We start from the raw sequence: 57,671 nt of genomic DNA, 5'->3' as shown, positions 1-57,671 counted from the left end.
CGCGGTGGCGGTCTTGGTATGCAAATCATGCTGCTTTGTGGTTTTGCGTCATACATGACTCATATCGGCGCGAACAACGTGGTAGTGAAACAGTTCTCTAAACCGCTTTCTGTCATCAAGTCTCCTTACGTCCTTTTGGTAGCGGCTTACATTGTGGCGTGTTTAATGTCTCTTGCGGTAAGTTCTGCAACAGGCCTTGGCGTACTATTAATGGCGACACTATTCCCAATGATGGTCGCGATGGGCATTTCTCGTCCAGCAGCCGTTGCAGTGTGTGCCTCTCCAGCGGCAATCATCCTTTCTCCTACTTCTGGTGATGTTGTTATCGCAGCAGAAAAGTCTGGTTTAGAGCTTGATGTGTTTGCGGTACAAACTGTGTTGCCTGTTTCTATTTGCGCAATCATCGTCATGGCAGCGGCAGCGTTCTTCTGGAACAAATACTTAGATAAGAAAGAAAATACGCCAATGGAAAAAATTGATGTATCAGAGATCAAAGCTGACGCACCAGCGTTTTATGCAGCTCTTCCATTTCTACCTATCATCGGCGTTTTCCTATTCAACGGTCGTACCATTCCAGGACTTAGTCTAGACATCTACACTATTGTGGTTGGTTCGATTTTCCTTGGAGCTCTGATCCATTATGTTGTAAATAAGTTCGATGGTAAGAAATCACTAGAAGATTTAGATTCTTGTTACGCGGGCATGGCTGACGCGTTTAAAGGCGTTGTGATGCTTTTGGTTGCCGCAGGGGTTTTTGCACAAGGTCTGATGTCTATCGGCGCTATCGATAACCTACTTCATCTCGCAGACAATGCTGGTGCAGGCGGCGTTGCTTTAATGCTTATTCTAACTGCATTGACAGTTGCAGCAGCAATTGCAACGGGTTCGGGCAACGCGCCTTTCTATGCGTTCGTGGAGTTAGCACCATCTTTAGCTGCTAAAATGGGATTAAACCCTGCGTTCCTAATTATCCCGATGCTTCAAGCATCAAACCTAGGCCGTACTATCTCACCAGTATCTGGCGTAATCGTTGCGACATCAGGTATGGCAAACATCAGCCCGTTTGAGGTTGTAAAACGCACATCCGTTCCAGTTCTAGCAGGCCTTATCACGGTGATTATTGGTACTATGGTGCTTGTTCCAATGAGTGCCTAACGGTATTGCCACGATCAAACTAAAAGCAATATCCGAACAAAATTACGTTTAATTAAAAACGCCAGCAAATGTGCTGGCGTTTTTTTATTCTAATGTGATGATTTACGCTGACTTAAATCGGTCAGGAATCTTAGTGATGCTCTCTCTGTAGCTAAACCATAAGTAGGTAACGGCAAGCGAAAAGAATAAATATGAAAGTGCGAATACGATTGGAGACGTGATTAATTCCGCGGACATTCCCCACATCACACCGACTACGGTTATCGTCAACTTAGAAAGCATACCGCAAATGAGTAGGAATAAAGCAAGCTGTGGAAAGCGCGAGCTGCGAAATGCGAAGAAATAACAGCTACCTACCGCTAAAGAAGCAATAGATAAGCCCAACATAAATGAATGGATGTGGTCTGCTGATGCGATACCAGCGGATACCGAAGCCATGAGTAATAGGAACAGTTTCATAAGTCACCTCACAACAAATCTAAAAAGCATCCCTTCATAAATGAAAACTCATTTTTCACTATATTCTGCGCCTAAAATCAGCAATTACAAGTTACTTTTTTGCTCACTTAATGAACACAAAAGCTAATCAGCTTCAATTATTACAAAAGGTTAACAATTAAAAATTAAGAAACCCTTTGCATCTGATACTTACGACAGCCAGATGATAAATTCGCCATTTTTGTTACAGATGGTTAACATGGAAACATTTTGAAATTTTTTATTTGAAATGTGAACTGTGCACTCAACAGCGTAAAACCTCTCTGTCTTGACTCATCATTCGTTATTAGTGAACAAAAAATGCCACTTTTTTACAACGTTCTTACTACATACAAAACCATGAATTCACATCCACTTTTAATGTTGCAAATTATTTTATCAGTAACCGTAAAAAGAGATTCCAATCACATATTTATTGGTTATAATCCGCGCTCATTGCGTTAAACGTTGAAAAACGCAAACTAATTTTGAGAAAAAACATCTTTAAACCAACCTTCTTTGCGGCATTGCCAATAAGAGGAAAAACTGAGAATAAAAATGAGCAAGATTGATAAAGCTATGCGCATCCTGTTAGCAGGGTTCTGTATCAACCTTTGTCTTGGCATCCTGTATGCTTGGAGTGTATTCAACAAGGCACTGGTAACTGAATCAGGCTGGAGTGCTGCAGAAGCTTCTGCACCTTACGCAACTGCAACCATCACTTTCTCTATCTGTCTTCTTATTGCAGGTATTCTTCAAGACCGCATGGGCCCTCGAATGATCCTTATCCTAGGTACTGTTCTTACAGGTCTGGGCATGATCGCTTCTGGCTTTGTGAACTCTCCACTAATGTTGAACATTACATTCGGTGTGATCACAGGTGCAGGTATCGGTTTTGGTTACGCATGCCTATCACCTTCTGCGATGAAGTGGTTCCACGCTTCGAAGAAAGGTATGGTTAACGGCATTATTGCGGCAGGTTTCGGTCTAGCGGCTATTTACCTTGCGCCAGTAACTTCTGCGCTAATAGACAGCATGGGCATTCAAACTAGCTTTATGGTTCTTGGTGTTGGTATCCTAGCGATTGCAGTTCCTCTTGCAGCAACCATCAACAACCCACCAGCAGACTACACACCTGCTGAGCCTAAAGTAAAAGAAGGCCAAGCACCTAAAGCGGTGAAAAAGTCAGATGACTTAACTTGGAAAGCAATGTTGAAAACGCCACAGTTCTACTCTCTATGGATCATGTACGCGTTTGCAGCTTCTGTTGGTCTAATGATCATTGGTAACATCACGACAATCGCAAGCGTTCAAGCAAACTTGCCAAACGCGGTTTACCTAGCGTCTATTCTTGCTGTATTCAACTCTGGCGGTCGTGTTGCCGCGGGTATGCTTGCAGATAAAATCGGCGGTGTTCGTACGCTTCTACTCGCGTTCGTTCTACAAGGCGTAAACATGGTGCTGTTCGCGACGTTCGACTCTGAGTTTACACTGATCATCGGTACAGCAATCGCAGCGGTAGGTTACGGCACACTTCTAGCGGTATTCCCTACTCTAACGGCTGAGTTCTACGGTCTGAAAAACTACGGCACTAACTACGGTGTGCTTTACACAGCATGGGGTATCGGTGGTGCAATCGGCGCAGCGGTTGTTGGTTTCTCGATGACAAATGGCGACGGCTACACCTTGGCTTACACAATTTCTTCAGCAATGATGGCAGTATGTATCGTACTAGCGTTCATCACTAAGCCATTGTCTGAAGCGAAAGTAGCACAGCTAAAAAACGCATAATTGCGAATTGATTTGATAGCAAAAAGGCTTAACCTATGGGTTAAGCCTTTTTTGTTATCGGTCGTTTATGGAAAGCCCTATCGAATTTGCACCAGACTACTATCTAGAGAACTTCTTTAAGCTGACTCATCACGCAGTAACTTGGTACAGCGATTTACTGACCAAGGAAGAACACGCATGGCTTTGCTCGTTTGATTCTTTGAGCAAACACGCCCAGTGCCTTTTGGTGCGTTTATACAGCCGAAAGGGGTGTTGGTTTCGAAGCGATAAGCTGAGTTATCAAGAAATACCTTCTATCAATGAAGCACTGGTAGAATTGAGTCAGCATGAGTTTGTAGCCCTTTCCCCACCCCTTTCTCATCAAGAGTTAGCGGCCAATTTACTGACCAAACCAGAAATCTCCACACTTTATCCCGAACTGCCGAAATCACTCAAGAAAGACGCCCTTGTCGAACGTTTGAGTAATGCGGAATTTGATCGTATAGAGAAGCTTGAGTTTACGATCGTCAAACTCAATTCAGCTCATATGATCGACGTGTTGCTCACTCTGTTTTTTGCCAACACCCATCAAGACTTAAGTCAGTTTGTGCTTGATGACTTAGGTTTGCATCAGTTCGAGCAATATCAATTGAGTAAAGTGCGCCGTTTCTTTGATTCACGTGAGCAAATAGACCGTTTAATTGAACTGAGCCAGTTGGCCAACCTGTACTGGCAATTTGACCGAAAAGACAAAGCCAATCTCGACTTATTAATTGAGGCAATGCCTCAGCCCGTTAAACACCGTTACGTAGATCGTAAACGCGAGCACATGTTGAATGACATAGCACGTGATTACGAACGGCTTAATGATCTAGAGACCGCCCTATCTCTATTTGGGCAAACTCAACTCACACCGAGCCGAGAACGACGCGCACGTATCTATGACAAATTAAACCATGATGATTTATTTGGTGACATTGTCACAGATATGCTTCACTCACCGATCGATGTGTCTGAGCTCGAAGTTGCACAAAAACTTGAGCAACGGTTAAAACGAAAACAAGGCGAGAAAGTGCCAAGAGTGACGAAGCCAACCTGTACGGAATACCGCCTTGAACTGGATTTATCTCAACAGAGAGTCGAACTCGCCAGCAAAGCGTATTTTGAGTCCTTAGGCTGGACTGTATTTTACGCCGAAAATGCACTGCTTAATGCATTACTTGGTCTCACTTTTTGGGATGCGATTTTCGCTCCCATCGAAGGCGCATTCATCAATGCCTATCAACATCGTCCTCTGGATTTGTACCATTCTGATTTTGTTACCAAACGCCAAGCTTTGATAGATGCGACGTTTGATGAGTTGGAAACGGGCAATACTCATACGTTGTTAACTAGGTACGATGAGAAGTTTGGTATCAGCAATCCATTTGTGCATTGGAGCTTAATAAGTAAAGAGCTACTCGAAACGGCACTCGATACAATCCCAACTAGCATGTTGGTGGCGCTATTTAAAATACAATTGAGTGACCTAAAGCTTTACCGCAATGGGATGCCTGATCTGATTGCTTTTAAAGGAAACGAGTTCGAATGGATTGAAGTAAAAGGGCCAGGCGATAAACTCCAAGACAACCAATGGCGTTGGATTAAAGAGTTTACTCGCCTTAATGTGCCATTTGCGGTGTGTTACGTCGCCGCAAGTTAACTCTCTTTATATAAAGAGCTTGGCGCATATTCATTAAAACAATTTCTTTTTTACCGCACCTTGCTCTTTTTCTGAAATATTTTTGTTTCTTCACGATCACTTCACGCTTCATCACACACAATGCGCTTCTACTCATTAAGTTGATTTGAAGAGGCAAAATAAAATGAACAAAACCATTCTTGCGTTACTCGTTACCTGCTCAGTTTCGGTATCTGCGGCTCCTTATGTAGGTCTGGAATATGGACTAGGCACCACTGACCATGACTTGGAACCTCACTTTTCAGCTGAAAATGTAACACTTAATCCAGAACTTGAGGATGGTATTTTCTCAGGTTTTATCGGTTACTCGTTTAATGACAATTGGGCAATTGAGCTAGGTTACAGCCAGTTTGACCTTGATGACGGCCGTTCTAAGAACCTTGGTATCAAGACAATTGATGGCAAAGATTACCATCATGAAATGGATTGGGATTCCTCGATCACAGCCAAACAAGTCTCGCTAGCACCAGTGTTTAACTATGCATTAAGTGATAAATGGACAACAAAATTCAAAGCGGGTTTAACTTACACGCAATACGACGCCAAGGTTGCTCAACATCAAGAATATGAGCTTGTCGTGAATGACGATGTGGAAATAAGCAACACGCTTTTCCATAGCTCAGAGAAAAACAACGAGTTAGGCGCAATGTTCTCTGTGGGCGCGGAATACCAAGTGTTGCCAAAGCTCACCATTGGCGCAAACGCAAAATACCAACTAGACAGCTACGCAAACACTGCATCCTTTAATGTAGGCACAACTTATTACTTCTAATATCAGGAGAGGATAATGAAAAGAGTATTGTTAACATCCATGCTTGCCCTACTTTCAAGCTCGGCTTTCGCCGCGTTTAATGGTCCAGAAGTCAGTGCAATCAATACGGTGAAAGAGGCGCGCAACGCAACCGACGACAGCGCTGTAGTGCTAACCGGGCATATTGTTCAATCATTTGGTAACGAGACTTACTTGTTCAAAGACAACACTGGTGAAATCGAAGTAGAGATCGACAACGAAGATTGGATGGGTCAAGAAGTGACACCAAAAGATACCGTAATGATTCGAGGAGAGGTTGACTCAGATTGGACAACTACGCAGATAGACGTTGAGACCATTCAAAAACGTTAAGAAGTTGACGATACCTCAACACAAGCAACACAGCCACATTTTAGTGGCTGTGTTAAGCAATAATCATGGAAAACGCTCGTTTAGCTAGTCAAGCAAGGACAATCTTGCGGTACGACTAATCGTATACTCTTAGGCTGAACATCAAATCTAATGGTTCTCGAATGATAGGGTTCTCCATCTAAATTAAGAGGTAATGGATTCGGGAAGTCTATCTCCAACCAGCTTGCTCTTGTGTACTTCACAAACTCTCCTTTCTCACTCGGGTTATTGATCTCGTCGATTACTTTAGGCAGCTCATGAGGTAAAAATGGGCGCACCAATGTTAGATCCATCAGCCCATCATTAATCATCGCTTTTGGAGCTAACTCTTGCCCACCTCCAGCAAGGCGCCCATTACAAAACGCACCGAGCAACATTTCTCCCTGATACGCACCACCTTCAATCGTTATTGTTCCGTCATATGGTTTAAAGCCAAGTGCTTTTACAACACCAGTTAGCGTGTAAGCTCCACCGCCAAGAAAGTTTTTGAGTTCAACAGGCGTTTCTGCTGTAACTTCTGCGCCAAACCCTGCTGTTGCCACGTTAATAAAGCAGCGATCGTTCGCTTTGACGCAATCGACCAAAGCGGACTGCCCCTCAACAGCAAGAGATAAAGACGCCTTAATGGAATTAGGTACTTGAATAGCGGCAGCAAAGTCATTGGCGGTACCAAGGGGAATAATGGCTAACTCAGGGCGTTTTTCTTTGACAATTTGAATAATCGCAGAAGCCGCCTCATTGACGGTCCCATCGCCACCAGCGACAACAATACGTTCAATGCCTTCATCAACCGCTTCTTTAACTAGCCGCGGCATGTCTTGAGATTCCCACGTCACACGCACCTGTACGTCGATGCCTTTTTCTCTCATTTTCATGATTGCATCTCTTAACTCTGGATTCCCAGCTTTTTTTCCGTTAAGGATGGCACGTATTGTCTTTTTCATTGCACTTCCTATTGGTTGATGACTTTTCCTGCTTGCTTAATCTGTGAACGTAACCACTGATGGGCGCTGTCGTTTGTGCGACTAGGATGCCAGATTGTACAAAGCTCATACATTTGTTCATCAAATGGCATTGATAAAGATTTAACATGATAGGTGTTATTGAACAAGTTGATCATCGACTCAGGCATTAAACCAATGTATTCACTACCACAAATAATTGGGAGCATTTCTAGTACGCCTGAGGCTCGATACTTAATCTTTCTCTTATCCAAGTCGACAATGTCATCGGCGTTTAACAAGCTCTTACGACTCTGCCACTGCGAAACCACTACGTGTTCTTCTTCAAAAAATTGTTCAGCCGTAATCTCATCATTCAGGCGTGGATGCGCTTCGCTACATACCACCACCAAACGCTCCGTAAGTACAGTTTCCAGTTTTAACACCGTTCTTGCTCTTGGTGTGATATCAATGATCAAATCGTAGCGTTGTAACCGCAGATCACTTTCAAAGTCTTCCGTAAAAAGCGGATGTACTTCTAATGCAACATTTGGCGCCGACACACGGATTTGTTTCATGACTTGAGGTAGCAACTCAAAGCTTGCAACGGACACACAGGCAATAGAAAACACTCTATTCGACACTTTAGGGTCAAACTCTCTAGAGGCTGATAATGTCGAAGTGAAATTTTGTACTGAAGCAAGAAGAGCAGGATAAATATCCATCGCGAACGAGGTTGGTTCGACACCTTTAACGCAACGATGAAACAATGGATCATCGTAGATATCACGTAGCCTTGATAGAGCTTTACTCACCGCAGGCTGGGTGATGTTTAAACGCGCCGCCGCCCGAGACAAGTTACGCTCTTCATAGATGGCAGTGAAAATGGGAATAAGATTAAGGTCGGTCGGTTTCATGCTATTAAATTTTTCAAAAGTCACTTTCTCTATTTTAATCTAACAGCATGATCCTTCACGTAGCCAAGTGCAATAAATGGGCGGTATCGCTTGTTTTAATGAGTTTTAACTCAATTTTGACGCACTTCATTCACCACATAAACTGGCACCATAGTGCAACGTAAAGCTTGACTTAGGCTTTGCCTAGGTAAGGGGTAAGAAACTCGCTGACTTCCTCGCCGCACAAACCCGTTTCTACCTCTATACCTGCTTGTTTTAGAATCTCAATACCTCGACCACTGTTGCGCGGGTCGGGGTCCAATATGGCTACGACGACTTTGCTTATGCCGGATTTGACTAATGTCACCGCGCAAGCTGGCGTGCGACCAACAAACGAACACGGTTCCAGCGTAACGTATGCCGTCACCGATTCTAACGAGCCTTGATACGCATTCAGCGCTTCCACTTCCGCGTGATTGCCACCAATCGCTTGAGTATGACCTTCAGAAACGATTTGATTGTCTTTCACTAACACGCAGCCAACCGGCGGGTTGGGTTGACATTCAGGAAGCGCATTTTTGGACACTTCCAATGCGCGGCGCATAAACTCTTGGCTCATTTGAACTCTATTCTTTAATAAAAACGAGGCGCTATATTAGCGCCCCGTTTTATTCATTGCCATCTCTTCCAATGACTTTGTCCAATTCTGGTAACGCTCGCGGAATACGGAATTTAAAGCGTTTTTGTTTGGTCTGGACTTTGCGCCACATCGACTTCAGTAAATGAGCGCTATTTTCACCATTTTGCATTCGCGACGCACTTTTTTGCCACGATTCACTCGTATCGGCTTTGGTCATTTCTAGCTCGGCCGTATTTAAACGCAATTGTTTGTACAATATGGTCCTTGCTTCAGACCAACGTTTAGCCTTTAACAAACGGTGGAACGTCAGCCATGCTGGTGTCGGTCTGTTGCGGTAGTAACGTTTAATGGCTACCAATGAAATAATCACAAAACCCAGCAACACAAGCGTGGAAACAATCCATTCAAAGTACGTTCTGATGAAGGACTTCAACGTGTGCTTCGCGGCAAAAGTTTTGCCCTCTAACATCACCGTTTCCACTTGCTGAGTCTTACTGTTCCACCAACGGAACTCATAATCCGGCAGGGTTAATTCACCACCTTGTTGAATCACGTACACGCTCTCTTCTGTGCGTGTTGACTGGTAATCACCACGTGTTTGCGTATCTGTCAAACGGTGGGGTTGAGGATACGCTTGATAACGGGTTGTTGATTCTCCTTTCAACAAGTCTGGTAGCAATACAGATAGTGAATCTTGAGCCGAAATGGTGATTTTACGCGTGATTGCATCCCCAACTTTGAGTGACTCAGTGGAGGTATCCCACTCTTGCTTTACCTCTACATCTGTTGCAGAAAACCAAGGTGTCTCACCACTCAGCAGGCCCGATGGCAATACGGTTTTGAACTTAATCGGCTGCGTGTAAAGTGTGCCTGACACCTTCTCGCCGTCCGGCGCCGACACCTGAACGCCCACTGCGACAGGTGGAATCACAAAATCACCAGAAGCTTGAGGATACAAAGTCACTTCCCAGCGTTGACGCGACCAAGTTTGTCCCTCTTTTTGCTCAGTAAAGTTGGTTGCTAGTTGATTACGCTGTTTGGCGATAACATTGGGTATTTCAATATTGCCAATTCTCGTACCACCCGTAAACCAACGCGGCGTTGCCACTTCGATGGTTAAAATAACTTGCTCATTGACGCTAAAACTTGGTGTTTTCCGCTTCTCTCCAGCCGTTGGTTGTTGACCAACCCACGCTTGTAACTCAACACCATGCTCTCGTTGAACGTCACGAATATCTTGAGCCAACACACTACTGCTCAGGAGGAAACCGAAACAGATAACTAACCACAAGGGTAAAGCAAAGTGCGTAAAACGGTGGCTTTTCATCATTGCACCGCCTCCTCTGTATTTTCGTTCGCAGTAGAGGTTGATTCTCCGGTTTCTATTGAACGCAATTGAATCTGAAACTTCGCATTTAAGAAGTATTTAGGATCCGCTTCGACTCGCTTTAACCATTTGTCGGCTAATTCTTGGCTACCTAAGATGTCGTCTGCACTTAACGTCTCTTTAATCATCAACTCCGCTGACGTTTTTTCATCCGCCCCTTCTGCGGTTTGAGGGTTATCGCCTAGCTCGGTTGATGCTTCTTGCTCCGTTCCTGCCTGACTCTCACTCATCCGGTTGATGTCCTCTACAATACCACCAATCACTTTCAAGTTATGCTCAACATCCGGTCTTAGCCTCTCGCTTAACGTTGGCTTGTTGGCTAGGGATTTTAACAAGTCACGTGCAGCCAAATATTCACGCTGACGCGCCAATGCACTCGCCGCATTATAAAGACCGTAATCTCGAACCTCTTCGGACGGGTCGTTTTGCATTTCCAAAAACGCACTGTGGGCGAGTTCAAACTCGCTAGCGTAGTAGTACGCCGTCCCTTTGCGTAATGGATCGACAAAGTGTTTCGCGGCTTCTAAATACGCTTGTTGGTTGAACAAACGCTGTCCTTGTTGATCTGGCGTTAGCCACAAATCCCACCACCATTGCGTCACCTTGTCGAAAGCCGTCACTTTTTGCACAACTTGTGGCTGCTCGGCTTTAACTGAAATGTTCTCGGCCAATGCACTTGTTGGCATCAATAACGTGCCGCTCACCATTACAATCACGCACCACTGCACTAACCACCCTTTTCTAAACCACAGCATCATGATCAGCGCGATTGGGAACAGAAGTTGATACCCCATGTCTTTCCAAGGCATTGAAGATTCGCCATTAAGCTGCATATTGCGCTCAACGTATCGATTCAGTTGCTCGATATCACTATTATCGACGGTCACTTCCACCAATCGACCGTTAGTCTGACTAGCCAGTTTTTGTAGAGAATCCAAATCCATTGGGTTGTTACTCACAATGTCAGCATTCCCTGCCGCAAGAATTAACAGTTGATAAGGTTTGCCCGAGAAATACGCTTGGTATTGCTCAATCGTGGCTGGATTAACGCCATCACTCACCAACAGAACGGTGGAGCCTGGTTGACCTTGCAATTGTTGGTCAATTAACGGCAATGCTTTTTCGGCAAGCTTACCTTGCACGGGCATAATTTCTGGCGTAATGGCCGCCAAAAACGGGTCAAATACTTTGCTGTCTTGAGTTATAGGCATCGCGACATGAGCACTGCCCGCGAACACGACTAAACCCGTTTTTCCGCCTTTTCGCACGGCTAGCAAATCGCGTATTTTCTGTTTGGAACGCTCAAGGCGGCTTGGTGGGAGATCTTTTTGCAGCATCGATTCGCTGTTATCAAGCACCACCAGCAGAGAGGCTTTATCTTCGCCAAAGGGGGAAGATTCACGTTGCCACGTTGGGCCTGCACAAATCACAATGGCGATGAACACAATCAGCATCAAGAGCTTAAGCGGCAGTTGCTTACGCCAGCCTCGCTCACCTATCGTCAAAGCATTGCGTAAATGTTCGGGCAGAATATCCTTCCAGCTTGGCTTGCTTTCTTCTCGCCAGCGTAACCACACCAAGAAAAACATGGGGACCAAAGCCAGTAACCACAGTGGTCGAATAAAATGAAACTGCGTAAAGAATTGCGTCCAACTAAGAGAATCAAACATCGCTCTCTCCTAATGATGATCGTGTAACAGCCCTTCTTTTAAGTGTTGCGACGCTGAACGCGAGCAAATGCATGATGACCACTAACGCCATCAAGTAATGATGAAGGCTTTGTTTTGGGCGGTATGTGGTGCTTTCGTAAAGTTGAGGTTCCAGTTTGCCAATTTCGTCATAGGCAGCCGATAGTTCATCACGGTTGAGTGCTTCAAACGCTTCACCGCCGGATTCTTTCGCAATGCGATGAATCGTGTCCATATCCAACGCGGTTTCACCTATCGTTTCCGGATCGCCCATCGCAATGACGTGTACTCTCACGCCTTTGGCTTTCGCAACTTTCGCCGCATCAATCGGTTCAACAAAACTGCCCGTGTCGTTACCATCGGTTAATACAATCGCGACTTTTTCACGGTTTTGATCTTGTTCTAAAGCACCACGCGACTTATCGCTTTGCTCAAAAACTTTAATCGCTAAGCCAATCGCATCACCAAGATGGGTACTCTGCCCTGCCATTGCCACATCGGTTTGGTTAAGCAGTTCGAGCCACACTTTTTGGTCTGCGGTAAATGGCGTTTGCACGAAAGCAGCATCACCAAAAAGCACCAAGCCTAATCGGTCACCTTTACGAGACTGAACAAACTCCGACAGCACTTCTTTTGCCGCATCAAGACGAGAAATTTTTTCGCCTGTACGTGAGGTGAAATCTGGCTCGGCCATGGAGCCCGAAAGATCCACCACCACCATCACATCGCGGCCTAAACTCGCGCGAACTTGAGGCTCGCCTAACACGGTGGGTTTTGTCATCGCACACACCACCAAAAGCCATGAAAGAATTAACGTTGCTCGCTGCCACCAACTCGGGGTCAACTGGCTTGCACCTTCTGATGGCGTCTCGCCAATCGCTTCCACCAGCTGACTAAAAAACGGCACTTTGATCGCCATTTGCTTAGTGCGATATGCGGGCACCAAGTAGTACACCACCAACGGCAAGGGCAAAACCAGAAACCACATTGGGTGAGCAAATTCAAAACCAGACAAACCAGTTATCGATGCAAGAAGATCATTCATGTTGACCTCCCTGATGTGCTTTGCGTTTCAATCGTGGTGATTTATTTGCCGCGCTTTTTTGAGCATCACAACGGTGCTCACTCACCCAGTTTTTCGCACGAGCAATAAGCGTTACTCGCTCTTCGTTGGTTAGCGTAACGCTTGGGTCAACAATACTTTGTAGCCAGCACTTTGAAAGCTCATCGTTAAAAACCATTTGCGAGTTTGCTTGAGAATCTTCGGTTTGCGGATACAGCGCATCGAGCTTGCGCAGAAAGGCGGTATCAAACAATTTCGCGTTGCGGCTATCAATATGAATCAGCACTACTTTAAGCACAGAGAACAATACTTTTGGCATGTCTTTGTCGCTCGATTTGATTTGCGAAATCGCCAGTAGAGCTTCTTTTCGGTAACGATTATGCCACCATTGCCGAGCCAATCGATATACGACATACACCAATGCAATGAGCACAACCGCCGCTAAAATTTTCCAGCCAATAGTTTGCGGGTACCAACTCACGCTGGGTGGTACAGCCACATCATGCAGCTCTCTGAGTATGTAGGTACTCGGAGGCGTAGGAAGATCACTCATTTAACGCCCTCCTACCAGTTTTTGGAATTGTTTAATGTGCTCACCTGTCGTATCGAGTTCGATGTGCGGAAGGTGTTTCATCGCCATAAGTTGAGAGAGTGATTGACGCTGTAAGCTAGTTCGAGCCTCAAGCTTTGCGCTCGCAGCTTCTACCTTTGCTTTGCTGTCTAAATTGAGTTGATACTGCCCATCACCAACCACCCATTTCGATTTTGCCAAATCGTCTGGTAGCGCTTGTTCTAATGGGTCACTGACCATCACTGCAAGAACATCGTTGTGCTGTTGTAGCTGTTTAAGGTGATCAAGATGGTGCTCCTCGCAGTCGCTCCAGTCGCTGATAAAAATCAAAGTGGATTGCTTGAGCTTCATGCGTTTAATAAGCTCAATCCATTGACTGAACGTTGCTTTTTCGGAATTGCGGGAGTCCACATTGAGCGATTGATTGGCTTTAGCGAGACGTTTAAGTTGCGCCAGAAGATCGTTTTGCGAACGCTGTGCCTTGCTGTGAAACAACGCCTGCTGGGATGCGATGACAAAACCGACTCGGTCGCCATCTTTTAATACTCGCCACCCACACATCGCTGCGATCTCTGCCGCGACAACTGATTTCATTACTTGCGTCGAAGCAAAAAACATTGTGCTTCTCTGGTCGACACACACGATTACGTTGCGATCTTTTTCTTCTGTATAACTGCGTACATGCGGCTTACCCGTACGCATCGTAACTTTCCAATCAAGGTTACGAATATCGTCACCCAATTGGTAATGGCGCAGCTCTTCGAAGTTCAATCCACGACCGCGAAACAACGAATTGTGTCGGCCAGAGAGTACGCTACCCGCCTTTAGGTGAGGAAGTAAACTGAATGATTCTGCTTGTGCTTGCAGACGTACTAAACGAGCGTAATCGCAGTACAAACGGGGATCCATCCCCTGTGATTTTGGCGCAAGAGTTGGCTTAGCCATAATGCCTCCCACTTACCCAATTTCTACACAATCTAGCAGCTCTTGTACGACTCGTTGGTGATCGACTCCGTCTGCTAGTGCGTCGTAGGTCAAAGAAAAACGGTGGCCCAATACAGACGGAACCATGGCACGCACATCGTCAGGAGTCACATGGTCACGTCCTTGCATCCACGCATACGCACGAGCGCATTTGTCGAGTGCGATGGAAGCACGAGGACTAGAGCCAATCTCAATCCATTTTGCTAAGTTTGAATCGGCATAACGCTCTGGCTTACGAGTCGCCATCACTAACGCAACGATGTAGTTTTCCACTAGGTCCGATACCACGATGTTTGGTAACTGACGGCGCGCTTCTAGCACCACGTCTGGCTCAATGTGTTTTGGCGTAATAATTTCGCTGCTGGTTTCCGCACCCAATTCTTCACTGCGCACCAAACGAATGATGTCACGTTCGGCGTCATCTTCTGGATAATCGACGGTAACCTTCATGATAAAGCGGTCCATTTGCGCTTCTGGCAGTGGGTACGTGCCCTCTTGCTCTACTGGGTTTTGCGTTGCAAGCACCATAAATAAGTCCGGCAATACGTGAGTTTTATCGCCTACCGTGATTGTGCCTTCGGCCATGGCTTCAAGCAGTGCCGCTTGTACTTTGGCAGGTGCACGGTTGACCTCATCAGCAAGTACAATGCTGTTAAAAATGGGCCCAGGTTGAAAGTGGAGTTGCGGCTTACCATCCAGCTCTTGATAAACCTCAGTACCCGTCACGTCAGATGGTAAAAGATCCGGCGTAAACTGGATTCGACCAAAACTGGTGTTTAACAAGTTCGCCAAAGATTTTACGGAACGTGTTTTTGCCGTTCCCGGTAAACCTTCTAGCAGAATATGCCCATTTGTTAATAACCCGATGACTAAAGCTCGAACCACGTGGCTTTGTCCAATGACGCTTTTTTCTGTTTGTTCGATGAGTTCTTTTATCGCTTGTTGTGCGTGGTTCATAGGATACCTTTTCAATGGTTTAAGCCGTCTTTTCGATATTTAAGTATAAGAACAAATGAAATAACTTAAGGTTATATTCACTATGTTATCTTTGCGGTTCTTGAGATTGGAGAAGTTGTGCAAGACCAACCAACATCGGTAACGCATAATCAAAGAACATTTTGATTCCCGAACACAAATAGTTTAGACCACTCTCACCATTCGGCGTTTTGATCAAACGGTTTTTTGGGCACTCACCCCAACAATAAGGCAAGTAAGGGCATTGCTTACAATACGTCGGCAATGAATCGCGTTTTGCCATGCCAAAAGTATATTGTCTTGTAGAGAAGGCCATTTCATTCAGTGAGTGTTCATGAATGTTGGCGAGTTTGTATTCTGGATACACATAGTGGTCGCAACTGAACACGTCGCCATTGTGCTCAATCGCCAACCCTTTGCCACAAAACTCCGCCGTCACGCAAAGCTGAGACGGTTTCCCCATTACTTGCGCCACCGCGGTTTCAAACAGATTAACCAGCACACGGCCAAGATCGTTATTCACCCACTCTTCAAAGGTCGCCATTAAAAAGCGTCCCCAGTCTTCAGGATCGACTGACCAATCCGTTACAATCGACATTGGATGCCCCGGTTTAGCCAGATCACTGCCTTTGGTTGGGATCATCTGTTCGTTCCAAAACTGCGGCGCGGTTGTTTGGAAGTTGTTGGCTTCTACCACCGGCGCAAACTGAATATAAGTCACACCCAATTCTTGGGTTAAAAATCGATATACTTCGAGCGGGTATTTCGCATTGTGACGATTCACCGTGACCAACGCGTTGAATTTCACGCCATGCGCTTTGAGCTTATCTACCGCTTTCATCACGAGATCAAACGTTGGCTTACCGCTGCGGGTTTTGCGATATTTGTCGTGCAGCTCTCGTGGTCCATCAATCGACAAGCCAACTAGGAAGTTGTGCTCTTTTAAAAACGCACACCACTCATCGTTTAGCAAAATGCCGTTGGTCTGAAGGTCGTTTTCAATGCGAACGCCTTTCGGCTGATATTTCTTTTGCAAAGCTACGACATTGCGGAAATAGTCCAACCCAAACAGCGTCGGCTCCCCGCCCTGCCATGAGAATACAATTTCTTCGCCATCCTGACTTTCGATATAGCTTTTCACGAACGCTTCCAGTGTTGCGTCGTCCATTTTTGGCTGCTTTTCTTGGTGCAGTAGATTTTCTTTATGCAGATAAAAGCAGTACTGACAATCGATGTTGCACTTTGCTCCGCCTGGCTTTGCCATCACATGGAATCGACGGTCATACGCGCCCAAAACCGGCGCTTTAGACGCCGTTTTAAGAGGAACAATAGGCATAGTAGTAGAATGGCGAGGGGAAATCTTACTCATACGTTTCTCACTATTACATATACCCAAATAACCTCGTGAGCGCTGTACAGCAAAAGTGAAGCTATTTGGGTATATAGCGCTCCAAAAAGCGCTATATAATCTTAATTTACTTAGAAGACTTAGGTACGAACGAACCTGCTTCCATACGAGGCGGGAATTCTTTGAATGTACCCATCACCTCTTTCACTGTATCCATTGCTGGCATCATTAAGAATGAACGCTCGTACATCCAACGAGAATAACCCATGCCTTGATCGCCTCGTTCAAATGGATCAATGCTCAAGTCAAAGATCAGTGGCACACGAAGTTTAGTGAACGGCTTACGCCATACATCCATACCCGTTTCATTCTCTTGAATCATAAAGTGGAACTTGTACTTTCCTTGGCGCAATGCCACAAGATCGCCGTCGTCGCTCCAGTAAACGAACTCATTTCGTGCGGATTTGTCTGACTTACCCGTTAAATATGGCAATTGGTTGTAACCGTCTAGGTGAACTTTGTAGTCCATATCACCAACTTTTTTGCCTTTTAGTAGTTCGTCTTTAACTTTGGTATCACCTGCCGCAGCAACTAGTGTCGGGAAAAAGTCCTCTAATGACATCATGCCGTTGAATGTTTTACCTGCCTCAATTTTTCCAGGCCATTTAATCAACATTGGCACACGGAAACTCCCTTCCCAGCCAGTGTTTTTCTCTGAGCGGAACGGTGTCATCCCTGCATCCGGCCACAAATCAACCATAGGGCCGTTGTCAGTGGTGTAAACAATGATTGTATTGTCATCCACACCTACCTCTTTGATCTTGTTAAGTAGCTGACCGATTTGGTCATCGTGCTGCTTAACACCATCCGCGTAGAAACCGGCACCTGTTTTACCTTGGTATTCTTCAGGAACATGTGTGAAGTTGTGCATGCGAGTGGTGTTAAACCAAGTAAAGAACGGCTTGTCCGCTTTTACTTGTTTTTCTATGAAGCTTTCTGCGGCATCAAGAAACTCACCATCAACATTTTCCATACGCTTACGCGTAAGTGGACCGGTATCTTCGATTTTACCGTCAGCGTAAGAATGGATAACGCCACGAGGACCAAATTTCTTCTTGAACTCCGGATCTTTAGGGTAATCCACGTTCTCTGGCTCTTCTTCTGCGTTCAAGTGGTATAGGTTGCCGAAGAATTCATCAAAACCGTGGTTGGTAGGAAGATGCTCGTCTCGGTCACCTAAATGGTTCTTACCAAATTGTCCGGTTGCGTAACCCATTTGTTTAAGCACGGTTGCAATCGTCGGATCTTTTTCCGAGATACCTTCCGGAGCGCCTGGTAAGCCCACTTTTGATAGACCTGTACGTTTTGGCATTTGACCAGTGATGAATGCAGAACGGCCTGCTGTCGAGCTTTGCTGTGCGTAGAAGTTAGTGAACTTCGCACCTTCTTTAGCAATGCTATCGATGTTTGGCGTGTTGTACGCCATCATGCCTTGGTTATAGGTACTAAGGTTCCAGTAACCAACATCATCACCAAAGATGACAAGAATGTTGGGTTTGTCCGCTGCATGTGCAACTGCAGATGCAGCGCCCAAAGCTAACGTACATGCGTTAAGTACGAGTTTTTTACTGCTCGTTTTGGTCGCATTTTTCATATTATCTCCAAGAGTTCGCTAGTGCGTAAAAATGGTATTCGCTTTTCAATACCATTGTTGATATAAGATAAAGCACTAATTTCAGGCGATAAATGCAGTCAAAATTAGTTAACCTATAAATTAAATTTATGAGTGACGTTATGGACTTGAATTTGATCCAAACTTTTCTTGTTGTTGCGGAGTTTCAATCTTATACAAAAGCCGCGGAACAATTAGGGCTTACACAACCTGCTGTGAGCGCTGCAATAAAGCGTTTAGAGCAAGTCGTAGATAAGCAATTATTCGTTAAAAAAGGACGAGGGATCGCACTAACCTCCACCGCTTATCAATTACTGCCGCAATTCCAGCAAGCGGTTAATATTATTGACAATGCGATATCTGATAAAAATCATTTTGAAGTGTGTTGTTCGGAAATTTTGTTGCACATTATGGACCCAATAAAGAACACTATTTTTTATGAATCACCACCCGAAAAGTTCCTATTATTTGAGCTGTTAAGACAACAAAAAGTCGATCTAGTAATCGATACGGTGATCACGAAAGATGCAGCGTTTATTATTGAAGATGCCTATGAGGAAGAAGCCGTGGTTATCTGTCGTGAGAACCATCCCCGTGTACACGGCACGCTCACAAAAGAGCAATTTTATGAGGAAACTCACTGTTTATTTTCAGGAAAATGGAACAACATGTCGGGGTTCGAGCAACTAGCAAAGGAAACAATTCAAGAAAGAAAAGTCGACTTGATCACATCTTCGCTAGCAGGCATGGCGCTGTATGTCGCCCAAAGAGACAGTTTAGGGATCGTTTCTCAATCTTTTGCAAACAAGTGGAGCAAAGCGCTCAAACTTCAAATTTTGCCCTGCCCCATTTCGATACGCTCTATCCCTTACAAGTTCGTTTACCATAAGCGAGAGGTAAACAACCCAGCCCACATCGCTCTACGTGAAAAAATCAAAGCCAACTTAACGGCAGCCCACTACGAACCAATTTGTTTATAACTCTTGTCAATTGAAGCGTTAGGCGTTTTCGTCATCAAGCTTTCTACAAACCTGAATAGATAGAATTTTACAGATAAAAAAGAGGCTCACGTTAATGAGCCTCTTTCTATATGTGATACTTCACTTAGCTTTTCCTACTTATTTGGGTTCTCTTTTAGTTTCTCCATCACTTGATCGAGCGAGAAGCTTGCTGCTTTTTGCCTTGGTGGGAACTCTTTAAACGTTTCAAGGAATCTGCCTACGTAAGCTTGCGCAGGAACAAGCATGTAAGCACGGTCTAGCATCCAATCGTAGTAAGTGTTAGAAGTGATATCAGCCACTTCGTAAGGATCCATACGCAAGTTGAAGATCTTAGGAACACGAAGTGTGGTGAATGGTTCAGCCCAAATACGCAACGTGCCTTTTGCTCGTTGCTCCATAAAGACCAGCTTCCATTTGTTATAGCGAAGTGCAGTTAAGTCTCCATCATCTGAGAAGTAAAAAATTTCTTCTCGTGGGGCCTTATCCTCTTTACCAGTCAAATATGGTAGGAAGTTATAGCCGTCTAGGTGAACTTTGAATTTCTTACCATTCGTACTATAACCTTTGAGCAATTTCTCTTTGATATTGTCATCACCCGCGGCAGCAACAAACGTTGGCATCCAGTCCATGTGATGCATGATATCATTCGAAACAGAGCCAGCTTTAATTTTACCTGGCCAACGTACCATCGCAGGAACTCGGTACGCACCTTCCCAGTTGGTATTTTTCTCTCCACGGAATGGCGTTGTACCTGCATCTGGCCACGAGTTCATGTGTGGGCCATTATCGGTGGAGTAAAAGACGATTGTATTGTCTTTAATACCCAAATCATCCACTTTTTTCAGTAGCTGACCTACATGGTTATCATGCTCGACCATACCATCTGCATACTCGCTGATACCTGTTTTTCCAGAGTTCTCTTCTTTCACATGAGTACGGAAGTGCATACGAGTTGCGTTCCACCAGACAAAGAAAGGTTTTTCAGCCTTGACTGCACGATCCATAAAGTCGAGTGCCGCATCTAACGTCTCTTCATCCACGGTTTCCATGCGCTTGCGAGTTAGAGGTCCTGTATCTTCAATTTTGCCATCAGCGTACGAACGGATAACGCCGCGCGGACCGAACTTTTTACGAAACTCAGGATCTTTAGGATAATCGACGTTTTCTGGCTCCTCCTCGGCGTTCAAGTGATAAAGGTTGCCAAAAAATTCATCGAAGCCGTGATTAGTAGGAAGGTGCTCATCTTTATCACCTAAGTGGTTTTTACCAAATTGCCCTGTCATATAGCCCATCGGCTTCAGCATTTCGGCAATGGTTGCGTCCTCTTCCTTCAAGCCAAGATCAGCACCTGGAAGCCCCACTTTACTCAAACCTGTTCTAAGAACGGTTTGGCCCGTAATGAAAGTAGAACGGCCCGCTGTACAAGATTGCTCACCGTAATAGTCAGTGAACATCATGCCTTCTTTGGCGATACTGTCTATATTTGGTGTTTTGTACCCCATCAAGCCAAACGTGTAAGCACTGAGATTGGACTGGCCAATATCATCACCCCAAATGACGAGAATATTTGGTTTCTCTGCTGCGATACTGCTACTTGTCGCACCGATTAAAGCGGCGGCAAGAATCGCTAATCGGCGTTTAACGCCATATTTCGCTGTCATATAAACCTCTGTGTGTATTAGAAAAGTGCTTCCTGCAACAGAATGTATAGTTCACAAATAGCGGATAAGCGAATTTACTAAATGAGAATTCTTTCTATCTTCGCCTAACATTACACCGTTATTTGTAGCTAATACGCACTCCAATAGCACTTTAGTTCAGAGCGCCATCGCACCATTCATCACTACTGTTAATCTCAAATATTAAGATTGTCTACGCATATCACAGTGCCCATAAAGTACCTGATTGCTTTTATATAAATATTAATGATAATACGTTTTACTACCATTAATAATTAAGGTGCCCGCGTGCTTGACTCCAAGGTTTCAAATGGAAAAACTTACCAATGCCAACACAACGGCGTTCACCATAATGATGAGGAGCTATTACTAGATAAGCGCACTCACTCTGTGGTACTCAATTACTTGCCAAACAAGAAATCTGTTCAGTTAACAAGCATTCAATTTAAGCTGCTGCAAACTCTCACTCACCATCAAGATCAAGTACTTAGTAAGCATTTTCTTTACGAAACAGTACTAAAACGTGAATTTACTGAACATGATCGAGCACTCGATATGCACATGAGCAGAATGAGAAAGCGTCTAGTTCACGAAGGCGTTCCAACAGACAGAATTCAGACAGTCCACCGCCAGGGTTACATTTTCAAGCGCTCAGACAATCAACAGAAAAATTAACGCTAATTGGCCCAACTTTTGGTAATTGACCGCTTATTTTGCTTTAATTAATGCAAATTCGAATCACGTAAAATAACTCAATGAATTTGCGCTTAATTTTTACACTTTGCATTGCTACTTTGTTTGCCGGCTGTGCAACCTATGCTGGTCTTAACTATGACCAACTGTTTGGTCCACAGCTCGTGCGTGAACGCACAGTTGACGTGGAAACCCCTCAAGCAAACTTCTTCCAAAGCGAAGTTAAACCCATTATGGATAACCGCTGTGTCGTCTGCCACGCGTGCTACGATGCACCATGTCAACTTAAGCTCTCTTCTGTTGAGGGCATTGACCGTGGTGCGAGTAAAGCACTGGTATATGAAGGAACAAGACTCACAGCCGCAGCACCAACACGCTTATTCGAAGATGCAGAAACAACCCAAGAGTGGCGCGATGCGGGTTTTCATCCGGTTCTCAACGAACGTGATCAAAGCATGGCAGCCAACATTGATGCAGGCCTTATCGCACGTTTGCTACAACAAAAAGAGCGCCACCCATTGCCTGACCAAGTCCAGTTAGAAGGCTTTGACTTTTCGATAGACCGAGAGCAAACCTGTCCGACGATTGAAGAATACGAGCAATACGAAAAGGATAACCCGACCTGGGGAATGCCTTTTGGTATGCCAAATCTATCAAACAGTGAATACCACACACTCATGACTTGGTTGGAAAACGGCGCAATAATGAACGTTCACCAACCTGTTAGTGAGAATGAGCAAGCGCAAATAGATAAGTACGAAACATTACTTAACCACTCTGATTTGAAAAATCAGCTGATGGCTAGGTATATATATGAGCATTTGTTTTTATCTCATCTCTACTTTTCAGAACTCGATGAAGATCCCCGATTCTTCACGCTCGTCCGCTCTGCTACACCACCAGGACAGCCCGTCAAACGTATTTCAACGCGTCGCCCGTACGATGATCCAGGGGTTGAACGTGTGTTTTATCGAATTATTCCAGAGCAAGGGACCATAGTAGATAAAACTCACATGCCATTCGCGGTAAACAAGCAACGCATAGAGAACTGGAAAACTTGGTTTATTGATGCTGATTACACGGTTAGCCAGCTACCGAGTTATGCACCAGAAGTTGCTGCAAACCCGATGACATCATTCATCGACCTTCCAGTGAAATCGCGCTTTAAGTTCATGCTAGATAATGCACAAAATACAATAATGGCATACATCAAAGGCCCAGTTTGTCGTGGCCAACTGGCATTGAATGTTATCAATGATCGCTTTTGGGTGTTTTTCCTTGATCCAGATAAAGCAGACATCCCAGAAGTAAATGAGTTTTACCGATCTCAGGCTGATAACCTAAAACTACCGGCAGAACAAGAAAGTAACACGCTACCTGTTACCAACTGGGTCAAGTACGCGCGCCAGCAAGCTCGCTACCTAGAGGCTAAATCTGAGTTCACTAATAACTGGTTTAAAGAAGGTGAAAACCTATCCACCGATGTAATTTGGGACGGTAATGGCACCAACCATAATGCGGCATTAACGATATTCCGCCATTTTGATAGTGCTTCTGTTGTTCAAGGGTTAGTTGGTGAGCAGCCTAAAACAGTGTGGATTCTTGACTACGCGTTACTAGAGCGTATCCACTATTTGCTTGTTGCTGGGTTTGACGTTTACGGTAACTTCGGCCATCAGCTCATGACACGAATGTTTATGGACTTCTTGCGTCTAGAAGGCGAAAGTAACTTTATCTCGTTGTTACCCGCCGATATGCGCCATGAACTGCAATCTAGCTGGTATAAAGATCAAAGCCCGCAGTTGAGTGACTTTTTACAACGAAATGTGAAGCCGTTTAACCAACCAACCAGCGTTCAGTATAAGAGTGACGATCCAAAAACGGAGTTGGTGGAGTTGTTGAGCGAACATGTTTCAGATGTGCTTCTGCCTCGCTACGAAATTCAAGACACGGCTCTTTCTGCGAGTAGTGAAAAGCAACTAAAACGTATTGACCACGTTCGTGGTGAAGGCCTAAAAACCGTTCCGCAAATCACTATGCTTATGGTGAGAAGTCAATCAGGGGAAGATGAACTGTTCACCTTACTTCACAACAATGCACACACAAACATCTCTAGCTTGTTTGATGAAGAAAGTAACCGTGACTTTGCTAACGATGATATGACCATTGTACGCGGCGTTGTGGGAAGCTACCCTGCGGCATTTTTCTCGATCAACGAAAACCAAGTAAAAGATTTTGTCGATCAATTTAGTGCCATCCAAAACGAGTCCGATTACGTTAAGTTATTGGATAATTTTGCGATTCGTAGAAGCTCAGAAAAATTCTGGTCATTTAGCGATCGTTTACATAATTGGTACCGTACAAAACAACCGATCGAATTTGGATTACTTGACTATAATCGTTTTGAGAATCGATGATGATTTAAAGGGGGTTCTCATGGGTATCCGAGATAACATTGCCGCTCTTGAACAACAGATTTACGTTGCTTGTTCTGAGGGAGACTACGAAACGGTCAATATGCTTGAGCATCAACTCGAATACTTGCGTGGCAAAGTGGAACATCCTTTTGATGATGACCCTTATGCCCTAGACACTCGATTCGAGTGGGAAGATGACATGACCGAATAGAAAAAACCTCCGGAAAGCCGGAGGTTTTTTTATTTTCAATGCTCGATGGATTACTTCGCCATTAACTCATCCAGAGCTTGAATTGATGCAGACACTTGAGAAACTAAATCATCTTTAGTCGCATTATAGGTATCTAGAGGTTGAGGCGCGGCTTCAATTGCTTGGCAAGCGTTCATTAGCGCAGTTAGTCCTAAACTTCCTGCACTGCCCTTTAATTTATGGGCAAGGTTCTTTACTTCTTTACTATCATTGTCCTCAGCAGACGCTTGCAGCTTGCTTAATACATCGGTGCTGGTGGCTCTAAACAGATTAATAATGTGCAACATCTTATCTCTGCCCAAGATTTTCATATCGGACTCAATCACGCTCGGATTAATGATAACCACATCGGGTTCCTTTGTTTTAGGTGCTTGAACGACCTTTGATTGTAGCTCTTGTTCTTGAGGCGAAATTTGATCAAACGGGGTACAGTCGGCATTTTGTGGCAACAACAACGGCTTTCCGTCTAGCGCATCCTGAATCAATGCCGCGAGTGCCTCTTTTGCCAATGGCTTAGGCAAGTATCCGTCAAAACCAGCGGCTAGATAGCGCTCAACTTCTTCCGCAAAAACGTGCGCAGACACTGCAATCATTGGCGTGACGGCAAGCGCTTTATTGGCCGGCTTATCACACTCAATCCGCTTTAAGCGTTGGATCAACTCAGTTCCATCACAATCAGGGAGGTTGATGTCGACCAAAGCGATATCAAAATCTTGTGTGCTGATCAGTTGCTCTGCTTGTGAGCCGTTTTCTGCCATCACGACTTGGTGCCCCATGCTTTCTAGAAAGCCTTCCGCGACCACTCGGTTGACTTCATTATCTTCTACTAGCAAGACCTTTGCTTTCACTTTGCAACGTGCGGTTGCCACGGTTCCTGTTTCAATAGGTTCGCTTTCCTCTAACGGAATAGAGAACCAGAATCGGCTACCATTTCCCTCTTCGGAATCGACTTCTAAAACACCGCCCATCGCTTCAATGATTCGCTTACTGATGGCAAGTCCAAGCCCCGTGCCTCCAGTTTGGCTCATCCCACCTTCAGCTTGCGTGAAGGCATCAAACAACGTTCTCTGGTATTTTTTGGCAATTCCTATTCCAGTGTCTGATACTTCAAACAGGACTTGCGACTCGTCCTCAGGGTTCAGGCTAACGTAGATATCAATTTCTCCTTCGTCAGTGAACTTAATCGCGTTACCAACGAGATTGTTCAGCACCTGACTGATTCTGGTGACATCCCCTTTCCAGTAGCGACTAACATCACTTTCAATATGGTAGGAGAACAGCAGCTTCTTCTCTTGTGCTCGACTGTTCATTAACTGGAAAGTGTCCTCCACCATTTGGTGTAAATCAAAGCCCATGTGACGAATTTCTAAATGCCCCGCTTCAATCTTGGAGTAATCCAGTACATCATTAAGGATCGCGAGCAACGTTTTACCACTACGATTAATGATTTCCGCATAACGCTTTTGAATTGGGTTGAGGCCTGAGTCAATCAACAAGCGTGCTGTCCCCAACACTCCGTTCATTGGCGTTCTTATCTCATGGCTCATCGTCGCCAAGAATGCCGATTTTGCTCGGCTCGCTTGCTCTGCTTGCTTGCGAGCTTTAGCGTGATTCAAAACCTCTTCATTCAAACGGCGGTTTGCTTGTTTTAACTGCGAAGTGCGCTGCTCAACGAGCTCTTCTAAATGCTCTTTATGCTCCTCAAGCTCTCGCTTGGCTTGAGCTTCACCCTCTGCTACCACTTTTAGTGCTTGCGCGGTATTACGAGCCGTGATGATGGCCTGCCCCATATGCGCCAACTCATCTTTGCCTTTCACTTCCAACTCAACCGCTAAGTTACCCTGCGCCACAGACAGCAACGCAGCGGAATATTCAGCTAACCGCTTCACAACAGAAAGGTACACCACACGCCATAAAATCAGCACCAATACAATCAAACCAACAATTGAAATAACGGTTAAAGACCACTGAGCGAATTTCAGTGTGCTGGTCAATTGGTCTACAGCGACGGTAGTGGTTTTGTTTGAATCATCAACCAATTTGTTGACCGTGCCATTAAGCTCTGAGAACAACTCTAATGTCTTTTGCATCAGTTGTTGTGACTGTTCGTTATTCTCGTATTGCTGCATCAGTATAGAAAATACGACCTGACGCTTACCAAGCTCTATGAGCAGTTGGCTCATTTGCTTAGAGCGCGTAGGATCTTCCACAGCGAGTACACGGCGTTGCATGATTTTGAGGTTGCTATCGAAATCACTTTGAACCTGTTGAATTCGCTCAATATTCGTTAATGTCCGAGCCTCTTCAATCTGATTCAACATTTTAAAGGCCAACAAGTGCAGTTCATGCAATCGCTCAGTCAGATCAAGATCGACCTCCACCAGTGCATCTAGCGCCTGATAAACTTGCGATTTTTTATTCGATTCTAATAAGTCATAAATATGCGTGACGTTAGCAACAGCAATGGTGCTTGTATTCTGAACTTGCGTACGAGTTAGTTGTTCTAGCTCTTCACTGAGCAGACGCATTTCTTCAACACGAGTATCTATCTCTTTTGCAAGCCACAGCTTTTTTTCAACCGAAACACCGAGTTCTGCCAAATTGTCGATAACGTTCTGGACGTTATTCTCTAAAGCTTCTAACAATTGAGAATCGAACGACTCACTCCCGAGCTCCTTGATGTGAGTGAGTAAAGACTCGAGCTGTTCGAACAGCACTCGCCCTGACTCCTTTCTTTCCTGCTCGTTTCTTGCGTTCGACAACATTTGTACAGACGAAATAATACGAGTACTCAACTCAGAGACTTGTCTCGCCTCAATCATGGCGGGAATCGCAGAATCCACAACATTTCTTTCGGTTTTGGCAACCAAAGAAAATCCAGACACACCAATAAGTGCCGATAACATGACCAGTATTGCCATCGCAATGAAAGACAACAAAAGTTTACGACCGATGCTTGCAGTTGCTAGCAGCATATTTTCATGACCTTAATGTTCGTGTTCAGCGACATATTACGTTATATTTTGCAGTGTTTACTTAATCTATGCCAACGAACTTCATTTCATGGTTAAAAATCAACACGCATTTCGCACATTTTTCAAACATTCTGCAGCCATTTTAACCCTAGTTGCTTCTTTGCCAGCGGTTGCCGCAGAGAAAATATGTGCAATATACCCTCACCTAAAGGATTCATACTGGTTGTCAGTAAACTATGGAATGGTGTCCGAAGCGAAAAGAGAAGGTGTCGAGCTACGAGTCCTTGAAGCGGGCGGCTACCCAAACAAAACCCGTCAAGAACAACAACTCGCACTGTGTAACCAATGGGGAGCAGATGCGGTTATCCTTGGGACCGTGGACCCACAGGCTTACGAGCATTCACTTAAAAATTGGGTGGGGAATACTCCCGTTTTTGCTACTGTGAACCAACTCGACTTGGATGAAGAACAAAGTGAGTTGCTAAAAGGGACTGTCGGTGTTGACTGGCATTGGATGGGATACGAAGCGGGTCAATATTTGGCAGCTCGCCATCCAAAGGGGTCAGGAAAAACCAACATTGCCTTACTTTTGGGGCCGCGAACTCGTGGTGGTACGAAACCCGTTACTGCCGGATTTTATGAAGCGATACAAGGAAGTGATATCAACATTGTTGACTCATTTTGGGCAGACAACGACAAGGAGTTACAACGTAACCTAGTTCAACGTGTGATCGATATGGGAAATATAGATTACATTGTTGGCAGTGCAGTGGCGATTGAAGCGGCCATCAGTGAGCTGCGCAGTGCCGGCAAAGCTGAGGAGATCGGTTTAGTTTCTGTGTACTTAAGTCATGGTGTATATCGAGGCCTGTTACGTAACAAAGTGCTCTTCGCACCAACAGATAAAATGGTGCAGCAAGGTCGGCTTTCCGTGATGCAAGCAACGTATTACTTAAGAGGTGAAGCTTATGACAAACATGCCTCACCAACCATCAAACCACTGACTCCGAAGACGCTTCATGACGACACGATCGAAGAATCGTTATCTCCGTCAGAATATAGGCCGACATTCCGTGTTAAGGCTGTTGATTGAAAGACCAAAAACGTGTTCTATTGAGCCACAACAATTTTAAAATCATACAAACGGAAACATCTTGATGCAAAAAACCATTCGTACCATGCCAACCCATAAACATGTGGCTTTGGTTGCTCACGACAACTGCAAACCTGAGCTACTTCGCTGGGTAAAAGAAAACAAAGAAAAGCTACAGAGTCACTTCCTTTACGCAACTGGCACGACAGGACACATGCTGAGTAAAGAAACTGGACTTGCGATCAAGAGCATGATCAGTGGTCCGATGGGCGGTGATCAACAACTAGGCGCTCTCATTTCAGAAGGCAAAATCGACGTTCTCGTTTTCTTTTGGGATCCACTGAATGCCGTACCTCACGACCCAGATGTTAAAGCGCTTCTTCGTATTGCTAGTGTTTGGAATATTCCTGTAGCAACGAACCGAGCCACCGCTAAGTTCCTGTTTAACTCCCCTCTTCTTGAGCAAGAAGTAGACATCGAAGTACCGGATTACGAAGCCTATCTTGCTGAGCGCATGTAAGCTTTGATGCCAACCAAATAAAGCAAGGGCGATACCAAGTATCGCCCTTGCTGTTTTTAACATTCTAAACGTTGCATTTAACGGGAAGTCACTATGGGATAGTCACCATTAACGAGCTCTTGAACGAATGCAGATCCCGCACCAGTATGCGTGATCCAAACCTTCTCTTTCGCACGTGTAATCGCCACGTAAAATAGCCTGCGCTCTTCTGCGTAAGGGAATTTGTCTTTGGACTCCGTCAACGCACCATCAATGTGAATTTGCTTCTTCTTAGCGGGGAATTGCCCCTCATCCACAGAAAGAATAATCACAAAGTCAGCTTCGCGTCCTTTACTCGCATGGCAAGTCATAAAGCGAATATCGAGATTAGGGAAACGTCGCAACCAATCGTCGAACAAATCGGGCTTATGATAATGGTTACGTCCTAGCAATAAAACTGACTTGGTTTGCTTGGCTTGTTGATTCAAGTGATCCAAGATCTTTTCCACTTGATTGCTCGGCGCGGTATGTACGCTCTTCTGCTTGCGTTGTTTGTGGCTGTTTAGTGTTTTCGGCAACTGCGATGGGTTTTGCTGCACGAATGTATTCGCTACATCACCAATCTGATTGTTGAAACGATAAGTTGTATCTAAGTGATGAACGGTAGAGTGAGCAAAGCGTTCTTTAAAGCCAGTGATAAGATCGACATCCGCTCCTGCAAACTGATAGATCGCTTGCCAATCGTCGCCAACAGCAAATAACGTGGCACCTGCTTGTTTCTGAGTGGATTCACACAGTGCTTCAATCAATGCCAGACGATCTGGAGAGATATCTTGATACTCATCGACCATAATAAAGCGCCATGGCGAGACAAACTTCCCTTTATTCACATAATCTGTCGCACGACTGATCATGGTTGGGAAATCCACTTGGTTGCTTTCTTTAAGCATTTTCTGCCACGCTGTAAAACATGGCCAGCATAAGGCGAGTTCACTATTTAAACGCGTATAGTCTTGGTGGTTTACGAGCTTTTCTTGTACTTGCTTTTTGGTCAACCCTACCGCCGCTAAATGAGACAGCTGCGAATCTAGCCAAGCGATCAGTTTTGGATTTTCTGAATGGCTTCCTAACTCATCATCCCCTTTTAGGTACGCAATCGGCCATTTGTCTAAATGTTTTTGCCAACGTTTAAAGTTGGTGGGTGTCATCCAATGTTTTTTCAACCAGTCTACACACCATGCCGTTCGTTGATTTTCGTCCAACGCTAAAGGGCTAATTTCGACAGGTTGCTGTTCGACTTGTTTAAGAATATACAAGCCCAACTGATGGAATGTGTTGACGCGCACACCGTCTGCCGCCATGCCCACTTTATCTACTAAGCGTTCTTTCATTTCAGTCGCCGCATCACGACCGAACGCTAACATGAGAAGCTCTTCTGCTTGAGCCTGATGGCTTTGCAACAAATAGGCAACTCGTGCGGTTAAAACGCTGGTTTTGCCCGAGCCGGCACCAGCAAGAACTAAGTTGTGGTCGTCGTTGAGTAATACCGCATATTGCTGGGATAAATTCAAAGGAGAGGATTCAATTTGATTAAACAGCACTTCCCAATTTGGACGTTCTGCTTCTAGCCAATCGCGATTACGCTCACCAAGCGCCTCAGAGGTATCAATGAGCCAAGGCTCTATTTGCGACATACGATTCGGCATTCGCATTTTGGCTTCTTCTAGGGTGGTTTTCATCTCGCTTAACTCTTGGTTAAGACTTTCAACCCAGGAGACCACTTGAGAATGCGATAAGTAAGCAGGCAAGTGCTTTAGTTTGTAAAGCTCTTCTTCCCACTTAGGTAGATACTCAGCCAGTTTTCGGCACTGAGTGTTGTGCCACTCTTGATATTGACGAACGGCCTCAAGCGCGAACTTTCGGCATTGTGGCCACGGTAAACCTTGGACTAGCCAGCTTTGTTGTTTGCCTTCGTGTTCATGAGCAAAAAACTGTAAAGAGCTCCATAATAACCCACGCTTTACGCTAACTTTGCCATTCCAGATCGTAAAAGGAATATGTTCTTCACTGCCTATCGAGCTTAATAAAACACTGTTCTCTTTTATTTCGACGTGATGGTACTCATTTTGAATAAAAAACTGTGCTTTGCTAGTGGCAGTAAGCTGCATGAAACGTGCGCCTTTTAGTTTAGAAGTTGTCGATTTATATCATTTTAAGGCGCTAAATTGTAGCAACGGCGAGCTCCTAAGTAAGCTTCTTCTTCTATTCTTTAATAAAATTCACATTACTGTCGATTTAATAACCTAAAGCTGAGGTTATTTGAAGCTGGCTTTACAATCCTCAATACATGACCTGGCAGCTTTAATATAAGTCAATGACATCCCTGCTGATTTTATCAGCAACCACGAATTTTTCTTAAAGTAAATCATAAACGCGCTATAGTGGGTCTGGTAGTATTCCCCCTGTTCTTCATCGGAAACATAAGGCGCATTGTGCAAGCAACTTCTAAATTTCGGCTCTATTGGGCAAACAAGACCATAAATTACAGCGTTCTTATCCTAATCACCTTACTGGGTGTAGTTATCCCGACTTGGTACTTCGAGCAAAACACGCTGATAACGCCATTAATATTAGGCGTTATTGCTGCTGCTTTGGCTGAAAGTGATGACAGTTTCACTGGACGCATCAAGGCTCTGATTCTCACCTTTCTCTGTTTTGCGCTTGCTGCTTTTTCAATTGAAATCTTGTTCGATACCCCTTGGGCATTTGCATTAGGGTTATTTATCTCAACCTTTGGTTTTATCATTCTTGGGGCGATAGGTCCTAAGTACGCGAGTATTGCTTTTGGTTCGTTGCTGATCGCTATTTATACTATGCTTGGCGCACATGAAAGCACCAACATTTGGTTTCAGCCACTACTGCTTTTGACTGGTGCCGCCTGGTATTACTTCATGTCCATGATTTGGCAGATATTTTGGCCCCTTCAACCGGTGCAACAAAGCCTAGCCAATGTGTTTTTCCAAATGGCGAATTATCTTGATGCGAAAGCCAAGCTTTTTCACCCTGTGACCAACTTGACGCCACAACCGCTGAGGATTGAAGCTGCAAAATGCAATGCTGCCACGGTTACGGCACTAAACGCTTGTAAAACCACATTACTTAACCGATCGAAACGGGGTCACATTGATGGGCCTAGTGACCGATTTTTAAATATTTATTTCATCGCTCAAGACATTCACGAACGAGTCAGTTCTAGCCATTATCGCTATCAGGATTTAGCGACCGAATTTGAACGTTCTGATGTGCTGTTTCGTTTTAAATATCTTTTGGAGTCTCAAGCCCAAGCGTGTCGTGATATTGCACTAGCCATTCAGCTAGGAAATGAATACTCCCATACCGATCAATCTATTCTGGCATTAGCTGAAGTACAAAACTCTCTTGCTTATCTAGAAGAACAAAAGCAAGGGCACTGGAAACGTCTTCTGATGCAGTTAACATATTTATTCAACAACTTAGCGACGGTAGAAAAACAGCTTAATAACATTAACAACCCAGATGTTGAAGGCCTCGAAGAAGATACCCTCGCCGATACCAACCCACACACGCTAAAAGCGATGTGGCAGCGTATATCAGCAAATTTACACAAAGATTCGATGCTGTTTCGGCATGCATTACGTATGTCAATTGCCTTAACGATTGGCTATGGAATCATTCAAATATTCAACATCGACCGAGGTTACTGGATACTCTTAACCACTTTATTCGTATGCCAACCGAACTACAGTGCCACTCGCCAAAAATTGACGGCAAGAGTAATAGGTACATTAGCTGGTTTGTTGATTGGTGTACCATTGCTGACTTTTTTCCCTTCTCAAGAAAGCCAGTTAGTATTTATCGTTATCTCTGGTGTGATGTTTTTCGCCTTCCGGATGAACAACTATGGGTACGCGACTGGTTTTATTACACTGCTCGTCCTCTTCTTATTTAATCAACTAGGTGAAGGTTACGCAGTTGTCCTTCCTCGACTAGCAGATACCCTCATCGGGTGTGTGCTTGCAGTAGGAGCAGTATTAGTTATTTTGCCCGACTGGCAGTCGAGAAGGCTTCACAAAGTTATGTCGGATGCGATAGAGGCGAACAAGCAGTATCTCGATCAGATCATTGGTCAGTATAGAATCGGCAAGAAAGACAATTTGAGCTACCGTATCGCTCGCCGCCAGGCCCATAATAATGATGCCTCACTCTCTTCTGCGATTAGTACGATGCTGGCGGAGCCTGGCAAATATCGCGCAGCTGTTGATGAAAGTTTTCGCTTCCTAACGTTAAATCACGCAATGTTGAACTATATTTCTGCATTAGGCGCGCACAGAACTCGCATCGAAGATGAGTCAATTCATAAACTCGTTTTAGATGCTCACCGTTGTATTCATCAGCATCTGGATGTACTTCATAAACAGCTTCACCAGCATTGTGAGGAGTGTGACCTATCTAATATTGATGATGCTGGACTCGAGCAACGCTTAAACGAATGGCGCGATGAAGACGACAGCTCTGCCCGCATGGTATTGCAGCAACTTCATCTTATCTATCGCATGCTCCCAGAGCTTCATTCACTTGCTAGTAAGTTTGCCGTCAGGGTAAGTTAGTAACATTCAAACCATATGTAAGAGGGAAGCGCTATATCGCTTCCCTTTTTCTTTTTACGTTTCCATCTACCCCAAAGTGGGTAATTATGTACCTTCTTAGGAAAAATCTGACGTATCACTTAACACACCTTGACAATATTCGGACAAAAAGCAATCGATCAAATTCTAATCTATTTTGGTTGAATAAATATGTTGTATCCAAAGGATGAAGAATTTCGGGCAACGACGGATAAACCGAATCACGACGAAGGTATTGAGATGAACGCACAACAATTTAATGAACTTAAGCAAAAGCTCAGTGATTTAACGGCAAGTCAGTTAAAGTCATTACAAGGTGAGATCAGCGTGAAACTAAATAAAGCGCAAAAACCGGTTCTATCTGGTGAAGAAAGAGAAATGCTTGCCAAACTGTTTGCCTAATCAAGTCATTGATATAAAACACTTGAACGTTTTATAAACTCCACCTATGCTCTCACTATCATAATGTTGGGAGTAGTGATATGCCTGTATCGGGAATTCAATCTGGATACCACATCGTTCAGATGTCACAACAAATGGCCGAGAAAGCTGCACATGGCATTAGCAATAATGTAAGTAAGGTAAAAGAAGAGCTTTCTGATCATAACATCGATTTAGCTGCGGTTGCGGATGTCGCAATAACAGCCTCAACACCTAGCCTTCCCTCTCAAAAAGTTGAATCTCTCATCAACCTCGCACAAGCCGCTGGTTATAACCGAGTTGGCGCGTCTGTCATAGAGAAAAACAATGAAATCATTGGCAGCTTGCTAGACATCCACGTTTAGGCGATTTAACGTCAAATTATCGCTATTTTAATTTCCAACTATCATTGTAACGTCGTAACAAGATAACCCCTTTGCTTCGTTCTTGCTTTCTATTTCGATTCAAATATCTCCTGTTTAAAATCAAGCGTTCCCGAAAAAAATGGGCGGCTTATCAGAGCCGCCCATTTTTGTGTTATATACAGGTTTATCCGTTATCAATAACACCGTTGTTCAGCAATGACTCTACAATCTCATTGGAGCTGAGACCGTTGAAGTCGATTGAAGTACCTAAGTTTTCCACGACAATAGTCTGTTGAACATTTGCATCCGTCGTAATGTTCAGAGAAACACTTTCCGTCGATGCATCGTAGTCTGCCGAAATGTGACCAAGCAGATCATCCATGTCGATCATTGAGTTATTGAGATCAGAGATAACTTCACGTAAATCGATGCTGTCTTCGTTAACAGTGAAGTCAGTAATGGTATCCACTGCCCCTTCATCAACGGAGTCTACCGTCCACTTGAAGATATCGCTGCCGTCTCCACCCGTTAAGATATCTGAGCCTAAGCCACCGATAAGAACGTCATCGCCATCGCCACCCAGAATAACGTCGTCACCGTCGCCACCAATCAAATTAATACCTGTGTCTCCACCGACTAAATAGCTGTCGTCCACTGCGGTTGACTGGTCAATATCGTCGCTATCACTACTCACATTCAAACTAATTTGGACAGGTGAAGACTGCGCTTCATCGCCATTAGATTCCGTTGATATCGCCGTAAGCGAAATATCGTAAGAACCGACATCAATACCACTGTTAGTATCTGTTGCGACAATTTCTAGCGTATCAATTTCATCGCTTGGTACTGTCCAAGTGGTACCATCGAAGCTAATGCCTGATGGAGAAACGCCACTTGTTACCTCTGCACTAGCTGGTACGCCCGTTAGCTCCAAAGACAGCACCTCGTCAATATCAGTAAGCGCCGCCATGATTCCGACAATCGCTAAACCTTGACTGCTCGCGGTTTGGCTAGCCGCAATTTGACGAATGTAATTAAACTGAGGATTGATACTCAATGTAGGTGCATCAGCTACAGGTGTCACATTGATAGTGAAGTCTTGATTCGCTTCCAATGCGGTACTCGATGCATTTTCGAAGTACACGCCGTTGTCTTCGACTTTCACCGATAAAGTGATTGAAGCTGCGTTGACATCTCCTGCATCCACAAATACACCCTCAGAAGCGTCTGTTGCTCCAAGAACGGAGTTAATATTATCTGGTGTGCCCATTAGGGTGATTTCACCAGCCATCCCCGCCCCAACAGTCACACCACTACCTGCTGGCGGCTCGACACGAAGGTCGCCCTCGGTAACTGTAAGAGTCACGGTCATGCTTTCATTTGCTTGTGCGCCCGCAAAGTCGACGTCACTCACACTAATACCCGTTACTTTCTGGCCATCAGCTTCATTGATCGTATCCGTTACCGACGTTGCAGTGATTTCAGGTGCGTCATTGGTAGCTTCAACATTCAACACTGCTGTGCCCGCGATTGTAATTGGGTCTGGAGCGCCGTTAGTGGTTCCGTCATCTGTGATTTCATAAGTGAAATTAACGTCACCAAAGAAATCTGCTGCGGGTTCAAACGTCCACTCTGTCGCACTCACTTGAGTCAGCGTGCCGGAAGCTGGATCCACTAACACAACATTATCGACGGTCAAGTTGTCTGACTCAGGATCACTTGCGTTGCTCAGCAACTCAGTAGCCGTAATAGTTACCGAACCACCATCTTCTTCGGTACTACTCAACGTTACCTCTGATGTTACCGGTGCATCGTTCACCTCAGTGACTTCGAAGGTCGCCGTTCCTGACACCGTTTGAGGATCTGAAACACCGTTCGTTGTACCGTTGTCGGTAATGTCGTAGGTCAAATCGACCTTGCCGTTGTAGCCAGGCGCAGGAGTAAATGACCATGTACCTGTTACGTTGTCGAAATCCAATGTGCCGCTGCTTGGATCAACCAACTGGACATTGTTCACCATCAAGGTGTCGTTTTCAATATCAGACGCATTCGCCAACAAATCAGCTTGGGTAATATCAACCGCCGTACTGTCTTCTGCGATATCAGAAAGTGTCACTTCAGACGTCGTTGGAGCATCATTGACTTCCGTTACGTTGAACGATGCGCTGCCGTTAACCGATTTAGGATCGGATACACCATTTGTCGTGCCATCATCTGTAATGGTGTACGTGATTTCAACTGGACCGTTGTAATCTGGTGCTGGGGTAAATTCCCACTCTCCCGTGCCACTGTTGAAAGTAATGCTGCCCGAATTCGGATCCGTTAACTGAACATTGCTAACCGTGAGATTATCGTTCTCTACGTCTGTCGCATTCGCAATAAGATCCGCTTCAGAGATGGAGAACACACCACTGTCTTCTTCAATGTCCGGTAGCGTCACTGGCGTAGTTTCTGGGGTATCATTCACCGCTGTTACTTCAATATTGAAGCTGCTGCTGTTGGTATTTAGGGTGTCATCTACCCCACCAATTACGATACCTTCATTACCTTGGTCATCGACTGTCACGTCCACCTGAACGTCACCAAAGAAGTTCAGCTCTGGGTTAAACTCAATCAGACCGTCTGCAATGGCATTGTTTAGATCGGCCACTGTGCCTTTCAGTTCAACGGAGTCCGTACCATCACCGCTCACGGTTAGGTTGTAAGTAGCGATGAGCGTTGGATTAAGCTCCAAGATACCGCTGTCGACGTTCACATTGAGTACATATTCAGCATTCGGATCATCGAGTACGGCATCAATGTCGGTAATGCTGAAACCATCAAGCAGCAATGGCGTATCTTCTGGTGTTTCCACATCCACGGTGTTGACGAACTCTGGACGATCGTTCACTGCTTCAACATCAACAGTGACATCAAACTCCTCTGCGGAGCCCAAGCTTTGACTGCCATCGAGCCCAGTATCAACGGCTTGCACTTTGAAATGCAGCGAACCATCCCATGAGTTATCGTTGCGATCCCCAGAATTAAACACCACTTGATCCAAGTCTTGAGCATTGATTTCTAAGACAAAAATGCCGCCGCCTTGGTCAGTAAACACTGTCCCATCAGGTAATGAAACACTCGCCCCATCAGGGACATTGGAGACCTCAACTCTCAGCGTCTCTGGATCATTTTCCTGGTAGTTTGCACCATCTCCGATGGACTCTTTGTTATCAACCACTAACGCATTTACATTAATAACAATGTCTTCGCCCTCATTACCTGCAGCCGAAGTATCGGGATTCACATCAACATCATCACCAATAGGATTGACAATAAGCGTAAAGTTGTTGTTTCGTTCCGTTGGAACTTGTAGCAACTCCTCTTGAATGAAGACCGTAATACCTATCTCAGCCTCGCCACTAAAGTGTTTTGGCGGTTTAATTTGGATGTCACTCAGGTCAATGGACGTCTGAGTGAGATCTTTTAGTTGAATACTCCATTCGCCCCCACCGTTGTTCTTAACAACATAATCAGAGGAATTGGATTTAACGATAAAGTCATCAGGAAGCCCCGTTAACTTGAGTGAAACGAAACTCTCAGAACCGTCATTATCGTTCAGGCTGATCGAAACACCAGAGCCCGATTGATTCAGCGAAATTAAAGTATCTTCGTCACCAATCACCGTGATTGGCTGCGTCGGATCGGCACCTGTAATGGTAATGTCATCAACGACTGGCGTAACTTCAAATGTGACATCGTCAGTGAAGGTTCTCACATCTATATTATCGCCAGAGTTATTCAAGATAGACTGATCAAACACAGCTTCATCAGTAATTTCTCCCTCGACATTAATCTTGACGGTATTTTGGCCACCACCTACGGGGTAATTTTCTTTTGGCTTAAACAGAACATTGTCAAGCGCACCAGCTAAAATCTCAGCTTCATTAAACTCAATACTGGTTCCTAAGCTGTTACCATTGGCATCAACAAACTCACCTAATGTTGTGTCATCAAGCTCTAACTTGATGTTCGTTAGTGTTTCTCGACCACCTTGAGTGTTGTTAAATTGATCGGCAAAATCAACACTCAAGTTAAGTTGGATTAAGCCATCTTCGTAACCAACACCATCCGCCGTGGGAACGTCGTTATTTAGATCAGTCACAGGTTGTTTGTTTGCATCCAAGCCGAAAGTACCGACGATATCTACTCTTACATTTGGTGTGACATCGCTATCCAACGGCTGATCCCCGGCTGAACTCGGAACGTCTGCAACCGGTAAAACCTGAACTGGAAACTGAACATTATTTTCTTTTTCATCACCGGACTCAGTGTCTTTAGTGACGAACCGAATTGGTAATTCGAAATCACCTGCGTAATCTTCTGCCAAGTGCATCGTCAAACCATCAAGGCCAGTAATATTTCCACTCGCATCGATATGGGCTTGGAACACGTATTTACCATTGACAAAGTCGATATCCGTCCCCGTGATCACCAAGCCAGGAGGAATACCAGGAGCTGAAGGATCGACGATAATAGTCAAGACATCCTCCACGCCATCTGCATTAATCGCATCAACTTTCGACGTTAACTGAGCACCAAGGTTAATAGAATTGTCTTCCAACGCTTGAATTTGGACATCATCAGCCACCTGAATCTCTGCCGCTACACTCATTTGCGGTGTGAGAACGGTAGGAAATTCAAGTGTCACATCCGTTTGGCGCATGACCGTCGCATCTTTTTCGTTGCCCAAATCTTCGCCCAAATCATTCACTTCTGCGTAAATGGTTAAGCCAATTTGAGAGAGACCACCGTTATCGCCATCGTCACTGTCATCGTTTGGTGTTAAATCAAGTCCAGACGGCGCTTTAATTGAGAAGTTGTCTTCATTAGTTACTGTCCAACGACCTCCACCTTCATTTAGTGCACCGACGATAACCAATTGGTTGAGGATCTCAGGGTCCACATTGTGAAATTGAACAACAAGTTGAGTCACCACTTCATCTGAAGACGCATCAAACTCTTGATATTTAATGATATGAGCACCAGATTCGCCCCCCATAGAAGTGTTGATCGTAAAGTCAATGTTACCTTGATCGTCTGACTTCACGATATCGGTAGCACCACCACCACTTTCAGTGACAAGCAGACGGGTTTGGTCGTCTATTGCCCCCGTCTTATCCTCTGGCTCAACGATTGGATTAACTTGGACATTCACCGTACCATTGATGGTTTTCTCAGCGATACCTTCACCGGGATTCGAAGCGTCAACATATTCATGGTCAATCTCTTTCACAGTGACGGTCGTGGTCAAGTCAAAGTCAGTACTTGAATCCTGCTCCAACTGGACTTGAACATAGCCACTTTGAGAGATTTTAGCGGAAAAATCTTGCTCTGATTCACCGGCTTGCGGTGAAAGCGTTAGTGTTCCAGAAACAAGCGCTTGTGCCACACCATCTACATAGACCGTGCTGCCTGGAGGAAATCCAGAGATGGTTACATCACTAAAGAATTCATCGGTATCAGGGCTTTGTACGAGCGTCGGTTTCCAATCGATGTCAAAGCGCGTATCTTCATCTCCCTCCGATCGAACAACGTAGTTATCTTGAGCATCAATAACGGGTTCGACCTTGATCCTTACCTCTCTTTCAATCACACGACTATGACCATCATTCTCGGTAACAATGATCGTCCCTGTAATCGCAATGTTTTCAGTTGAAGAGGCTTCCGGAATAATTTGAATACCGGAATTAAAATTCAGCCCAGTGATGTTTGCTTCGTAAATCGGTTGACCGTTACCATCATAGCCAACAAAAGTGAGGTCAACGCTTGAACCGTCTGAATCTACGACACGAACACCATCGGGGATGTTGGACAGGATAACAGTAATGGCTTCTGAATCATCCTGTGGTCTATCGGCAACTTCACCAGATACAACCGAGAAGTTGAGGTTTACAACACCATTCTCTTCAATAGTCGTCTCTATTCCGGCCACATCTCCGTCTACGAATCGGTTCCAAACGTTCCCCGCGTCAATTAATACCGTGTCTGGTATGTCAGCAACACCTTTTACACCAACGATGACGGTCTTACTGCCCAGTGACAACACATCTTCTGTCGTACCGGTAGACAATGATGCTGTGTCTTTCACAATGCCTTCGACATTGAAAGTAAAGTCATCATTGCTGTGCAACGGAGGAAGAACTTCGACGTTCGCTAATTCAGACTCTGGCACTTCGTAATAAAGTACATTGCCGCCTGAATCGGTCACTTCTACTATCTGACTTGGGTTTGCTGAGTCCAGCCACACCAAAGTAACCCCATCAATTGAGAAGTTAGAAATGCGCACAAATAACGCTTCAGAACCATCTAAGTCCGCTGATGGTTTCATGGTGATCACTTCACTTAATTGGAGTGGGTCGTGATCAGTGACAGGGTCTACCGTATTTTGAGTTCGAGCATTATCCTCAAACACATTAATTCGGTTTACAGTAAAACTACCTTTATCCGCAACTGGGTTTACATCAATAATGATGGTTTCGGTTTCTGAGCGAGCGGTATCTTTCCCAAGCAGTGGATTGTTGTTTTCCGTCGTAATAGCGGTGACATCAATTCTGATTTCGCCCGAGAAGTTATCTATCGGATCAACTTGAACTTCATCAATTCGGCTTGCATCCACCAGATAAACACCACCGGATTTTGGTATCGCACTACCATCTGAATAGACTAACTCTGCGTTACCTTCTCCTTGTGTAAAGACAAGCTCGTACACAATGCCTTCTGGGTTACTAGTGTCTTGGGTTTCAGCCGTGATGTTAAGTGCGACATTGTTTCCATCTTCATCAACCGAGTAGTTAAATTCGCTGCTTGCCGTCCACGTTGCAATATCTGCGACGGCAGCAACTTCAATGTCTAAACGACCATTAATCGTATGATCTGGCGTACCATTGTTAAGAATTTCCACGCGGATACGAGGATCGATACCAGAAGCATCGGTTGATGTATGACGATCTGGTACGAAGTACAAGTTATCTAACGAGACAAGCTCACCATTGAATGACTGCTCAACATTTGATGCGTCGAGAACAACCGTATTGCCCACAGATGTTAATTCAATGTAGTTGCCACTGCCGTCTCTGTAGTAGAACGTACCGTTGTGAGTATCAGCATCTCGAATAGTGATGTCACCTAAGCTCTCGTTACGGTCGATATCGTGTAAATTGATAACCAAGTCGACTTTCGCAGGGCTAACATCCAGCGTCGACAAGTTGTCCTGAGTATTTGCAGAGTCAACGCCCACAACGACACCATCACGCCCTTGGTCTTCGAACGCAGTAACGGTAGACGTGTCAATTTGCGCATTGCGGTCTCTTATCGAGATATCCACATCGGCATCTGCGATATCGCCATCACCATCGGTTGCAACAACGTTGATGGTGAAATCAATCGAGTCGGTTTCGGTATGGTCAAGGTCGTCATTCGGACGGAATGACACACTGCCATCGGTTCGAACAACCAAACGACCGATTTCAGTATCCACTCCGTCAAGAACCTTGTGAACAAATACGACTTGGTCGCTGCCGTTCAAATCGACAGAATCAGAATCAACACCATTTTGCTTAAAGTAAATGCCTGAATCATCAGCCGAGAATGAAGTCACTTGTGCGCCGTCAGCACCAAGGTCATCATCCCCCTCTACAGGGTCTCGGAATAAACGAACCGTGCGGCTGCCTTGCCCCTCAACACGCGAAATAGATGCATCGTGCAAGGTTGGAACATCATCGGTAATCGTCACTGGTAAGTTAATACCTGCCGTATCACCATCGACATCGGTCGCAAAGACTGGGAGATCAAGTATGAGTGTATCTTCGCCTTGAGTTGAGTGATCTAGCGCACCCTCAAGCGTAAACTTGTAAGAGCCGTCAGCGTTCAAAACTAGTGTGAACACTGAGTTACCATCAGGTGTTTGACCTTGATAAGTAAAGTTGTTGTTGCTTACCGCGGTTTGAACTAACGTCACCGCAAAACCACCTGAAGTTACTCCTGGTATCGGGTTAGAAGTAAGATCCAGCTGATAAGAGACAACGGTATCTGCCCCTTCCACCGTATCGAAATTGCCCGTTGCTTCTAGGCTGTCTTTGTTGGTTGCCTGAGAGCCGTTGGCAAGGTCATCCTCATCAACAGCCAAAGCATCTGCTGATTTAATTTCGGGAATGTCATCAACTACGGTAATTGGAAGATTCAGTGATGATGACGTGTCACCATCAAAGTCTGTTACTGTAATTGGAATATCAATGACAAGGTTGTTTTCACCTTGAACAGCGTCATGGTCGATTGGTCCCAACAGCTCAAATTGGTAGCTGTCATTATTCGCATCAAGAGACAGCGTGAAGATCTTAGTTGATGTGCCAGTAATAACCGCTTCGTAACTGGTTACTCCACCATTCGTGCTTACTAGATTCAACTCGATGCTGCTGCCGTTCGACGTTAAACCAGACACGACTGCATCGAGGTCTGAAACTTGGTAGCTGACAATCTTGTCTGCACCAGCAACGACCTCAAATCCGCCGTTCAATACCGTTGAATCACTACTTGTCGTGTCAGAGCCACCAGCAAGATCATCTTCATCAACGGTTTGTTGGCTTGAGTCTGTCACTTTCACAATCGCTGGAACATCGTCCACTACTGTGATCGGCAAGGTGATGTTATTGGACACATCGCCGTCAAAATCGGTCGCGTTGACTGGGAAGTTGATGACTAACGAGTTTTCATCGTTACCCGCAGGATGATCAAGTGCACCCAACAGTTCAAATTCATAACTGTCTGCTGAACCATTTAGCGTCAGTTTAAAGACGGTGTCCGTCGTACCTTGTACATAAGCTCGGTACTCAATCACACCGTTTGAATTTGAAAACTCAACCAACTCAAGCGGTTGACCACCTGAGGTAAGTCCAGAAACAGGCGACGTTAAGCTATCCAACTGGAAGCTAACGATAGAGTCGGCACCATCAGTAACGTCAAAGTTGCCACCAATGATATTGGATTCTGGCGTGTCGTCCGAACCTTGGCTTGGAATATCATCCTCATCCACAGACAAGGTACTACCAGAGCTAATAGCATCAATGGTTGGCTTGTCATCTACGATGGTCACTGGCAAGGTCGCAGTGATGGTATCGTTGTCGCCATCCGTGATCTTCACAGGTAGATTCAACAAAATCTCATCAGAGTTAACCGCGTGATCTAACTGACCAGATAACTCAAAGTCGTATTTACCATCTTGATGAAGTGTCAACGTGAAGACCGTCACTCCACCCTGAGTTTGTCCCACGTATACAAGCGCGTCAGCAGTTGAAGCGCCAACGTCTTGAGAAAGTGTTACCTCTTCTCCACCCGATTTCAGATTCGGGATAGGATTTGAGCTTAGATCCAATTCGAAAGCATCAATACCATCTGCGCTAGTGACTTCGAACTCACCTGATACCGTTAACGGCTCTTTAGTGCCATCAGAACCAAGAGGTAAGTCATCTTCGTCGACACGTAGACTTTCAATATTAGTAACAACTGGAACATCGTCCACAACGGTAATTGGCAATGTGAAGGCTGGTGAAGTATCACCATCATTATCTGTCGCCGTCACAGGGAGGTTAATAACAATCTCGTTTTGCTGATTACCATCTGGATGATCAAGCGGCTTCTGTAAATCGAACTCGTAGGTGTTGTTCGTTGCATCCAACGTCAGTTCGAACACAACTTCAGCAGGATTGCCAGCGACACCTTGGTATACGTTCACGCCGTTTGCGCTAGAAGACAGAACTAAGGCTATAGCTTCACCATCTGAAGTCAGTGACGCAACAGGCGTGGTCAGGTCACTCAGCTGAATAGAAGCAACTTGGTCAGCACCTTCGGTGATATCAAAAGTACCTGAAATAACAGTATCTTCTGCACTTGCAGCATCCGTACCTGCTGGTAGGTCATCTTCATCAACGGTTTGTTCGCTGCCTGCTAGTAAACCATCAATGGTCGGAACATCATCCACAACCGTAATTGGTAAGGTGATGTTGTTCGACACATCTCCATCAAAGTCCGTCGCGTTTATCGACAAATTGATGACCAGTTCATTTTGGCCATCAGCATTTGGATGATCGAGAGGAGCGAGCAAATCGAACGTGTAGCTGTCATCAGAGGCATCGAGGGTCACACGGAATACCGGTGTCGTCGTGCCATCAATACGAGCTTCGTAAACTGAAACACCACCTGCGTTTGATACTTCAACCATAACCAGAGATTGACCACCAGAGGTCAGGCCTTGTACTGGCGTCGTTAGGTCAGAAACGCTGTACTCGACAATGCCATCAGAACCATCAGTCGCGATGAAGTTACCGGCAATGCTGTTCGACTGTGTACCATCAGATCCGACTGTTGGGATATCATCCTCATCAACCGTTTGCACACTTGTTGCTTCGATTCCGCCAAGTGTCGGCTTGTCATCAACGATCTTGACAGGAATTGTCTCAGCAGAGGTATCACCATCAAAGTCTGTTGCGATGATTGGGAAGTTGAGCGTTAACTCATCACTATCAACAGCATGATCGATTGGGCCTTCAAGCGTGAAGTTATAAGAGCCATCAGTGTTCACTGTCAGTGTAAAGACCGCTTCAGTACCCGCTGTCGCCTCGTAAGTAAAGCTGCCATCACCATTTGCGGTTTCCGTCAGTGTGACTGCCACGCCTTGTGATGTAAGGCCAGCCACTGGTGTTGCAGACACGTCAAGCTGATAACTTACCACTCGGTCCGAGCCTTGTGTGGTAGTGAAGTTGCCATCGATTGAAATCGGGCCAGTCTGATCTGAACCAATCGTGCCTAAATCATCTTCATCAACGGTAATCGAATCAACATCGATAATGGTCGGCTTATCATCCACGATGGTGACTGGGATCGTTTCTGTGGTGGTATCACCATCAAAGTCCGTCGCGATGATTGGGAAGTTCAGTGTCAGCTCATCACTACCCGTCGCATGGTCGATTGGACCTTGCAGCGTGAAGTTGTATGAACCATCCGTATTAACGGTCAGCGTAAATACTGCTTCAGTTCCTGCTGTCGCTTCATAAGTGTAGCTACCGTCGCCGTTTGCAGTTTCCGTCAGCGTGACGGCCACACCTTGTGATGTCAGACCATCAACTGGTGTTGCAGCAGTATCTAATTGGTAGCTCACTACCCCATCAGAGCCTTGCGTTGTAGTGAAGTTGCCATCGATTGAAATTGGATCTGAGCCATCAGAGCCAATCGTCGCTAGGTCATCTTCATCCACACGGATTGCGTCTACATCAGTGATGGTTGGTTTATCATCAACGATGGTGACAGGTAGTGTTTCCGTCGACGTGTCGCCATCAAAATCTGTTGCGATAATCGGGAAGTCGATTTGTAGACTGTCACTATTCACCGCATGGTCTAGTGGACCTTGCAGAGTAAAGGTGTAGCTGCCATCTGGCTTCACAACCAATTCAAATACGGCATTGCCATCTGCTGTGGCAGTGTAAGTAAAGCTGCCATCACCATTTGTTGTCTCAGTAAGCACGACAGGCTCACCATGAGAGGTCAACCCTGCTACTGGATCTGCTGTTGCATCAAGCTGGTATTTAACAACACTGTCCGAGCCTTCAGTTGTGGTGAAAGAGCCCGACATAAACGCATCATCGTTTTGGTCTGAGCCAATTGAGGCAAGGTCATCTTCGTCTACTGTTAGTGGGACAACGTTATCGATGGTTGGAACGTCATCAGTAATCGTGACTGGAATAGTCGCGGTTGTCGTATCGCCATCAAAGTCTGTTGCAATGATTGGGAAGTTCAGAACCAATTCATCGCTGTTTAACGCGTGATCCACCGGCCCTTCAAGGCGGAAATTGTATGTGCCATCAGCATTAACATTCATGGTGAAGACCGGATTGCCATCCGCGGTAGCCACGTAAGTGAAGCTGCCATCAGCATTCGCATTCTCTACCAAAGTAACAGGCTCACCGTGAGAAGTTAAACCTGCGACAGGATCAGCCGTTGAATCAAGTTGGTAGCTCACTACACGGTCTGAACCTTGGGTAGTGGTGAACGCGCCTTCAACAAACACAGCGTCACTTTGGTCTGAGCCAATACCTGATAAATCATCTTCGTCTACAGCCAGAGGCACAACATTATCGATGATTGGTGCATCATCCGTAATGGTGACTGGAATGGTCGCCGAAGTCGTATCACCATCAAAATCGGTGGCAATAATTGGGAAATCAATCGTCAGGCTGTCGCTGTTAGCTGCATGGTCAATCGGGCCTTGCAGCGTAAAGTCGTACGTACCATCTGCTGCTACATTCAACGTGAAGACTGGATTACCGTCAGCGGTCGCAACATAGGTAAAGCTGCCGTCGCCATTCGCGGTTTCCACCAAGGTAATCGCCTCACCTTGAGAGGTTAGCCCCGCAACAGGATCAGCGGTTGAATCCAGTTGATAGCTCACCACTCGGTCAGAGCCTTGTGTGGTAGTAAACGCGCCTTCAACGAACAGATCGCCGCCAGGGTCGGAACCCACACCGATAAGGTCATCTTCATCGACACTTAACGCATCCACCGCTGTGATGGTCGGTACATCATCAACAATCGTGACTGGAATGGTTTCAGTAACGGTGTCGCCATCAAAGTCGGTTGCGATAATTGGGAAGTTGAGTGTCAGTTCGTCACTATCAACCGCGTGATCAATTGGCCCTTCAAGTGTGAAGTTGTAAGAGCCATCAGTATCTACTGTCAGAGTAAATACTGGATTGCCACCCGCAGTCGCTTCATAAGTGAAACTACCATCACCATTTGCGGTTTCTATCAGTGTGACAGCCACGCCTTGCGACGTTAAACCGTCAACCGGTGTTGATGTGCCATCGAGTTGGTAGCTCACCACTCGGTCTGAACCTTGTGTGGTGGTGAAGTTACCATCAATAGAAATCGGATTGCTTTGGTCTGAGCCAATTGACGCTAGATCATCTTCATCAACCGTAATGGAATCCACGTCAGTAATCACTGGCTTATCGTCCACGATCGTCACAGGGATAGTGGCATTTGTGGTGTCGCCATCAAAGTCTGTTGCGATGATTGGGAAGTTGAGTGTCAGCTCATCGCTATCTACCGCGTGGTCGATTGGCCCTTCAAGCGTGAAGTTATAAGAGCCATCAGTGTTCACTGTCAGCGTAAAGACCGACTCAGTGCCTGCTGTTGCTTGGTAGGTAAAGCTGCCATCAGCGTTTGCGGTTTCAGTTAGCGTGACTGCCACGCCTTGTGATGTGAGTCCAGCCACTGGTGTCGCAGACGCGTCAAGCTGATAACTCACTACTCGGTCAGAGCCTTGTGTGATGGTGAAGTTGCCATCGATTGAAATCGGGCCAGTCTGATCTGAGCCAATCGTGCCTAAGTCATCTTCATCGACGGTAATCGCGTCGACATCGGTAATAGTGGGCTTATCATCCACTATGGTGACTGGGATCGTTTCTGTGGTGGTATCACCATCAAAATCCGTCGCGATGATTGGGAAGTTCAGTGTCAGTTCATCACTGTCTGTCGCATGGTCGATTGGACCTTGCAGCGTGAAGTTGTATGAACCATCCGTATTAACGGTCAGCGTAAATACGGCTTCAGTTCCTGCTGTCGCTTCATAAGTGTAGCTACCGTCGCCGTTTGCGGTTTCAGCCAGCGTGACGGCCACACCTTGTGATGTTAGGCCATCAACTGGCGTTGCAGCAGTATCTAATTGGTAGCTTACTACCCCATCAGAGCCTTGCGTTGTAGTGAAGTTGCCATCGATTGAAATTGGATCTGAGCCGTCAGAGCCAATCGTCGCTAAGTCATCTTCATCCACGCGGATTGCGTCTACGTCAGTGATGGTTGGTTTATCATCAACGATGGTGACAGGTAACGTCTTCGATGAGGTGTCGCCATCAAAGTCTGTTGCGATAATCGGGAAGTCGATTTGCAGACCGTCGCTATTCACCGCATGGTCTAGTGGGCCCTGCAGAGTAAAGGTGTAGCTGCCATCTGGCTTCACCACCAATTCAAATACGGCATTGCCATCTGCTGTGGCAGTGTAAGTAAAGCTACCATCACCATTTGTTGTCTCAGCAAGTACGACAGGCTCACCATGAGAGGTCAACCCTGCTACTGGATCTGCAGTTGCATCAAGCTGGTATTTAACAACGCTGTCTGAGCCTTCAGTTGTGCTGAAAGAGCCCGACATAAACGCATCATCGTTTTGGTCTGAGCCAATTGTTGCGAGATCATCTTCGTCTACTGTCAGTGGAACAACGTTATTAATGGTTGGAACGTCATCAGTAATCGTGACTGGAATGGTCGCGGTCGTCGTATCGCCATCAAAGTCTGTTGCAATGATTGGGAAGTTCAGTACTAGCTCATCGCTGTTTAACGCATGATCGATTGGACCTTCTAGACGGAAGCTGTATGTACCGTCTGCATTCACGTTCATGGTGAAAACCGGATTGCCATCCGCGGTAGCCACGTAAGTAAAGCTGCCATCGGCATTCGCAGTCTCTACCAAAGTAACAGGCTCACCTTGAGAAGTTAAACCTGCGACAGGATCAGAAGTTGAATCAAGTTGGTAGCTCACCACACGGTCTGAACCTTGGGTAGTGGTGAACGCGCCTTCAACAAACACAGCGTCAGTTTGGTCTGAGCCAATACCTGATAAATCATCTTCGTCTACAGCCAGAGGCAAAACATTATCGATGATTGGTGCATCATCCGTAATCGTGACTGGAATGGTTGCCGAAGTCGTATCACCATCAAAATCGGTGGCAATAATTGGGAAATCAATCGTCAGGCTGTCACTGTTAGCTGCATGGTCAATCGGGCCTTGCAGCGTAAAATCGTAAGTGCCATCTGTTGCTACGTTTAACGTGAATACCGGATTGCCGTCTGCGGTCGCCACATAAGTAAAGCTGCCATCACCGTTGGCGGTTTCCACCAAGGTAATCGCCTCACCTTGAGACGTTAGCCCCGCAACAGGATCAGCCGTTGAATCCAGTTGATAGCTCACCACTCGGTCAGAGCCTTGAATAGTGGTAAACGCGCCTTCAACGAACACAGCGTCAGTTTGGTCTGAGCCCACGCCGCTAAGGTCATCTTCATCGACACTCAACGCATCCACCGCTGTGATGGTCGGTACATCATCAACAATCGTGACTGGAATGGTTTCAGTAACGGTGTCGCCATCAAAGTCGGTTGCGATAATTGGGAAGTTGAGTGTCAGTTCGTCACTATCAACCGCGTGATCAATTGGCCCTTCAAGTGTGAAGTTGTAAGAGCCATCAGTATCTACTGTCAGAGTAAATACTGGATTGCCACCCGCAGTCGCTTCATAAGTGAAACTACCATCACCATTTGCGGTTTCTATCAGTGTGACAGCCACGCCTTGCGATGTTAAACCGTCCACTGGTGTTGCTGAAGCATCGAGTTGGTAGCTCACCACTCGGTCAGAGCCTTGTGTGGTAGTAAAGTTGCCATCAATAGAAATTGGATTGCTTTGGTCTGAGCCAATTGACGCTAGATCATCTTCATCAACCGTAATGGTGTCGACGTCGGTAATAACAGGCTTATCGTCCACGATTGTCACTGGGATAGTGGCATTTGTGGTGTCGCCATCAAAGTCTGTTGCGATGATTGGGAAGTTGAGTGTCAGCTCATCGCTATCTACCGCGTGGTCGATTGGACCTTCAAGCGTGAAGTTATAGCTACCATCAGTATTCACCGTCAGCGTAAAGACCGCTTCACTACCCGCTGTCGCCTCGTAAGTAAAGCTGCCATCAGCGTTTGCGGTTTCAGTCAGCGTAACTGCCACGCCTTGTGATGTAAGGCCGTCAACTGGTGTTGCAGAAGCATCAAGCTGATAACTTACCACTCGGTCAGAGCCTTGTGTGGTGGTGAAGCTACCATCAATAGAAATCGGGTCAGTCTGGTCCGAACCAATCGTGCCTAAATCATCTTCATCAACAGTAATCGCATCAACATCGGTAATAGTTGACTTATCATCCACGATGGTAACAGGCAATACGATTTGGCTTGTGTCACCATCGAAGTCTGTAGCAATAACGCTAAAATCAAGGGTTAAGCTGTCGCTATTTGCCGCATGGTCAATTGGACCTTGCAGCTCAAAACTGTACGAGCCGTCGGTATTCAAAATTAATGTGAAAACTGCACTGCCATTTGCCGTTGCGCTGTAGGTGTAACTGCCATCTGCATTTTGCGTTTCGGCAATGGAAACGGTTTGACCTTGAGATTGCAGGCCATTTAAAGAATCAGCGTTTACATCCAACTGATACTGTACGACGCCATCAGAACCTTGAGTTGTCGTAAACTGACCTTCGACCAACGTTGACTGTGATTGGTCAGAGCCTACCAAACTTAAGTCATCTTCATCGACGGTAAGAGCGACAACGTCATTAATGGTTGGCACATCATCGGCAATGGTTACCGGTAGAACAAGTGAACTGGTGTCACCGTCAAAGTCCGTTGCGACAATAGTGAAGTCTAGAGTTAAGCTATCGCTACCCACAGCATGATCGATTGGACCTTCAAGGGTAAATGAATAAGAACCGTCAGGGTTCACTTGTAAGGTGAAGATAGCGTCCCCTTCTGCCGTTGCAGAATAGGTAAAGCTGCCATCTGAATTGGTTGTTTCCGTCAGAGAGATAGATCGCCCCTGCGATTCCAACCCATTGAGTGGATCAGTGCCGCTCTCTAATTGATAACTTACAACACGGTCTGAGCCCTGAGTCGTCGTGAAGCTACCTTGCGCGAACACAGAGTCGCTTTGATCGGAGCCAATGCTTGATAAATCGTCTTCATCGACGGCTAGCGCATCAACGCCATCAATCGAAGGAACGTCATCTTGAACTTGAATGACAATTTGCGCAGCTTCTGGTGTGTTCGAACCTTCGGTAATAGAGGAGCGGTCACCATCCGCATCTACCGCGTAAACTGGCAGTGAGAAAGTGAGCGAGTCATCGTTAGCACCCGTATGGTCAAGTTGTTCATACAAGTTGAATTGGTATTCGCCCAATGCAGGTGCATCAATCGCCACATCAAATACGGTAATACGCACACCATCCAGCTCGATGAAGCCTTCGTAAGTACGTACGCCGTTACTCTCGGACGCTAGTTCTAGTTGAACAACCTGCCCTTGAGATTGGAGTTCTCCACCAACATTGAACTCTGTAGGTTCCAACTCATAGTGATCAATGATGTCACTTCCGACCGCTGTCGTGATCGACCCAGTACCACTTGTTACTGCCGCGCCTTCCTGTGAACCTTGGTCAACCCCCGCCTCATCTAAAGACAAGCCCGTCACGTTCTCAATCACTGGGTTATCGCCATCGAGGATGGTCATCGTAAAGGTGTTGCTTGCCGTATCTTGGTCATAGTCGACGATTGTGGTTGGTAAAGAGAGCTCAATCGTATCTTCACCGTTTGTTTGTTCTAACGGCTTAAATTGCTCAAATTGGTAGGTACCATCAGTATTCAGACTGATGGTACCTACCATCAGTATTCAGACTGATGGTTAAGACGGTTTCATTCGAGCCAGCAATGGACAAGGTGATAGTACTGCCGTCTTCAGAGAGTACCGCTTCTGTCGCCTGATTATCACTCAGTAGGCCATCGAACTGACTAAGTCCTTCTTGATTAAACGTGACCGTTGCCAATTGATCACTACCAATATCAACAAAGGTGCCAGTAATTGGTGTAGAAGAAGATTCAACGTTTTCAAAAGTAACGTTTTGCGGCGCAGGATCATCGCCATCAATAACGGTTGTCGTAAAATCGATAGGCGCTTGAATGCTGTTACCACCAATATCTGCACCTGTAATATCAAAAGCAATATTGATTTGATCACCGACGATCGATACTTGGCCATCAGCAACAGACGCAACATGGTCAACGCCCTGGCTAATCGTGGTAACGACTTCTAACTCTAAATCACGGCCTACAGATGTCGCTTCGATCTCGATACGAAGCACTTCGTTACCTTCTTGAGTACCGATAATGGCATTTTGCGCTTCGTCATAAACGAACGCCACTGGCTGACCACCAGAGGTAATATCACTGTTAAGCTCAGTCAACAAAGACTCTAAAGAAGACGTTTCGGGTACAAATGAAGCAGTATCAAGTGCGAGATCCCCTGCTTCAACCAGCACACTAGACGAAATGGTTTGCGGGTAGCTTGATAGAGAAATTGAGCCTTCTGTTACGCTAGATTGCAGTGACTGCCCACCATCAGCAAAAATCGTGACATTCAAACCGTCATCTTCGTCGCGATCATCTTCTCCGCTGCGAGTCGCAGACGTTTCAAAAAAAGTAGAAGCGAGTACTTCCGGGTTATTATATTCAACCGTCACGTAGCCAGCATTAGCCGAGCCTTCAGCACCTGCGCCAGCAGCTGTTGCTTCTAAGATAGCGGTAGGGTCAGCTCCGTCTAAAATAGCTTGCTGGATAGCGGCAATATCGTTGGCGTCGAAGTCAGCACTTCCAATAGCCGTTGGGTCAAAAGTCACCAAGCCATTAACTGGAGATTGTACCAATACTGGTTCTAACGGTTCAGAAGAAGGCACAGGAAGACAAGCAACACAATTTGCATCGACCAGATAAAGCTCATTATTTATCTGTACGTCGAGAGAAGCATTATTTTCTGTGATAATAATCTCGCCAGGTCTTAACTCATCCCCCGCTTTTATGACCTTAACGTTTCCATCCAGGCCCAAAACCAAAACTTCACCTTTGACAGCATTTACAATCGCGCTCTGCGGTACCGTGTGCGTACTCATCTGACCTCCGCTAATGGCTTACGTTTCCCATTAACCTTTTTAGATAATTTCTTATTAATTTAGTGCGGCATACTGCACACCTTTATACGATTAAACTAAGTATTGAATCATTAAACAATCGATAAATACCCTACTACCAAGCAACATAAGTAAAACTTACTCGTAGTCACAGAAATGTGACACATGTGCTGACGCGTAGATATCGAATAATTATATGAAATTGATACCTTATTCTGATTAAGTGTAGTTGTTTTAAGAAAAGAAGAGAGATGAAATCATTCAGCTAAACGCCAGACTGCCGGTTGCGATCAATAATGGAAGAAAAGCAATGAGAATGTTGTATACACCGGAGCGTGATGACATCTTAATCAATATCGGTGACGAAAAAAACGTAACGATTAAATATTGAACAACATAAATTGCAGGACAAAATGCAACGATAAAAAAGTGGCTTACGATATGAATCCCCGCACACCACGAGTTCGGTTTTGTTCTGATATACAGCAAAAAAAACACGAGCAAGCTAATAATAAAATACATAAACACAGCACTTGAAAATAATTATCATTTTCAATCATATGTAAATATTCCCTTACTTTCAATGGTGTTTGAGCTATTAATGTCATCGTTATTATCAATCAACACAATAAGTAAAATTATCAGTAATTCCAGTCCTAAACGTTTGCGTAATCGCTAACCTTCTCTTAACCTTGATTTGAGGCTTTTATCACGGTTTTTCCATTGATATAGTGCGTCCATACAACAAAAAAAGACCATTCGAGGCATGGAGCTTCCTCATTAATCTCAAGATGAGAAGAATTGGTACCGACAAAATTCGGCAGATTTTAAGAGGGTCAAAAAATGGACATGAATATGGTTGAGATTTTAGGTTATGCAGCTTCAATCATGGTCGCTATTTCGCTAACTATGAAAGATATTGTTAAGCTTCGTATCCTTAACTTTATTGGTTGTGCGCTATTTACTGCTTACGGACTAATGATTGATTCTTGGCCTGTAGTACTAACTAACGGTTTTATTGCTTGCGTTAACATCTACTTCCTAGCAAAAATGCAGCAGGAAAAAAAAAGCCTAGAGCCTGAGAAAGCGCAATAGCATTCAAATAATAAAAGCCCGCAAATCATAAGATTGCGGGCTTTTGCTTTTAACATTCCCTTTCTATCACAGCATCCTTAAACGAGCGCTAACGAACCCAGCTAAGTGCTAGTGTTTCTCGACGAGAAAACATGTCCACATGCGATGAAATGATCGCCTTCACCGTATTCAGTTTCTCTTCTGAATCCGCCTCACAGGTTATAGTTAAGCTAGATGCACAAAGGTTAAACTCAGCTTTTCCCGTCGGAAATGTCACCAAACCGCTATTTTCATTCCAAGTAGCAGGAACTTTTCGTCCAAAATGCCGACAAAGCGTCACTAAGTATTTGTCAGCGTGTTCGCTATCTATTCGGGTGCTTTCTTTAATCATGAACTTACTCGTTACTTTGAAACGTCCTATGAAGAACCTTGTTAGAATTGATAAGCTGCAGAGAGCTTGAAGTTGCGACCCGGCTCGTAGTCATCAAGCGTGAAGCCACGTGCAGTCCCCGAACGAGACGCATGAGAGCTGTACAACTCGTCAAATACATTATCAATACCAAAGGTCACCGACAGCCCATCAATATCAGACGGCACCCATTGAGCGTATAGATTATGCACATCATAACTTGCTTTCTTTGGCTGACCATCAAAGACGTTGTCTTCCTCTAGAACAAACATTGAGTTCCACCCGAAGATCGTTTCTAAAGCGTCTGACTGGTAATCCAAAGTTAGAGCAATGCTATCACCCATATCAATGCTACGCCCATTGCCCCCAGCAACAGGACCACCAGTATTCTTGTTTTTGGTGTCCGACTTAGAGTAAGAAAGTTTGCTGTTAAACTTGTCGTAACCATAAGAAGCACTTGCTTCAAAGCCTTTAATCTCAACATCACCTAAGTTGTAAATCAGGTAAGTTTGAGTCGCGTTTTGGTACTGATCTGCAATGTAATCATCAATTTCCGTTTGGAATACCGTAATATTCGCCCCAAAGAAATGCTTATCAAAGGTTTTATCAAAACGAACACCACCCTGCGTGTTCAATCCCGTTTCTGGCTTTAACCCATCCTCTAAAAATGCAACGTCTTGGTAAGCAATAAAGGTTTCCATTAGCTCTGGACCTTTAAATAGAGAGCGTGCACTCGCAAACAACGTCCAATCTTGCGTCACCGCCCATTCTGCTGCTAGAGCCCAAGTCACATCATCATAATTACTGTTTCCTGTCTCAGCTTTGCGTTTGTAATCATCAAAGCGCATACCTGCAGTAATAAAGAAGGCATCAGAGAAGAAGAACTGATCTTCTACAAACAGTGCGGTTGAAATCGCCGATTCGTCCATAAACTTACGACTACCGTAGTAACTCGAAGACGTTTTATCCATGTAGTCGAAGCCATAAGTGACTCGATTATCAAACTCACCTAACATAACATCTGACTGGAATTTGCCATTCAAACCAAAGTTTTGGTTTTTGGCGGTGTTCTTTGATAAACGGTTCGAGGGCCAACGAGGGGCCATCACCGTTTCGTCACGTTTAATTTCTGTCTCGGTATTATAAAGAGTGACGTTTCCTTGGTGTTGTTCGCCTCGCAACTCGTAACTCAAGGTAACGGTATCGCGGTCATAATCCGTAGGGATAAGTAACTTGCTCGACAGGCTATTATTTGCACTACCCGACATATCAGGACGCGGACTGTAATCTCCACTGTCTCGGTACATGTCATAAGAGAGCTCAAAACGATGGATGTCATTTAGTTCATACCCCAGCTTAGCCAGAATGTTGTAAACATCACCTGCAGCACCATAGGTTTTATTGCCATCACCATCTTCAAAATCATCACGCGTAACGTAATGGCCATAGACCATCGCATCAATGTTTTCGGACAAAAGTCCGTACAGTGTCAACGAACCTTGTTGGTTGTCGTTGGATGCATAGCCGCCATAAACACGCGCACCAAACTTTTCATCGTAACGAAGTAAGTCACGAGCGTCTTTCGTTTCAAAGTAGACCGAACCGCCTAACCCGTTTTGAGTCACAGAGTTATTACCTACCTGAATGTCCGCAGATTTGAGAATGTCAGGGTTCAACGTCAAGTTACCAATATGATGGAACATGCTCGCATGCTGAGAAGCACCGTCAAGACGAATGTCCAAATCGGTTTCGCTCAAACCACGAATCGTAATACGTTGATTCACAGAGTGTGTGCCACCAACATCCACACCGGGAATATCGCGCAGTAAATCAGACATATGATCCGCTTGCTTCAGTGACATGTCGTCCGCAAACATCGACTCAGTGTTGCTGGAAACTTTCGTTCCCCATACAACGACCTCTTCAAAATGTGACTCAGTATCTTGAGCTAAAACAGGGGTTGATAGCGCCATTCCCACTGCAAGGCAAAGGCTTGAAAGCTTGATAGGTGAACAAGCAGGGCTTTCCATAACTTAACTCCTAAATATTAATGATAATAATTCTCAGGTATAATAAGCATGAGTTTTATAAATACAAAGGCGATTCGGTTATGCGAAATCGCACAAGTGTTATGAGGAAGTGTCAAATGCAGGAAGTCACAACAAAACGAACTAAAATTGCCAAGATAGCTTTAACCCAAAGACTAGAGGCGACAGAGAAACAATGGATTGTCACGCAAGGCCAACCTTGTCAAACTCAACTGGCCGAAGGTAAGTTCCTATCATATCAGTACAATGATCAAATTTTTGTTCATGGCGGGCGTTGTCTAGAACTTATTGATTCGAATATTGTTTCTACTGCACACGCCTCACTGCTGGTCACTATTCTTTTAGAAGGTAGACTCTCGTTTGGCTACGACGATTTGCAATTTGATTTAGACGCGAGCGACGGCCCTAAGGGTGTAGTGGTGAACTTACTCAAACCTGCAAATTTTCGTCGTTCACTGCTCAAAGATAACCTCATTAATAAGATCAACATATTGGTTAAGCCCCAATGGCTAGAGGCCCGCCTTGAGCAAAATTGTAGTCATCGAGCCTTTTTTAACTCTCATCAGGCGTTTCAACAGTTGGAGCCTAACCAGACGCTATGCGAGCTGGCCGAAACGTTAACAAATAGAGAAACACCGCAAGAGTTCCAAGAAAAGCTAGAGGTCGAAAGCTTGATCTATCAAATATTACATCAAGCCACCAAGCAAATTCCTAAGAATTTCAGTGCTAAAAACAGCAATATTGAACGACACATTGATGGTCG

35 protein-coding genes (2 of these 35 only partly in view) are annotated in these 57,671 nt (G+C 45.1%); 16 read left to right on the top strand and 19 right to left on the bottom strand.

Annotated elements, in window-relative coordinates:
• Positions 1-1,155, top strand: the 3' portion of a protein-coding gene (gene dcuC / locus R7070_RS02725) for an anaerobic C4-dicarboxylate transporter DcuC (RefSeq protein WP_005376528.1). It extends 213 nt beyond the left edge of the window; only the last 1,155 of its 1,368 coding nucleotides appear in the window; its start codon lies beyond the left edge, outside the window; it ends in the stop codon at positions 1,153-1,155.
• Positions 1,156-1,257: 102 nt separating this feature from the next.
• On the opposite strand, the gene R7070_RS02720 is transcribed toward dcuC, so the two are convergent.
• Complete coding sequence (locus R7070_RS02720; protein WP_005376535.1) at positions 1,258-1,614, bottom strand: hypothetical protein; 357 nt, start codon at positions 1,612-1,614, stop codon at positions 1,258-1,260.
• Between the two features lie 576 nt (positions 1,615-2,190).
• Here R7070_RS02720 and R7070_RS02715 point away from each other — a divergent pair.
• From R7070_RS02715 to R7070_RS02700, 4 genes are all read left to right on the top strand, one after another.
• A complete protein-coding gene (locus R7070_RS02715; protein WP_005388232.1) occupies positions 2,191-3,423 on the top strand; it encodes an OFA family MFS transporter in 1,233 nt (410 codons plus the stop codon).
• Positions 3,424-3,490: 67 nt separating this feature from the next.
• Positions 3,491-5,104, top strand: a complete 1,614-nt coding sequence (locus R7070_RS02710) for a VRR-NUC domain-containing protein (RefSeq protein WP_054729300.1) — start codon at positions 3,491-3,493, stop codon at positions 5,102-5,104.
• A gap of 163 nt (positions 5,105-5,267) precedes the next feature.
• On the top strand, positions 5,268-5,915 hold the full coding sequence (locus R7070_RS02705) for an AcfA family outer membrane beta-barrel protein (RefSeq protein WP_230238018.1): 648 nt from the start codon (positions 5,268-5,270) through the stop codon (positions 5,913-5,915).
• A 15-nt stretch (positions 5,916-5,930) separates the two neighbouring features.
• The gene (locus R7070_RS02700) at positions 5,931-6,266 is read left to right on the top strand and encodes a YgiW/YdeI family stress tolerance OB fold protein (protein ID WP_017635355.1); all 336 of its coding nucleotides are present in this window, start codon (positions 5,931-5,933) and stop codon (positions 6,264-6,266) included.
• Positions 6,267-6,346: 80 nt separating this feature from the next.
• Here the strand turns inward: R7070_RS02700 and yegS are convergent, their stop codons facing one another.
• The 11 genes from yegS to R7070_RS02645 form a co-directional block, all read right to left on the bottom strand.
• Positions 6,347-7,249 carry a lipid kinase YegS gene (gene yegS, locus R7070_RS02695; RefSeq protein ID WP_054729303.1) on the bottom strand — a complete coding sequence of 301 codons (903 nt, stop codon included), beginning with the start codon at positions 7,247-7,249 and terminating at the stop codon, positions 6,347-6,349.
• A gap of 8 nt (positions 7,250-7,257) precedes the next feature.
• Positions 7,258-8,163, bottom strand: coding sequence for a LysR family transcriptional regulator (locus R7070_RS02690; RefSeq protein WP_213966176.1), 906 nt, complete (start codon positions 8,161-8,163; stop codon positions 7,258-7,260).
• A gap of 172 nt (positions 8,164-8,335) precedes the next feature.
• Positions 8,336-8,761, bottom strand: coding sequence for a bifunctional diaminohydroxyphosphoribosylaminopyrimidine deaminase/5-amino-6-(5-phosphoribosylamino)uracil reductase RibD (locus R7070_RS02685; protein WP_005376542.1), 426 nt, complete (start codon positions 8,759-8,761; stop codon positions 8,336-8,338).
• A 49-nt stretch (positions 8,762-8,810) separates the two neighbouring features.
• Positions 8,811-10,112: a BatD family protein gene (locus tag R7070_RS02680; protein WP_213966175.1), complete on the bottom strand. Its 1,302-nt coding sequence runs from the start codon at positions 10,110-10,112 to the stop codon at positions 8,811-8,813.
• Positions 10,109-11,839: a vWA domain-containing protein gene (locus R7070_RS02675; RefSeq protein ID WP_213966174.1), complete on the bottom strand. Its 1,731-nt coding sequence runs from the start codon at positions 11,837-11,839 to the stop codon at positions 10,109-10,111. Before R7070_RS02675 ends, R7070_RS02680 begins: the two co-directional genes overlap by 4 nt.
• The gene (locus tag R7070_RS02670) at positions 11,832-12,902 is read right to left on the bottom strand and encodes a vWA domain-containing protein (RefSeq protein WP_222716375.1); all 1,071 of its coding nucleotides are present in this window, start codon (positions 12,900-12,902) and stop codon (positions 11,832-11,834) included. The genes R7070_RS02675 and R7070_RS02670 overlap by 8 nt, the downstream gene beginning before the upstream one ends.
• Positions 12,895-13,473, bottom strand: coding sequence for a DUF4381 domain-containing protein (locus R7070_RS02665; RefSeq protein WP_054729304.1), 579 nt, complete (start codon positions 13,471-13,473; stop codon positions 12,895-12,897). Before R7070_RS02665 ends, R7070_RS02670 begins: the two co-directional genes overlap by 8 nt.
• Positions 13,474-14,436 (bottom strand): DUF58 domain-containing protein, encoded by a 963-nt coding sequence (locus R7070_RS02660; protein ID WP_132937204.1) that lies wholly within the window; start codon positions 14,434-14,436, stop codon positions 13,474-13,476. It lies immediately after the preceding gene.
• A gap of 12 nt (positions 14,437-14,448) precedes the next feature.
• A complete protein-coding gene (locus R7070_RS02655; RefSeq protein ID WP_005376549.1) occupies positions 14,449-15,432 on the bottom strand; it encodes an AAA family ATPase in 984 nt (327 codons plus the stop codon).
• Positions 15,433-15,517: 85 nt separating this feature from the next.
• Positions 15,518-16,819 carry an anaerobic sulfatase maturase gene (locus R7070_RS02650; protein ID WP_213967546.1) on the bottom strand — a complete coding sequence of 434 codons (1,302 nt, stop codon included), beginning with the start codon at positions 16,817-16,819 and terminating at the stop codon, positions 15,518-15,520.
• 106 nt (positions 16,820-16,925) lie between these two features.
• On the bottom strand, positions 16,926-18,452 hold the full coding sequence (locus R7070_RS02645; protein ID WP_318141085.1) for an arylsulfatase: 1,527 nt from the start codon (positions 18,450-18,452) through the stop codon (positions 16,926-16,928).
• A gap of 140 nt (positions 18,453-18,592) precedes the next feature.
• On the opposite strand from R7070_RS02645, the gene R7070_RS02640 reads away from it, so the two are divergent.
• Positions 18,593-19,450, top strand: coding sequence for a LysR family transcriptional regulator (locus R7070_RS02640; RefSeq protein WP_025767859.1), 858 nt, complete (start codon positions 18,593-18,595; stop codon positions 19,448-19,450).
• Positions 19,451-19,584: 134 nt separating this feature from the next.
• On the opposite strand, the gene R7070_RS02635 is transcribed toward R7070_RS02640, so the two are convergent.
• Positions 19,585-21,132 (bottom strand): arylsulfatase, encoded by a 1,548-nt coding sequence (locus R7070_RS02635; protein WP_213967547.1) that lies wholly within the window; start codon positions 21,130-21,132, stop codon positions 19,585-19,587.
• 306 nt (positions 21,133-21,438) lie between these two features.
• Between R7070_RS02635 and R7070_RS02630 the strand changes: the two genes are divergently transcribed.
• From R7070_RS02630 to R7070_RS02620, 3 genes are all read left to right on the top strand, one after another.
• Positions 21,439-21,825 (top strand): winged helix-turn-helix domain-containing protein, encoded by a 387-nt coding sequence (locus R7070_RS02630; protein WP_017635365.1) that lies wholly within the window; start codon positions 21,439-21,441, stop codon positions 21,823-21,825.
• 80 nt (positions 21,826-21,905) lie between these two features.
• Positions 21,906-24,260 carry a fatty acid cis/trans isomerase gene (locus R7070_RS02625; protein WP_054576046.1) on the top strand — a complete coding sequence of 785 codons (2,355 nt, stop codon included), beginning with the start codon at positions 21,906-21,908 and terminating at the stop codon, positions 24,258-24,260.
• 19 nt (positions 24,261-24,279) lie between these two features.
• Positions 24,280-24,471, top strand: coding sequence for a hypothetical protein (locus tag R7070_RS02620; RefSeq protein WP_005376565.1), 192 nt, complete (start codon positions 24,280-24,282; stop codon positions 24,469-24,471).
• 50 nt (positions 24,472-24,521) lie between these two features.
• Here the strand turns inward: R7070_RS02620 and torS are convergent, their stop codons facing one another.
• Complete coding sequence (torS, locus tag R7070_RS02615; protein WP_005376567.1) at positions 24,522-27,485, bottom strand: TMAO reductase system sensor histidine kinase/response regulator TorS; 2,964 nt, start codon at positions 27,483-27,485, stop codon at positions 24,522-24,524.
• Positions 27,486-27,528: 43 nt separating this feature from the next.
• On the opposite strand from torS, the gene torT reads away from it, so the two are divergent.
• Positions 27,529-28,578 (top strand): TMAO reductase system periplasmic protein TorT, encoded by a 1,050-nt coding sequence (gene torT / locus R7070_RS02610; protein WP_257789287.1) that lies wholly within the window; start codon positions 27,529-27,531, stop codon positions 28,576-28,578.
• A 64-nt stretch (positions 28,579-28,642) separates the two neighbouring features.
• Positions 28,643-29,098, top strand: a complete 456-nt coding sequence (locus R7070_RS02605) for a methylglyoxal synthase (protein WP_005376571.1) — start codon at positions 28,643-28,645, stop codon at positions 29,096-29,098.
• A gap of 77 nt (positions 29,099-29,175) precedes the next feature.
• On the opposite strand, the gene helD is transcribed toward R7070_RS02605, so the two are convergent.
• Positions 29,176-31,245, bottom strand: coding sequence for a DNA helicase IV (gene helD, locus R7070_RS02600; RefSeq protein ID WP_005376572.1), 2,070 nt, complete (start codon positions 31,243-31,245; stop codon positions 29,176-29,178).
• 324 nt (positions 31,246-31,569) lie between these two features.
• Here helD and yccS point away from each other — a divergent pair, with 324 nt between their 5' ends.
• From yccS to R7070_RS02585, 3 genes are all read left to right on the top strand, one after another.
• Positions 31,570-33,723, top strand: coding sequence for a YccS family putative transporter (gene yccS / locus R7070_RS02595; protein WP_005376573.1), 2,154 nt, complete (start codon positions 31,570-31,572; stop codon positions 33,721-33,723).
• Between the two features lie 189 nt (positions 33,724-33,912).
• On the top strand, positions 33,913-34,143 hold the full coding sequence (locus R7070_RS02590) for a hypothetical protein (protein ID WP_005376575.1): 231 nt from the start codon (positions 33,913-33,915) through the stop codon (positions 34,141-34,143).
• 80 nt (positions 34,144-34,223) lie between these two features.
• Complete coding sequence (locus R7070_RS02585) at positions 34,224-34,526, top strand: hypothetical protein (protein WP_047101396.1); 303 nt, start codon at positions 34,224-34,226, stop codon at positions 34,524-34,526.
• 184 nt (positions 34,527-34,710) lie between these two features.
• Here R7070_RS02585 and R7070_RS02580 read toward each other — a convergent pair whose 3' ends face one another.
• Positions 34,711-51,927: a DUF5801 repeats-in-toxin domain-containing protein gene (locus R7070_RS02580; protein WP_411912986.1), complete on the bottom strand. Its 17,217-nt coding sequence runs from the start codon at positions 51,925-51,927 to the stop codon at positions 34,711-34,713.
• A gap of 124 nt (positions 51,928-52,051) precedes the next feature.
• Entirely contained in the window at positions 52,052-53,359 is a 1,308-nt protein-coding gene (locus R7070_RS02575; protein ID WP_318141083.1) for a retention module-containing protein, read from the bottom strand.
• 861 nt (positions 53,360-54,220) lie between these two features.
• Here R7070_RS02575 and R7070_RS02570 point away from each other — a divergent pair.
• The gene (locus R7070_RS02570) at positions 54,221-54,472 is read left to right on the top strand and encodes a YgjV family protein (RefSeq protein WP_005376619.1); all 252 of its coding nucleotides are present in this window, start codon (positions 54,221-54,223) and stop codon (positions 54,470-54,472) included.
• Between the two features lie 88 nt (positions 54,473-54,560).
• Here R7070_RS02570 and R7070_RS02565 read toward each other — a convergent pair whose 3' ends face one another.
• Both R7070_RS02565 and R7070_RS02560 read right to left on the bottom strand, forming a co-directional pair.
• Positions 54,561-54,842 (bottom strand): DUF2218 domain-containing protein, encoded by a 282-nt coding sequence (locus tag R7070_RS02565; protein ID WP_005376622.1) that lies wholly within the window; start codon positions 54,840-54,842, stop codon positions 54,561-54,563.
• 41 nt (positions 54,843-54,883) lie between these two features.
• Positions 54,884-56,890 carry a TonB-dependent siderophore receptor gene (locus tag R7070_RS02560; protein WP_025767866.1) on the bottom strand — a complete coding sequence of 669 codons (2,007 nt, stop codon included), beginning with the start codon at positions 56,888-56,890 and terminating at the stop codon, positions 54,884-54,886.
• A gap of 116 nt (positions 56,891-57,006) precedes the next feature.
• Between R7070_RS02560 and R7070_RS02555 the strand changes: the two genes are divergently transcribed.
• On the top strand, positions 57,007-57,671 hold the 5' portion of the coding sequence (locus tag R7070_RS02555) for a helix-turn-helix domain-containing protein (RefSeq protein WP_025767867.1). It continues 304 nt past the right edge of the window; the window shows 665 of its 969 coding nt (coding positions 1-665); the start codon lies at positions 57,007-57,009; the stop codon falls past the right edge of the window.

The organism is Vibrio sp. 1557, assembly GCF_033340175.1.
Classification (GTDB): domain Bacteria; phylum Pseudomonadota; class Gammaproteobacteria; order Enterobacterales; family Vibrionaceae; genus Vibrio; species Vibrio alginolyticus.
The sequence above is the reverse complement of the archived record's forward strand: the minus strand, read 5'-3'. Positions and strand labels throughout refer to the sequence as shown.

What these genes read in the sequence shown, in the direction of transcription:
- R7070_RS02580 (WP_411912986.1), bottom strand. Translation starts at nt 51,927, where the DNA reads ATGACCATCCTCGATGGCGATAACCCAGTGATTGAGAACGTGACGGGC.
- torS (WP_005376567.1), bottom strand. Translation starts at nt 27,485, where the DNA reads ATGCTGCTAGCAACTGCAAGCATCGGTCGTAAACTTTTGTTGTCTTTC.
- R7070_RS02645 (WP_318141085.1), bottom strand. Translation starts at nt 18,452, where the DNA reads ATGAAAAATGCGACCAAAACGAGCAGTAAAAAACTCGTACTTAACGCA.
- R7070_RS02565 (WP_005376622.1), bottom strand. Translation starts at nt 54,842, where the DNA reads ATGATTAAAGAAAGCACCCGAATAGATAGCGAACACGCTGACAAATAC.
- helD (WP_005376572.1), bottom strand. Translation starts at nt 31,245, where the DNA reads ATGCAGCTTACTGCCACTAGCAAAGCACAGTTTTTTATTCAAAATGAG.
- R7070_RS02715 (WP_005388232.1), top strand. Translation starts at nt 2,191, where the DNA reads ATGAGCAAGATTGATAAAGCTATGCGCATCCTGTTAGCAGGGTTCTGT.
- R7070_RS02665 (WP_054729304.1), bottom strand. Translation starts at nt 13,473, where the DNA reads ATGAGTGATCTTCCTACGCCTCCGAGTACCTACATACTCAGAGAGCTG.
- R7070_RS02620 (WP_005376565.1), top strand. Translation starts at nt 24,280, where the DNA reads ATGGGTATCCGAGATAACATTGCCGCTCTTGAACAACAGATTTACGTT.
- R7070_RS02640 (WP_025767859.1), top strand. Translation starts at nt 18,593, where the DNA reads ATGGACTTGAATTTGATCCAAACTTTTCTTGTTGTTGCGGAGTTTCAA.
- R7070_RS02660 (WP_132937204.1), bottom strand. Translation starts at nt 14,436, where the DNA reads ATGGCTAAGCCAACTCTTGCGCCAAAATCACAGGGGATGGATCCCCGT.
- R7070_RS02685 (WP_005376542.1), bottom strand. Translation starts at nt 8,761, where the DNA reads ATGAGCCAAGAGTTTATGCGCCGCGCATTGGAAGTGTCCAAAAATGCG.
- yegS (WP_054729303.1), bottom strand. Translation starts at nt 7,249, where the DNA reads ATGAAAAAGACAATACGTGCCATCCTTAACGGAAAAAAAGCTGGGAAT.
- R7070_RS02670 (WP_222716375.1), bottom strand. Translation starts at nt 12,902, where the DNA reads ATGAATGATCTTCTTGCATCGATAACTGGTTTGTCTGGTTTTGAATTT.
- R7070_RS02710 (WP_054729300.1), top strand. Translation starts at nt 3,491, where the DNA reads ATGGAAAGCCCTATCGAATTTGCACCAGACTACTATCTAGAGAACTTC.
- R7070_RS02655 (WP_005376549.1), bottom strand. Translation starts at nt 15,432, where the DNA reads ATGAACCACGCACAACAAGCGATAAAAGAACTCATCGAACAAACAGAA.
- R7070_RS02605 (WP_005376571.1), top strand. Translation starts at nt 28,643, where the DNA reads ATGCAAAAAACCATTCGTACCATGCCAACCCATAAACATGTGGCTTTG.
- R7070_RS02635 (WP_213967547.1), bottom strand. Translation starts at nt 21,132, where the DNA reads ATGACAGCGAAATATGGCGTTAAACGCCGATTAGCGATTCTTGCCGCC.
- R7070_RS02575 (WP_318141083.1), bottom strand. Translation starts at nt 53,359, where the DNA reads ATGAGTACGCACACGGTACCGCAGAGCGCGATTGTAAATGCTGTCAAA.
- R7070_RS02560 (WP_025767866.1), bottom strand. Translation starts at nt 56,890, where the DNA reads ATGGAAAGCCCTGCTTGTTCACCTATCAAGCTTTCAAGCCTTTGCCTT.
- R7070_RS02680 (WP_213966175.1), bottom strand. Translation starts at nt 10,112, where the DNA reads ATGATGAAAAGCCACCGTTTTACGCACTTTGCTTTACCCTTGTGGTTA.
- R7070_RS02705 (WP_230238018.1), top strand. Translation starts at nt 5,268, where the DNA reads ATGAACAAAACCATTCTTGCGTTACTCGTTACCTGCTCAGTTTCGGTA.
- R7070_RS02625 (WP_054576046.1), top strand. Translation starts at nt 21,906, where the DNA reads ATGAATTTGCGCTTAATTTTTACACTTTGCATTGCTACTTTGTTTGCC.
- R7070_RS02690 (WP_213966176.1), bottom strand. Translation starts at nt 8,163, where the DNA reads ATGAAACCGACCGACCTTAATCTTATTCCCATTTTCACTGCCATCTAT.
- R7070_RS02590 (WP_005376575.1), top strand. Translation starts at nt 33,913, where the DNA reads ATGTTGTATCCAAAGGATGAAGAATTTCGGGCAACGACGGATAAACCG.
- R7070_RS02720 (WP_005376535.1), bottom strand. Translation starts at nt 1,614, where the DNA reads ATGAAACTGTTCCTATTACTCATGGCTTCGGTATCCGCTGGTATCGCA.
- R7070_RS02650 (WP_213967546.1), bottom strand. Translation starts at nt 16,819, where the DNA reads ATGAGTAAGATTTCCCCTCGCCATTCTACTACTATGCCTATTGTTCCT.
- R7070_RS02700 (WP_017635355.1), top strand. Translation starts at nt 5,931, where the DNA reads ATGAAAAGAGTATTGTTAACATCCATGCTTGCCCTACTTTCAAGCTCG.
- R7070_RS02585 (WP_047101396.1), top strand. Translation starts at nt 34,224, where the DNA reads ATGCCTGTATCGGGAATTCAATCTGGATACCACATCGTTCAGATGTCA.
- R7070_RS02675 (WP_213966174.1), bottom strand. Translation starts at nt 11,839, where the DNA reads ATGTTTGATTCTCTTAGTTGGACGCAATTCTTTACGCAGTTTCATTTT.
- R7070_RS02570 (WP_005376619.1), top strand. Translation starts at nt 54,221, where the DNA reads ATGGACATGAATATGGTTGAGATTTTAGGTTATGCAGCTTCAATCATG.